This is a genomic window from Rahnella sp. CFA14(1/10) (assembly GCF_004195095.1).
Taxonomy (GTDB): domain Bacteria; phylum Pseudomonadota; class Gammaproteobacteria; order Enterobacterales; family Enterobacteriaceae; genus Rahnella; species Rahnella perminowiae.
Genome location: NZ_SEWS01000003.1, coordinates 401797 through 459467 on the forward strand (window position 1 = coordinate 401797; position 57671 = coordinate 459467).

49 protein-coding genes (1 of these 49 running past the window's edge) are annotated in these 57671 nt (G+C 50.2%); 17 read left to right on the forward strand and 32 right to left on the reverse strand.

The features are described 5' to 3' along the window. From EVX52_RS08490 to EVX52_RS08505, 4 genes are all read left to right on the forward strand, one after another. Positions 1 to 161, forward strand: partial view of a hypothetical protein gene (locus tag EVX52_RS08490; protein WP_129953413.1) — the final stretch only. Its footprint begins 691 nt before the window's first position; 161 of the gene's 852 nt are visible here — the last part of the coding sequence; its start codon lies beyond the left edge, outside the window; its stop codon occupies positions 159 to 161. Next, entirely contained in the window at positions 158 to 1105 is a 948-nt protein-coding gene (locus EVX52_RS08495) for a 3-oxoacyl-ACP synthase (protein WP_129953412.1), read from the forward strand. The genes EVX52_RS08490 and EVX52_RS08495 overlap by 4 nt, the downstream gene beginning before the upstream one ends. Then, positions 1095 to 2411, forward strand: coding sequence for a cytochrome P450 (locus tag EVX52_RS08500; RefSeq protein ID WP_129991087.1), 1317 nt, complete (start codon positions 1095 to 1097; stop codon positions 2409 to 2411). Before EVX52_RS08495 ends, EVX52_RS08500 begins: the two co-directional genes overlap by 11 nt. Positions 2412 to 2602: 191 nt before the next feature. Further along, positions 2603 to 3262, forward strand: a complete 660-nt coding sequence (locus tag EVX52_RS08505; protein ID WP_235174360.1) for a GIN domain-containing protein — start codon at positions 2603 to 2605, stop codon at positions 3260 to 3262. Here the strand turns inward: EVX52_RS08505 and EVX52_RS08510 are convergent. From EVX52_RS08510 to EVX52_RS08535, 6 genes are read right to left on the reverse strand one after another with little or no spacing between them, the layout of a single operon-like run. Then, on the reverse strand, positions 3259 to 3948 hold the full coding sequence (locus EVX52_RS08510) for a 4'-phosphopantetheinyl transferase superfamily protein (RefSeq protein ID WP_129991088.1): 690 nt from the start codon (positions 3946 to 3948) through the stop codon (positions 3259 to 3261). The two genes, EVX52_RS08505 and EVX52_RS08510, sit on opposite strands and share 4 nt — an antisense overlap. Next, positions 3905 to 5218: a PAS domain-containing sensor histidine kinase gene (locus EVX52_RS08515; RefSeq protein ID WP_129953408.1), complete on the reverse strand. Its 1314-nt coding sequence runs from the start codon at positions 5216 to 5218 to the stop codon at positions 3905 to 3907. Before EVX52_RS08515 ends, EVX52_RS08510 begins: the two co-directional genes overlap by 44 nt. After that, positions 5211 to 6623 carry a sigma-54 dependent transcriptional regulator gene (locus EVX52_RS08520; protein WP_129991089.1) on the reverse strand — a complete coding sequence of 471 codons (1413 nt, stop codon included), beginning with the start codon at positions 6621 to 6623 and terminating at the stop codon, positions 5211 to 5213. Before EVX52_RS08520 ends, EVX52_RS08515 begins: the two co-directional genes overlap by 8 nt. A gap of 47 nt (positions 6624 to 6670) precedes the next feature. Further along, complete coding sequence (locus EVX52_RS08525; RefSeq protein ID WP_129991090.1) at positions 6671 to 9100, reverse strand: ABC transporter permease; 2430 nt, start codon at positions 9098 to 9100, stop codon at positions 6671 to 6673. A gap of 1 nt (position 9101) precedes the next feature. After that, entirely contained in the window at positions 9102 to 9821 is a 720-nt protein-coding gene (locus EVX52_RS08530) for an ABC transporter ATP-binding protein (RefSeq protein ID WP_129953405.1), read from the reverse strand. Positions 9822 to 9876: 55 nt separating this feature from the next. Continuing rightward, on the reverse strand, positions 9877 to 11127 hold the full coding sequence (locus EVX52_RS08535) for an HlyD family secretion protein (RefSeq protein ID WP_129953404.1): 1251 nt from the start codon (positions 11125 to 11127) through the stop codon (positions 9877 to 9879). Between the two features lie 426 nt (positions 11128 to 11553). On the opposite strand from EVX52_RS08535, the gene EVX52_RS08540 reads away from it, so the two are divergent. Next, on the forward strand, positions 11554 to 12099 hold the full coding sequence (locus tag EVX52_RS08540) for a helix-turn-helix transcriptional regulator (RefSeq protein ID WP_129953403.1): 546 nt from the start codon (positions 11554 to 11556) through the stop codon (positions 12097 to 12099). Positions 12100 to 12110: 11 nt separating this feature from the next. Here the strand turns inward: EVX52_RS08540 and EVX52_RS08545 are convergent, their stop codons facing one another. From EVX52_RS08545 to EVX52_RS08600, 12 genes are all read right to left on the reverse strand, one after another. Next, positions 12111 to 13157, reverse strand: coding sequence for an alpha/beta fold hydrolase (locus tag EVX52_RS08545; protein WP_129991091.1), 1047 nt, complete (start codon positions 13155 to 13157; stop codon positions 12111 to 12113). Beyond that, on the reverse strand, positions 13147 to 14499 hold the full coding sequence (locus tag EVX52_RS08550) for an MATE family efflux transporter (RefSeq protein WP_129953401.1): 1353 nt from the start codon (positions 14497 to 14499) through the stop codon (positions 13147 to 13149). The genes EVX52_RS08545 and EVX52_RS08550 overlap by 11 nt, the downstream gene beginning before the upstream one ends. Then, on the reverse strand, positions 14496 to 15137 hold the full coding sequence (locus tag EVX52_RS08555) for a hypothetical protein (protein WP_129991092.1): 642 nt from the start codon (positions 15135 to 15137) through the stop codon (positions 14496 to 14498). Before EVX52_RS08555 ends, EVX52_RS08550 begins: the two co-directional genes overlap by 4 nt. Further along, on the reverse strand, positions 15130 to 15390 hold the full coding sequence (locus EVX52_RS08560) for an acyl carrier protein (RefSeq protein WP_129953399.1): 261 nt from the start codon (positions 15388 to 15390) through the stop codon (positions 15130 to 15132). Before EVX52_RS08560 ends, EVX52_RS08555 begins: the two co-directional genes overlap by 8 nt. Then, the gene (locus EVX52_RS08565) at positions 15365 to 16324 is read right to left on the reverse strand and encodes a 3-oxoacyl-[acyl-carrier-protein] synthase III C-terminal domain-containing protein (RefSeq protein ID WP_129953398.1); all 960 of its coding nucleotides are present in this window, start codon (positions 16322 to 16324) and stop codon (positions 15365 to 15367) included. The genes EVX52_RS08560 and EVX52_RS08565 overlap by 26 nt, the downstream gene beginning before the upstream one ends. A 181-nt stretch (positions 16325 to 16505) precedes the next feature. Continuing rightward, the gene (locus EVX52_RS08570) at positions 16506 to 18305 is read right to left on the reverse strand and encodes an ABC transporter ATP-binding protein (RefSeq protein WP_129991127.1); all 1800 of its coding nucleotides are present in this window, start codon (positions 18303 to 18305) and stop codon (positions 16506 to 16508) included. Positions 18306 to 18307: 2 nt separating this feature from the next. Then, a complete protein-coding gene (locus EVX52_RS08575) occupies positions 18308 to 19225 on the reverse strand; it encodes an ABC transporter permease (protein ID WP_129953397.1) in 918 nt (305 codons plus the stop codon). After that, complete coding sequence (locus EVX52_RS08580) at positions 19225 to 20199, reverse strand: ABC transporter permease (RefSeq protein WP_129953396.1); 975 nt, start codon at positions 20197 to 20199, stop codon at positions 19225 to 19227. Before EVX52_RS08580 ends, EVX52_RS08575 begins: the two co-directional genes overlap by 1 nt. After that, entirely contained in the window at positions 20196 to 21158 is a 963-nt protein-coding gene (locus tag EVX52_RS08585; RefSeq protein ID WP_129991093.1) for a nucleoside hydrolase, read from the reverse strand. Before EVX52_RS08585 ends, EVX52_RS08580 begins: the two co-directional genes overlap by 4 nt. A gap of 4 nt (positions 21159 to 21162) precedes the next feature. Continuing rightward, positions 21163 to 22113, reverse strand: a complete 951-nt coding sequence (locus tag EVX52_RS08590) for a nucleoside hydrolase (RefSeq protein ID WP_129991094.1) — start codon at positions 22111 to 22113, stop codon at positions 21163 to 21165. Further along, positions 22110 to 22994, reverse strand: a complete 885-nt coding sequence (locus EVX52_RS08595; protein WP_129953393.1) for a dihydrodipicolinate synthase family protein — start codon at positions 22992 to 22994, stop codon at positions 22110 to 22112. Before EVX52_RS08595 ends, EVX52_RS08590 begins: the two co-directional genes overlap by 4 nt. An 80-nt stretch (positions 22995 to 23074) precedes the next feature. Then, positions 23075 to 24634, reverse strand: a complete 1560-nt coding sequence (locus tag EVX52_RS08600; protein ID WP_129953392.1) for an ABC transporter substrate-binding protein — start codon at positions 24632 to 24634, stop codon at positions 23075 to 23077. 141 nt (positions 24635 to 24775) lie between these two features. On the opposite strand from EVX52_RS08600, the gene EVX52_RS08605 reads away from it, so the two are divergent. The 7 genes from EVX52_RS08605 (at position 24776) to EVX52_RS25530 (ending at position 33990) form a co-directional block, all read left to right on the forward strand. Further along, positions 24776 to 25663, forward strand: coding sequence for a LysR family transcriptional regulator (locus EVX52_RS08605; RefSeq protein WP_129991095.1), 888 nt, complete (start codon positions 24776 to 24778; stop codon positions 25661 to 25663). A 377-nt stretch (positions 25664 to 26040) separates the two neighbouring features. Further along, complete coding sequence (locus tag EVX52_RS08610; RefSeq protein WP_129953390.1) at positions 26041 to 28518, forward strand: membrane-bound PQQ-dependent dehydrogenase, glucose/quinate/shikimate family; 2478 nt, start codon at positions 26041 to 26043, stop codon at positions 28516 to 28518. A gap of 194 nt (positions 28519 to 28712) precedes the next feature. Further along, positions 28713 to 30806, forward strand: coding sequence for a lipase family protein (locus EVX52_RS08615; RefSeq protein ID WP_129991096.1), 2094 nt, complete (start codon positions 28713 to 28715; stop codon positions 30804 to 30806). Next, positions 30790 to 31560, forward strand: coding sequence for a hypothetical protein (locus EVX52_RS25515; protein WP_240783446.1), 771 nt, complete (start codon positions 30790 to 30792; stop codon positions 31558 to 31560). The genes EVX52_RS08615 and EVX52_RS25515 overlap by 17 nt, the downstream gene beginning before the upstream one ends. A gap of 40 nt (positions 31561 to 31600) precedes the next feature. Then, the gene (locus EVX52_RS25520) at positions 31601 to 32371 is read left to right on the forward strand and encodes a hypothetical protein (RefSeq protein WP_240783447.1); all 771 of its coding nucleotides are present in this window, start codon (positions 31601 to 31603) and stop codon (positions 32369 to 32371) included. Positions 32372 to 32411: 40 nt separating this feature from the next. Beyond that, a complete protein-coding gene (locus EVX52_RS25525) occupies positions 32412 to 33182 on the forward strand; it encodes a hypothetical protein (RefSeq protein WP_240782845.1) in 771 nt (256 codons plus the stop codon). A gap of 37 nt (positions 33183 to 33219) precedes the next feature. After that, entirely contained in the window at positions 33220 to 33990 is a 771-nt protein-coding gene (locus tag EVX52_RS25530) for a hypothetical protein (protein WP_240783448.1), read from the forward strand. Positions 33991 to 34091: 101 nt separating this feature from the next. Here the strand turns inward: EVX52_RS25530 and EVX52_RS08640 are convergent, their stop codons facing one another. Together EVX52_RS08640 and EVX52_RS08645 are read right to left on the reverse strand one after the other, a co-directional pair. Next, the gene (locus tag EVX52_RS08640) at positions 34092 to 35387 is read right to left on the reverse strand and encodes a type II toxin-antitoxin system HipA family toxin (RefSeq protein ID WP_129991097.1); all 1296 of its coding nucleotides are present in this window, start codon (positions 35385 to 35387) and stop codon (positions 34092 to 34094) included. 3 nt (positions 35388 to 35390) lie between these two features. Next, positions 35391 to 35642 (reverse strand): helix-turn-helix domain-containing protein, encoded by a 252-nt coding sequence (locus EVX52_RS08645; protein ID WP_129953732.1) that lies wholly within the window; start codon positions 35640 to 35642, stop codon positions 35391 to 35393. Positions 35643 to 35893: 251 nt separating this feature from the next. Between EVX52_RS08645 and EVX52_RS08650 the strand changes: the two genes are divergently transcribed. After that, positions 35894 to 36604 (forward strand): GntR family transcriptional regulator, encoded by a 711-nt coding sequence (locus EVX52_RS08650; RefSeq protein ID WP_129953386.1) that lies wholly within the window; start codon positions 35894 to 35896, stop codon positions 36602 to 36604. A gap of 5 nt (positions 36605 to 36609) precedes the next feature. On the opposite strand, the gene EVX52_RS08655 is transcribed toward EVX52_RS08650, so the two are convergent. Next, a complete protein-coding gene (locus EVX52_RS08655) occupies positions 36610 to 37809 on the reverse strand; it encodes an enolase C-terminal domain-like protein (RefSeq protein ID WP_129953385.1) in 1200 nt (399 codons plus the stop codon). A gap of 322 nt (positions 37810 to 38131) precedes the next feature. Between EVX52_RS08655 and EVX52_RS08660 the strand changes: the two genes are divergently transcribed. Continuing rightward, a complete protein-coding gene (locus tag EVX52_RS08660; RefSeq protein WP_129991098.1) occupies positions 38132 to 39532 on the forward strand; it encodes a PTS transporter subunit EIIC in 1401 nt (466 codons plus the stop codon). Positions 39533 to 39538: 6 nt separating this feature from the next. On the opposite strand, the gene EVX52_RS08665 is transcribed toward EVX52_RS08660, so the two are convergent. After that, complete coding sequence (locus EVX52_RS08665; RefSeq protein ID WP_129991099.1) at positions 39539 to 40411, reverse strand: fumarylacetoacetate hydrolase family protein; 873 nt, start codon at positions 40409 to 40411, stop codon at positions 39539 to 39541. Positions 40412 to 40569: 158 nt separating this feature from the next. On the opposite strand from EVX52_RS08665, the gene EVX52_RS08670 reads away from it, so the two are divergent. Further along, positions 40570 to 41493: a LysR family transcriptional regulator gene (locus tag EVX52_RS08670; protein WP_129991100.1), complete on the forward strand. Its 924-nt coding sequence runs from the start codon at positions 40570 to 40572 to the stop codon at positions 41491 to 41493. Positions 41494 to 41509: 16 nt separating this feature from the next. Here EVX52_RS08670 and EVX52_RS08675 read toward each other — a convergent pair whose 3' ends face one another. The 8 genes from EVX52_RS08675 to parA all read right to left on the reverse strand — a co-directional run bounded on the left by EVX52_RS08675 (position 41510) and on the right by parA (position 50633). Further along, positions 41510 to 42475 (reverse strand): ABC transporter ATP-binding protein, encoded by a 966-nt coding sequence (locus EVX52_RS08675; RefSeq protein WP_129953381.1) that lies wholly within the window; start codon positions 42473 to 42475, stop codon positions 41510 to 41512. After that, a complete protein-coding gene (locus EVX52_RS08680; RefSeq protein WP_129991101.1) occupies positions 42472 to 43476 on the reverse strand; it encodes an ABC transporter ATP-binding protein in 1005 nt (334 codons plus the stop codon). The genes EVX52_RS08675 and EVX52_RS08680 overlap by 4 nt, the downstream gene beginning before the upstream one ends. Continuing rightward, a complete protein-coding gene (opp4C, locus tag EVX52_RS08685) occupies positions 43473 to 44420 on the reverse strand; it encodes an oligopeptide ABC transporter permease (RefSeq protein ID WP_165383736.1) in 948 nt (315 codons plus the stop codon). The genes EVX52_RS08680 and opp4C overlap by 4 nt, the downstream gene beginning before the upstream one ends. Further along, positions 44420 to 45379, reverse strand: coding sequence for an ABC transporter permease (locus EVX52_RS08690; RefSeq protein ID WP_129953378.1), 960 nt, complete (start codon positions 45377 to 45379; stop codon positions 44420 to 44422). The genes opp4C and EVX52_RS08690 overlap by 1 nt, the downstream gene beginning before the upstream one ends. Positions 45380 to 45430: 51 nt before the next feature. Beyond that, positions 45431 to 47050 carry an ABC transporter substrate-binding protein gene (locus tag EVX52_RS08695; protein ID WP_240783453.1) on the reverse strand — a complete coding sequence of 540 codons (1620 nt, stop codon included), beginning with the start codon at positions 47048 to 47050 and terminating at the stop codon, positions 45431 to 45433. A gap of 390 nt (positions 47051 to 47440) precedes the next feature. Continuing rightward, positions 47441 to 48427 (reverse strand): replication initiation protein, encoded by a 987-nt coding sequence (locus tag EVX52_RS08700; RefSeq protein WP_129953376.1) that lies wholly within the window; start codon positions 48425 to 48427, stop codon positions 47441 to 47443. Positions 48428 to 49800: 1373 nt separating this feature from the next. Then, entirely contained in the window at positions 49801 to 50010 is a 210-nt protein-coding gene (locus tag EVX52_RS08705) for a plasmid partition protein ParG (RefSeq protein ID WP_014341719.1), read from the reverse strand. After that, entirely contained in the window at positions 50007 to 50633 is a 627-nt protein-coding gene (gene parA, locus EVX52_RS08710; protein WP_014341720.1) for a ParA family partition ATPase, read from the reverse strand. Before parA ends, EVX52_RS08705 begins: the two co-directional genes overlap by 4 nt. A gap of 1884 nt (positions 50634 to 52517) precedes the next feature. Between parA and EVX52_RS08715 the strand changes: the two genes are divergently transcribed. Next, a complete protein-coding gene (locus tag EVX52_RS08715; RefSeq protein ID WP_129953375.1) occupies positions 52518 to 53786 on the forward strand; it encodes a 4-aminobutyrate--2-oxoglutarate transaminase in 1269 nt (422 codons plus the stop codon). Positions 53787 to 54026: 240 nt separating this feature from the next. On the opposite strand, the gene EVX52_RS08720 is transcribed toward EVX52_RS08715, so the two are convergent. After that, complete coding sequence (locus tag EVX52_RS08720) at positions 54027 to 55484, reverse strand: sugar porter family MFS transporter (RefSeq protein ID WP_129953374.1); 1458 nt, start codon at positions 55482 to 55484, stop codon at positions 54027 to 54029. Positions 55485 to 55836: 352 nt separating this feature from the next. On the opposite strand from EVX52_RS08720, the gene fabV reads away from it, so the two are divergent. Continuing rightward, complete coding sequence (gene fabV, locus EVX52_RS08725; protein ID WP_014341736.1) at positions 55837 to 57033, forward strand: enoyl-ACP reductase FabV; 1197 nt, start codon at positions 55837 to 55839, stop codon at positions 57031 to 57033. Positions 57034 to 57173: 140 nt separating this feature from the next. Here the strand turns inward: fabV and EVX52_RS08730 are convergent, their stop codons facing one another. Next, positions 57174 to 57476, reverse strand: coding sequence for a TM2 domain-containing protein (locus tag EVX52_RS08730; RefSeq protein ID WP_129953372.1), 303 nt, complete (start codon positions 57474 to 57476; stop codon positions 57174 to 57176). Between the last annotated feature and the right edge of the window lie 195 nt (positions 57477 to 57671).

The following is a 57671-nucleotide window of genomic DNA, read 5'->3' on the forward strand; positions in this document are numbered from 1 at the left end:
CTGGCTGCACGTCCTTCGCCGTCAACCCGCATTTACTTTGCGCAGCACCCTTCGTCGCGCTGGGTGAAATCTTTCAGCCCGGGCGTGACTATCTGTTAATGAGTGAACACGACGGACAGATTAGCCTGTGCGGCCTGGCCGCCGCAGAGAAAATGACATGAATATTTTTGCGCTGAAAACCTTTATTCCGCCTGCGCGTTTATCGCTTGAGGACATTCTCAGCCGACGCGGCGCACATCCCGGTGAAGCCCGGACATTCCGGCATCTTTTCGGCTTTCAGGCAGCATCAGTCCTGACAGCGGAGGAAAGTGCAGCCACGAGTTTTGCCTCACTTTTACAGCAAGGTGCCGGACAGCTGAATCAGGCGGAAAAAATCGATGCCATTATTTTAGTTCAGGGATTGCCTGCCCGTTCACAGCGGCAACATGTTGATTTAACACTGATACGGCAACGTTTCGACTTTATTGCTCCTGACGCTCATCTCATCACCCTTAATCAGCAAAATTGCGCCACGTTATTCTGGGGGCTGCTGATGGCACAACGTATGCTCGAACAGGGTAAATACCGGTGTGTGGCACTGCTGGCCGGCGATACTTTGGCAGATTTCGATCTGGCTGAACGCTATGTGCCCGGCTGCACATTGATCGGAGATGCCTTCATTTGCGCACTGCTCAGGCCGGGGGGCGGTGAGCGGAGAGTCACGGGCATTCATTGTTTTCATCATCCTCAATTCTGGCAGGGCCTTGACGGCAGCCGGGATGATATCAGGGGTTTCTACCAGGCTCATGATGCGCTGGCCGGTCAGGCGCTCGGGAAATATTCGCCCGCAGTGCGCCGGGAAGCCTGGTTGCTGCCTCACAACATTAACCGCCTCAGCTGGCAAACCTGGCGGCGACATTCAGAACACGCACAACAGCGCATTGCGACCGATCTCATCGGGGAATGTGGTCATTGTTACACCACAGATCCTCTTTTATTGCTCAATGACTACTCCCCGGCAGAGACCGGCCGGCCGGCATTATTGCTTTCTGTCGGGCTCGGCGGCTGGGTGGGCAGCGCCATGATCACCTCAGATACTCTTGCGGAGCATCAGTATGTCCAATAACGCGCAAGCCATCCCCTTTTTTATCCCGCCGTCCATTCAGTATGCGCAACTGGGTTTTCTTAAAATCGCTGAACTGGCGTGCCGTCAGAAGGGAGATAAGGTTTGGATAGGTGAAAAAGAAGATGCCGTGTTGTTGCTTGCCGGTGCCCGGCATATACGTTTACTGATTGAGCAGGAAAGTCAGTTCGTGAAGGAGTTTGATCATCTCTCTTCTGCCTCAACCATCGGACGCATCTTACTGGGTCAGTCCCTGACGACATCAAAAGAAGGTGAGGAATGGCGCCTGGCGAGAAAACTCACGACACCCCTGGTAAATCCGAAGACTGCCTTACTCAAACAAGGTACCGAACTCTCTGCCCGCTGGCTGCTCAACGTTTTACAGGACCCTGCGCAGATCTCATTGCGTGAAATCTGCCTGCACTGGGCGCTGATGTGTGTAGCTGAAGGATTTTTTGGTCAGGGGATCAGTCTGTCACAACTGAATACGCTGATTGACCATTTCCGTCGCATCTATCTGCAACTGATTATCGCTGCGCCGACATCAGATTATGAGGAACTGTGCCGCCATCCGGCACTGGTCGCCTTCCGACAGGAAGCGGAGTCACTGCTCGGCCCGTTGCTCAATGATGCAAAGCCCGGCAATACCACCATGCTGGAACGTCTTTGTCAGGCACTCAGTCCCGAAGCCAATCCCGAAGCACGGGAAAGGGTCATCAATCTCCTGCTTGGAAATCTTGCCGCCAGCGTAGATAACACAGGTATTGCTTTGTTATGGAGCCTGACACATCTTTCGCAACACCCGCACTATCAGCAAGCCGTGCGTGAGGAAACGGCGCACGGCAAACGAAATATGGCGTCAGCCATTGTCCGGGAATCGCTCAGGCTCACGCCGGTCACCGCATTTTTTGAACGCCGTGTGGCCGAAAACCTTGTTGTAGATGGCCATGTTATTACGGCGGGCACGCGCGTGCTATTTTCTCCGTGGCTGGTACACCGCAATCCAGCCTGTTGGGCAGAACCGCTTTGCTTCAGGCCGGAGCGCTTTCTGAGCGAAGATAAAATTGCACCGGAGATTTTCTTACCGTTTAGCGTCGGGAAGCGAAACTGTGTGGGCATGACTCTTGCACTTGATCAACTGACGACGGCTGTTGTGACGCTGTGTGAAAATTTCCAAATTTCGCTCTCACCCTCAACATCTCCTGCGGCCCTCACCCCGCTTTTTGAGCTTAACGTCGTCCCCCGTGGAGATATTTCCTTTATTCTCGGGTCAATACACAACGCTGAACTGAATGACTGCATCCGGTGATCTGCCCGCACTCAGCCGGTTCTGTTTCTGACAATCTCAGTCAATCACCGGCAAGCAAAAGTAAGCACAATGATGAGAAGCAGGCAGAAAGGTATCGGTGAAATTGTGTGCCGGAAGGATTTTGTATGCCTCAATCAAGTGTGGAAGAAACGTTTCTGACGCTTGCTACATTATGACGAAATCAAGGAATTATGATGAAAAAGATCACGTTAGCGCTCGCCCTGCTTGGCGGTATCACCAGCACCTCAGCCTTCGCCGCAGAAAAAACGTTTCCTCTCGAAGCCTTTAACAGCGTCGAGGTCCGACAGGGCATCAATCTCACCATCAAATGTGCCGCAACGCCTTCGATGGTTGTCACCGGTTCTGAGGATACGCTGAACAAATTAAAAGTGACGAATGCCAGTCACGCATTACTGCTGATCAACGATGCTGCTGAAAATGATCGCTTTGTCTCGCACACGCTGGATATCACGCTGTATACCAGTGCTCCGCTGAACAGCCTGGCGGGCAAGGCCGGCGTTAAAATTACAGCACCGGCGTGCGCGGTTGACCCGTCTAAACTGGCCGTTTCAGGCAGTATGGGCGCAGATATTCAGGCTGAAGGTAAAACGGCTGAATTAAATCTGGATCTGGCGATGGGCGGGACGTTTAACAAGAAGCCCCGCGAGTTTACGGCAGAATCAGCGAACGTGCGCATGAGCATGGGTGCCGAATCCTCCCTGTGCCATATCCCCAAAATCCAGGGCACTCTGGCAGCGGGTGCGCGTATTTCCGTCAGCACCTCTGCGCAGGTGGATACCGGTGCCGCCAGTGCTTTCGCCAGCGAGATTTCAACTTCCGGCTGCGCTTAATTCCCGGTCCGGTGAAGACAGACCTGCCATCTGACGGGCAGGTCTTTTCGCGTCTGACAGGCACCATACGCCAGACAATAAAAACCGTCATTCTCAATGACAGCGTGGTGTAACACCCCCCTCTCCCCCGTATATTCATCCAATACGTCAGCTGTTGCGTTATTCTGAGGGAGGGCACAAAAACTGGCGAGCGACTGTGTCAGCCCGGTTCCACGCGCCTTCAGCCAGGCTTCCTTAATACTCCAGAGCCGGGTAAAACGGACCAGGTAATGTTCTTCATCTTCTGCCAGCCAGCGCTGCTCATCCGGGTGGAAAAACCGGCGGGCAATCGCTTTTTTTACCTCAACTTTACCGCTTATCCTTTCCAGATCCACGCCAACCTCTGTACCGGAACAAAGCACTATCGCAGCCGATGCCCCGCTGTGCGATAGGTTGAAATGCAACCATGGTGCCCCGGGCAGCCAGGGTTTACCCTGAGGCGTCCTTGCGATAATGAGTTGCTCATCTGTCACCGATAAACAGTTCGCCAGCACCTGACGCAGCCAGCATTGTGCCCGCTCACGCAGGGATTGCTCAGGCCGCGAATACTCAAAATGATGGAGCAAACACAGCCCTTCACCTGCCCGGAGTTCAGGAAGAGGATCACAGCGGTAAATTGAGGGTAACCCGGCAACCGGTTCGATCATGTCGATTCTCCAGAGACAGATAGCCGCCATGGCTTTCAGCGATTTGCCGGCACAAAATCAGTCCGATGCCGCTGCCATTAGGTTTAGTGGTATAGAAGGGGACAAACAGATTTTTGGGGTTGGTCAGTCCGACGCCCTGATCAAGGATCGTCACACACAAACGCCCTTTTTCCTGCGACCATTCAATGCAGACCGGCGTGGTGGAATCACTCATCGCTTCATCCGCATTCTTGATAAGGTTGATGAGTAGCTGATGGATCTGCACCCTGTCCATAGCCACCATCAGCGGCGCGGGGCCTTTCAGGCAAATATTGCGATGCGCGAACAACAGAGGCAATTCTGAAATCAGGGCCGCGAAATCCAGCGGTGCCTTAACGGGCGGCGCGAGTTTGCTCAGTTGTCGGTAACTGCTGATAAAAGCAATAAGCTCTTTCGCCCGGCGGTTTATCAGATCAATACCTTCCGCAAAGCCTTCGGGCAGATTTTCTGAATGGCGGCGGTAATGTTGTTGCAGCATCTGACTGATAGAAGCAATCGGGCTGAGGGAGTTATTAATTTCGTGACTGATAACGCGCAGCAGGTTTTGCCAGGCTTTTTGTTCTTCCTTGCGCAGCATGTCGTCTACGTCACTGACAAACAGCAAGATATTCCGGATCCCGTCAATCATATAGGTATCACTGGAGACGTTATAACGTCCCGGACGCCCTTCGTGGTGGGATTCAACCGGATGCTCCCGGTTAGCATTTTGCAACAGGGCATCCAGTTGCCAGTGGCTGGATTTTTCCCCGATCAGCTGTTCAAGCGAGGTCCCGAGCATGCGTGATGCTGCCTCATTACACCAGATCAGCCGGTGGTTATCATCCAGCGCAAAAATGGCCACGTTGATATTAGAGATGACTTTTTGCAGCAGAAAATCCATCTCTTTCTGCTGCTGACGGTGGCGGGATAACTGACCTGAAATGTCATTGATCTGTTCAATGACGCCTTCAAATACGCCCTGCCCGCTGGTCACGCCGCGAAGGCTAAAATCTTCCTGCTCAACGGCTTCCAGCAAGTTGGAAATAACGTTGATTTTATAGAGAAGTTGCTGGAAGAAGTGATAAGAAAAATACACCAGCGTGGCACACAGGATAACCAGGGTAAGCGATTTGAGATAAACCGACTGATGCGGGAAGAGCCACAACAGAAGATAGGCAATAACTCCCCCCAGCGGGGACAAACTGCACAGTAATAAATGACGCGACTCAAATGACCGAAAAAGTTTACTCATGACAGATTTTTAGTTTATCCAGTCTGCGGTAAAAAGCACTGCGACTCAGCCCCAGCGATTCCGCTGCTTTGACAGCATTCCCGTCATATTGACGCAGACGCTGTAAGAGTAACGTTTCTTCCATTTCCGCCAATGTGCCCGTTTCAGGCGGGTTAACAGGGTTATGACTTTGCTCATGTCCGGCGGCCCCGGCCCTGACAGGCAGCGGCAGACACAGATCAGCCAGGTCAATAGTATTATTGCGGCACAGCAAAACACCCCGCTCAAGCAAATGGCTCAGTTCGCGGATATTTCCCGGCCACGAATAGTCATGCAATCCCTGTCTCGCCAGCGCTGATAATACCGGTTTAGGCTTATTATATTTGCGGGCAAAGCGTTGCAGGAAACGTTCAGCCAACGGCTCAATATCCTCCTGCCTTTCGCGCAGCGGCGGTAACTGTATCTGGATGACATTCAGGCGATAGAGTAAATCCTGGCGGAAACGCCCGTCTGCCACGGCGTTTTTAAGATCCGTGTTGGTTGCAGCAATTATCCGGCACCCGGTGGTTTGTGTCCGCGAGGAGCCCACACGTTCAAACTGCCGCTCTTCCAGGACACGCAATAATTTCACCTGTTGTGACAGCGGCAAATTACCAATTTCATCCAGGAATAGTGTGCCTTTATCCGCCAGTTCAAAACGGCCAATCCGGTTTTCCCGCGCGTCGGTAAAGGCGCCTTTTACATGACCGAACATCTCGCTTTCAAACAGCTGCTCATTGATACACCCCATGTTAACTTCAACAATACTGTGCTCAGAACGGGAGGACAATTGATGGATGAAGCGGGCCAGCAGACTTTTGCCGGTGCCATTTTCACCCAGTATAAGAATGCTGGTATCGGTGGCAGCCACAGTTTCAACAACGTTGATTAAGTGTTGCATGGCCGGTGAACGAACCACCCATTCGCTGTCCATGTCATCTTCAAGTGCCCGTTTCAGCAGCTTATTTTCTTCCCGCAGGCAATTCCCGGAGCGTCTCGCCTGGCTCAGTGCAATCTGTTGCTGAACAATGCTTAACAGGCGTTCGTTATCCCACGGTTTTTGAATAAAATCCGCCGCACCGGCACGCATTGCGCTTACGATAATGTCCACACTTCCCCACCCCGTCATCGCCACAGCGGGAAGACAGTCATCAAATTTCTTTAACTCATCCAGCAGTTGCAAACCCTCAAGACCTGAGGTGGTGTCTTTCTGAAAGTTCATGTCCATCAACACAAGATCAAAGGCTTTGTCAGACAAATGTGGCAATAACCGGTTAGCCTGTGTTTCCAGAGTCACGTCATACCCTTCCATACGCAGCAACATGTCGAGGCTGGTCAGAATGCCCGCATCATCATCAATCACAAGAATACGTTTTTTTTCGTTCATTAAAGCATCCGGCTTGTGCCGCCGCACCCCGCAGGCGCGGCGACAGGTTATTCATAGCGAATGGCGTCCGCAGGCGACATCCGGATGGCACGTCTGGAAGGCAGCCAGACGGCTAACGCCACAATTAAAGAAATCATTACCGCCACCGCCCAAAAGAGTAGCGCAAAGGACGTATGACCGTTACCCAATATGCGCGTCAGCTTTGGCGCGACAAAGAAAGCCAAAGGCAGCCCGATAATCAGGCCAATAAGTAATTGTTTGCTGCCCTGAAGCATCAGCATGCGCAACAGAACCCCTTCCGTTGCCCCCATCGCCATACGCACCCCGATTTCCTGAATACGTTGATTTATCACATTGCGCATCACGGCATAAATGCCGGTGGCAGCCAGTATTACCGCGACCAGCCCAAACAACATGAACAGATTGGCAATGAAATGCAGCCCGGCGGTATTCCTGGCAAGCCGTTGATTTAACGTCTGTACCTGATTAACCGACAGTGTACTGTCAATTTGTCGTACCGCATTAACCAGCGCAGGCCCTAACGTATCAGGATTCTGCGCCCTGAGCACCAGCGTTAATGAGGCCGCAGGTATTTGTTCAAGGGAACGGTAAACCGTGACCCGCTGGCGAAATGCACTGAAAGGCCTGCCATGAATGACGTTAGGCACCACACCGATAACGGTGAACCAGCGCTGGTCGTTTGTGTCACGAAAGCGCAGACGTTTACCGACAACATCCCGCTCACCCGGCCAGAACTGCTCTGCAAAGGACTGACTGACGACCACAACGGGCTGCGAGTCCTGTGTATCACTGCTGGCAAACTCTCTGCCTGCCACCGGCGTGATCCCCATTGCCACGAGGCTACCCGGCATGACTTGCACGTCATTAACCAGAGGATAAGACCAGCGATCTTTACTGTTATTGGTGGAGGAATCGATATCCACCTGATGTGGTACTGTAAATTGCCCGACCGCACTGGTGGTGATAGCGGTTTTTTCTACGCCAGGAATGGTGCTGAGAGAAGATTGCAGACGCTGATAGAACTGGATCCGGCTCGCATCATCAGGATATTGACTGGCATTCAGGTTTATCTGCCCGGTGAGATAGCCCTGCGTATCCACGCCGTAATCCGCCCGGGTAGCCTGATAGACCAACAGGGCCAGCAGCGCACTGATACACAAAATGGAGCAGGATAACCCGACTTCAAAGGTCACCAGAATCCGGGAAATCCTGCCCGCCCCGCGACTTTGCGCCCCCCGTGTACCGTCACGCAGAACATCGTTAAAATTACCATGCGTGATTTTCCAGGCCGGCAGAGCGCTGGTCACGACAGCGGTAATAATAACCAGAGCCAATGCATTGAAGATCATGATGTTATCGAGTGACAAATGCCACCAGAAGGGAATTTTGTTGGGCACAAAAGTGGGGAGTAATGCATTGGTGATCTCCAGCCCCCAGGCGGCAAGCAGAACGGCGATCACACCCGAGAAGGCGCAAATAAATAAGCTTTCCCACATCATTTGCATCACTAAACGGCCGGAAGGTGAACCCAGCGCGACGCGGATGGCAATTTCTTTTGAACGTTCTGTTGTCCTCGCCAGCAATAAGTTTCCGACATTGCAACATGCCAGCACCAGCACAAAACCCACCGCGAAAAGCATGACGATAAATATCGGCATGGTCTCCTCACCCATGAAGTTTTCCTGGAATGTCAGCACCTGAGCAGAAAGCCCTTTATTGCTTTCAGGGTACTCAGAGGCCAGCGATTGCATCACCCGACTGAGGTCACGGTCTGCCTCATCCAGGGCGATACCGGGTTTGAGACGCGCATAAACAGAAATCTCAGGCGCACCGGTCCGCATCAGATACTGTGATGGATCCAGTCTGGAGGGGAGCCAGAGATCATGAAAGAAGGGAAAGGCAAAACTGGCGGGCATGATGCCTACAATTCGCGTGTGTATGCCATTAATCAGCACATCCCTGCCAATAAGCTGTTCATCGCCAGCAAAGTAATTTTGCCACATGCTGTAGCTGATGACGGCAACCGGCGTCGCGCCGGGCTGGACATCTTCACTGTTAAGCACCCTGCCGCGATAGGGCTGGACACCTGCATAAGAAAACATCTCCGGTGTATTGCGGATTGCCATGTAGGAAACCGCTTTCGTGCCGTCACTGATATCTGCGCGCTCAGCATAGAAATAGCCCACTTCATCGAGGGTGGTATTACGCGCTTTAATTTCTTTATAATCCAGAAAGTTAACCCCTGAATCACTCAGACTGACACCATTAACTGTCGGATTAAGCAAAACCATATTTTTCCCGTCCGGGTAAGGAAGCGGCGTAAACATGATGGTATTAATCACTGAAAACATATAAAGCGTCAGCGCCAGGCCACAGGACATTATCAGCACCGTGATGAAGGTAAATGACGGGCTTTTCAGTAACAGGCGTAAGGCATATCGGATGTCAAAAAGCATGTTACGCTTCCTTTATCAGGGTCAGTTCCCGTGACACATGTCCGTCTCCGACTACCTGTCCGTCAGAGAGCACAATGCTGCGCTGCGCCCGCTCAGCTGAACGGGGATCATGGGTAACAATGCAGATGGTGGCGCCTTCCTGATGCAGCTTATCGAGAATATTCAGCACCGCCTCGGCATTGTGGGAGTCCAGGTTACCGGTCGGTTCATCCGCCAGAATAATGGAGGGATTGCCCACAATTGCCCGCGCGACGGCCACGCGTTGTTGCTGTCCGCCTGAGAGCTGGGAAGGATAATGGCGTCCCCGGTGAGACATATTGACCTTGTCTAATGCTTCAGCCACCCTCTGCTGCCGTTCGGTTTTAGAAATATCTTTGCGGTAAGTCAGGGGCAGTGAGACGTTTTCCTCAATGGTCAGATCACTGATGAGATTGAAAGACTGAAAGATGAAACCGATATCGCGATTTCTCACCAACGCACGTTGCTTTTTAGAAATATTTTCTACGTTGTGCCCGGCCAGCTGATAGGTACCGGTTGAGGCCACATCTAACAGCCCCAAAATCGATAACAGCGTCGATTTCCCGCACCCTGAAGGTCCGGAAATCGCCACATATTCACCTTTGGAAATACTGAGCGTAATCTTGCTCAGGGCGTGAGTTTCGATTTCATCTGTTAAAAATATCTTGTTCACATCAGTGAGTTCTACCAGTGATTCCGTCATTTTCATCTCCATAGCTTTATACGATTAGCTGGCGTCTTTTGCAGGTGAGCCGGCATCATTTAGTCATCTCAATTTGATCAGCCCCTTGCCAGGCCGTGCTGTCACTGAGAATAATTTTGTCTCCCGCACGCAGGCCACTGGTCACCTGAATATAATCTGCAGATCCTTGCCCGAAGTTGACCTTCATTTTGGTGGCTGAATGTTCGTTTTCATCGAGCTTATAGAGCATCGACGGTAAATTATTTTGCGCGAACGGTGGCCGCTCGACGTACAGAGAATCATTAATTTTCGTCACTGCAATCAGGCCATCAACGCTCAGATCAGGACGGGCTTCCTGCGGCAGTGGCTGGTTGAATGTCACATCCACCTTAACCGTGCCATTCGTCACTGCCGGGTCAACCCGTGACAGCACGCCTGTGAACTGGCTGCGTCCGGTATTGATCGTCACCTGTTGTCCCACAGCCAGATCGCGGGACTGTAATTCCGGCACTTTGAGTTCAGCATAAAGCTCCTTTTCTTTCGCCAGACGGGCAATACTGGTCCCTGTGGTGATCCTCTGCCCCACCTGTACTTTCACATCCTGCAAAATTCCCTCTATCGGCGAGGTGACATTAAGTGAATCAACATCCTGCTGGCTCAGTTGCACCAACGATTCCAGCTTGTTAAGACGCATCGCGCTGGCTTTGATATCCGCATCCACACTGAGCCTGAGGGTGCTCAGCCGTTTTTCCTCAAGAACCAGTTGCTGACGATATTGTTCCGTATTAATACGGGTTGTTTCATATTCCAGCACCGGCACTGCCGCAATATATTTCTTTTGCGCGGCAAGTCGCATCGTAGAGCTGAGTAACCGGCTTCTGGCATCAAGAACCAGTGCTTCCTGACTCAGTATCTTATTTTGTAATTCTGCATTAGTCGCGTCGGTCTCAGCCCGGCGGGCATCCAGTTCGAGCCGGTTTTCTTGTAGTTTCTGCTCCAGCGTCGGGTTACTCATTCTGACCAGCAATTGCCCTTTACTTACCTTCATACCGGGTTTGTAGATGACTTCTTCCACGCGCGCATCCACATTCGCAGCAACCCAGTTAATATCACGCGGCAACAATACCCCGTTACCCCGCACTTCAACCGAGAAATTTCCATACTGAACCTGCCCGACAGCAATACTTCCACGGGAGATCTGATAGGGAGAAAACCGGTAACTGTAGATTGCCACCAGCGCGGCCAAAAATAACGCACCCATAACAATAGATTTGCGGTATCGCTTCAGTACAAATTTATTCCCGGTCTGCGGGATTGAAATATCCATGATAATACCTTTTCTGATAACTCCTTAGCTTTAAGCACAAAGCATGCCAATAGCAGAAATAAAATTAACTTAATGATTTTGAAAGAATTTTTAATATGAAATAAATCCCCCCTTTCCCTTTGTTCCATTTCTATCTCATTAATGGAACAGCAACCGGGACGGCAAGACCTGTCCCCTCTTTTTACCCGGCACAATCCCGCTTATAGCAAGGATTCCCATTAATGGGATATTGGCTCATTCACATTAATGACCACGTTTCGAAAATGGGAATTTCGCGTTCCGTTAACAGAAATTTATAATAATTTTATTAAAAAACAGACAGTTAAAACCAATAAAAATATGGCATAGCAATTGCTTAAGCCTTTCATGTACGGAGTTACGCTTTTAAAAAGTTCATCATTAATGGCTTGCACAGAAGGGGTGGGTATGTGGCAACGCAAACTGTCGAACGCTGAAAAAACACTTTTCACTCAGAAAATAATCGAGGATCTGAATCATCGTCATTTAACTGTGTATGGAAAACATGCACATACCGAAAAAGCATTATGTGTTGTCAGGATCATTAATTTTATGCTTGAGAATATTTCTGACGAAATAACGCTTGAGGATTTGGAAAAGATATGTGGTAAAACACGATTTGATATTTGCCGGGTATTCAAACATTTCTATGATGTCACACCGATAAAATGGATGTGGAAAGTCCGGCTCGCCTTAGCAAGGGAGTTTATTCATTTAGCACCCGAATGGTCCCTGACGGATATCAGTTATGCTTGCGGATTTTCATCATTACCGCATTTTTCCAGAAGTTTCAGCAAAACCTATAATGAGTCTCCCCTTAAATTTAAACAAAATGTCCTCAGGACAACACGGCCTGAAAGTAAAAAAGAAACCTCAGATTATGATTTTATTTTTGGCATTCAAAGAAATAACTTTTCGAGAAGCATGTTAATTAATAATCTGCACAGTTTATAATTATCACAAGATCACTTATGCCTTTTTATATTATTCGCTACGCGCAATATCAACTTTGGTTCAGAAAACGATGAATAATCTTCATGCACAGTCTGACTCACAAAATCTGAAATGTGTTTAAAGACAGCAGGGTCACGTAATGCGCCATTGTGACCCTGGCCTTCTGTCACAATTAATTTACTTTTCTCCAGAGAACGGCTCAGAATTACGGCTTCATCCAGTCCGATACTGAGATCATTTTTATCATGTAATATCATCACAGGCTGCGTTATTGCTCCGATGAGTTCCGGACCAATAGCATCAGGATGAACGCCATAGCGGAGTTGATAAAGCTTTTTCATGGAACCGGCAATACGCTTTGGAAGCTTATTATTGCAGACATATCTGTCCATCATCTTTCCATAACTGCACGGACTGCTGATTAAAATCATGCGCTTAAAAAACAGCCCCTGTAATGCCGCCATACAGCCAATTAATCCCCCCGTCGAATGGCCAATGACGACAGAAAAATGGCCATAGTGTTTTTCCATATCCATCACTGCCCGTGAAAGATCATAGAAGGACACTTTTTTGCCGGGAGAAATTCCATGTGCCGGAAGATCCGGTGCATAAACACTGTAACCTTTTTCCTGTAACCGCTGCGCCATTTGCCGCAACATAATACTTCTGCCATCCCATCCATGAAGCAGTAAAACTTTCTCTGCCTGCGGGTCCGCTTGCGGGTAAATAAAAACCTTAACAAATGATTTGCGCCAGAAAAGCTCCTCCTGCAGGCAGCGGCTGAGCAGCATGATTTCACCCTGTTTATAGGGTAAGGGCCGGGTCTTTTCGAACAGACGCAACGCGTATAAAGCAGAAAGGTAAGAAGACATAACATGCAATGAATATAAATCGAATAAACTTATTAGTCTGCATGCCCTGCTATAATGTGTCGCAGGTCTGATTTTCGCTTTCATCAATAAAGAGGGGCGTAATCTCATCAGAACCAGCACCCGAAGATAATTTTGGTGCACCAGTGAAAAGAACAAAAGAACGGGGTAAAAGAAGCTATAAAACATTGTCGCTCCCTATTTTATTTGCCAGACGCCAGTACTCCCTGCCGAATGCGATAAAGTAGATGACATTGAATATAATAATAATATTCATGATGCTTTTAAGCTGGGAAAAATTGCCCCACCCCACCAACAGGGTGATGACTGTCAGTAATTCAATGATAACGGTTAATACCAGTACCCGTCTGGCCTGATCAAGTTGTTCGAGTAACGCCTGAAGAGAGGCAACAAAAGATGTCAGGAAGAAAGTCGGTAATAATATTAATAACATCTGACTGCTGACATCTTGTATTGTTTTGTCGCCCGATAATATTTTAATCAGACTGGCCTCGGTAAAATAGACCCCTGATGTCAGCAGAAGATAAAAGATGCCAATAAAAGTGAGTCCCCGATGCAGTAAACGTTTTAATTCTTCCCCTGTACTGATCGCCAGACGCTGGTTAATTAATATCGCCAGAGCAGATCCGCAGGCCACAGCGGGAATAACGATAAACATTCTGATTTTGGTGACGATCAGAAAGCCGGCAACATATTGCTCACCCAACGTACCTATTAACGGGAATATCAGTAGCGAACTGAAAAATAGTACCACCAGCGAGGCAAATATTGGCATTCCCACCTGAAACAGAAGCCCGCTGAGACGCGCAATGAAAGCCCCCGGCCGGTCATCTTTCACGTTACGGCCTATGCGCCATACCAGCCAAAGCGCGACGGGGATAAGCAGGGCTGAAGCCAGAGAATTTGCCACAATAATGGAGTAAAAACCTAACCCGTAGAACTGATAGCAGGCGTAACAGAGAAGCGCATTCAGAACGATATAGGCGATAACTAATACCATGCTCAATGCGCTTTTCCCTTGTCCCCGAAGTGCACTGTTACACATCTCGAGTTGTATAAAAGGCAGCATGGAGAGGAAATAGAGCGGTAATGCAGAGGCATAGAATTCATTGCCGGCGACCGGCAGCATTGCCTGCAATAGTGAGGAACACAGGGCCGTCGCGCCACTGAGAAGCGCCACAATCAGGATACCCAGCGTCGCCAGCAGTGACGTTGCCTTCAGCACCTTTTGCCGGGACCACAGATTCAACGAACGGGCACTGAAAACCTGATTAGTGATAGCCAGACATTCCAGAATAGCCAGGAATAAAAAACTGAAAGGCTGAAGCATGGAGAGCAAATAAATTGATCCGGTTTCGCTTCCGTGACCCAAAATGGCGGTCTGAATATTTTGGGAAAAGGATACGGCAATCGCCACAATAATCATCGGCCAGGCTAACTTCATCAGGTCGGTGATATCTTTGCCCAGGCTTTGGCGTCGCGGCATCGTCATTTCAGATGGGGAGTTCATATTGCATGCTCCTGATAGCCAGGCAACAAAGTTACAGCCCCGGATGCCGTTTTTCCATACAGGCTATAAATCATTACCGACAGATAAGAAAAGCTGTGAGTTGAGCCTGATAGGTAGCCGTGCCCGCCCATCAGTTTTTCTGCTCTGTTGGTTAACACCGTGATCTGCCAGTGATCTGCCTGCGCCCCGGCAAAATCCTGTGCTGCAACGCGCCTTTGCCATTGGATCAGCAACAATTCTGTCTGATTGCTGAGATCGGCGAAATCGACCTTCACCAACTGATGTCGGGTGGTTTTAACACCAAAACTCTTGCGCGCGGATAAGTGCTCCCAGCTGATTGTCAGGATCTGGCTCAGAAGCCCTAACCGGGCCGCAAAAGAGGCAACCAGCGGGATCGGGTCTGTACCTGTCGCTTCTCCAGCGTTGTATTGCAAAGAGATACCCAGTGAAGCCAAAATACGGTCAGACTCCGTGTGCTCATCCCTATCCGCTTCGCTGTGTTGACCCACCAACTGATACCCGCGACAAAATACGCCACTCGCAGGATCTGCCCACTTCTGACGCATCTGCCGGAGGGCATCTGCTGGCTTAAGGTCTCTGAACAAAAAATAAAGCCGGGTAAACTCCTCTTCAGACATCGGAGCTCTCCAGCTGCAGGTGTTGCTCAATCCACTGGATAAGTTTTCCGACCGTGGTAAATGCATCCTGATTGATTTGATCAGGTTCAAACATCAGGCCGGGGATTTTTTCCTCCAGCGTGAGTAAGAACTGAACAAATAATACCGAATCCAGATCCAGATCTTCATTGAAATCAGTGTCTGACGTAATGGAGATTTTTGCAGACATAACATCGTTTAATGCATCATTAACTGCCGAAAGTAGTGCTGACATGCTTTACCTCATTAATTTCGTTTTTTTCAATCAGGATACAAGACATCGTTATCCCCATTCCCATTGCAACGCAGAGAATTCTTTTTCCGTCGAAACGCTCTAATAATGAAGACACGTTAAATAAAATATCAGAACAATATGCATGGCCATAACCTGATATATGTTCTGTAAAAAGCTCGCCTCTGAACTTCAATTTATCAGCTATACGTTTAAGCATGGGCATATCTATATTGCCAGGAACGATAGCATCTATATCGCCGATGGAGAGATGAAACTTATCCAATACATAGGTATAAAAATCATAATAATCCTGCTCAAGCGATGAAAATAGTTCCCGCCTCCGGGCAGCCGTAGACTCACGATGATTGTTATAAAATGAAGATAAATGCCGCACGGCGGTGTGATTGATTTGCCACCGTGAGTGCCCCGCGTTCAGTAGCATTGCCGCAGGGACTTCCGCCATGACACTATTATCAAGCTTATTAATATCACTATGAAACGCTTTTTCCCCCGTCAGGAGTATCATCGGTTGCTGGCTTTTTATGATCCGGCTTTTTAATAAATGGATCGCAGACAGTGCCGACGCGCAATGATTAAGACTCACCGTTAATGTTTCCCAATGGCCTATTCCGCAACCGATGGCGATCTCATCGAGCCAGGAGGTTTCAAAAAAAGTATTGTGCGTCTGGGTTTTGGCATATATCAAATATCCCTGCATGTGCGTTATATTTTTATTTGCACCCACCAGCGCGGAAAGGGTTTCCTGCAACATTTGTGTATGGTTACCCGTAAACATCCCCACGCTGTTCAATGAGTAATAACGTTCAAGAACCTTACGTGCACCTGTTTTTAAATTATGAGATGATTCAAGTGTACTTAATGGTCTTAAAGAGATGCGATCAGGTAACCAGCATAAATCATTAAGTGGCAACATATATTCTCACAGGAATTTATTTTTAGATTTTTTATAAGCGCAGTCCATAATCCCAGAAAAAAAACGCATTTTTTGCCTGCAATTGCTTAAAGTGGCATCGATTCCCATTTTTAAATCCCACTAATGGAATGTCGGGAGGGTCAGGAGGGAAGAGAAAGGAAAATCCAGGTGAAAGGCACCGTTAAAGCTGCACGAAATGTCCGTTGCTGACTTCGCGGTAATGGCGCACCGGCGGCTGATAAGTAGCAGCGCGCAGAGGGCTGGCAATTTCTTCCGGTACCACGGTGCGTGTGTGGTGAACATCCGGGTCGGGCACCGGTACGGCGGCCAGTAGTTTGCGGGTATAAAGATGCTGCGGATTTTCGAAAATATCCGCCCGCGAACCGATTTCAACGATTTCACCCAGATACATCACCGCCACGCGATGGCTGATCCGCTCGACCACCGCCATGTCATGCGAGATAAACAGATACGCCAGCCCGAGCGCCTGTTGCAGATCGAGCATCAGGTTAATGACCTGCGCTTTAACTGACACATCCAGCGCGGACACCGCTTCATCGGCGATAATCATTTTCGGCTCGAGCGCCAGCGCGCGTGCAATGCAGATACGCTGGCGCTGTCCGCCCGAAAACTGATGAGGAAAACGCATCGCCATATTGCTTTGTAATCCGACCTGCTCCAGCAGTTGCGCCACGCGGTGTTTAGCGCTGGCGGCATCGTGCAAACCGAGGCTTATCATCGGTTCGGCAATCGCCTGGCCAATGCGCATTCTCGGGTTAAGGCTTTCGTACGGATCCTGAAAAATCATCTGCGCCTGGGTACGGATTTCAGCCAGCCGCGCGTTGTCTGCCCGGCGGATATCCTGTCCGCAGATCAGCACATCACCGGAAGTCGCTTCGGTGAGACGTAAAATTGTGCGTCCGGTGGTGGATTTGCCGCAGCCGGATTCACCGACCAGTGAGAGAGTTTCGCCCGGTTGCAGACTGAATGAGATATCTTCCACCGCATGTATGCGGGCAGATACGCGGCGCAACAGACCGGATTTCACATCAAAACGTGTCACGAGGTTTTTAACCTCCAGCACTGGCTGACCGCGGCGCAGCGTATCGACAGACACCGCTACCGGCAGCGGTTCGCCGGTCTGCATGTCAGTCAGCGGGAAGCGTTTCGGCAACGCTACGCCATGCATCGCCCCCAGCCGTGGCACCGCCGACAACAGCGCACGCGTGTAAGGATGTTTGGAGTGATGGAAGATTTCCCGCGTGGTTGCCTGTTCTGCGGCTTCGCCACGGTGCATCACCAGCGTGCGATCCGCCACTTCCGCCACCACGCCCATATCGTGGGTGATGAACAGAACAGACATGCCCTCTTCCTCCTGCAAGGATTTGATCAGCGCCAGAATTTGCGCCTGAATGGTCACATCCAGTGCGGTCGTGGGTTCATCCGCAATCAGCAAACGCGGATTGCAGGCCAGCGCGATGGCGATGACCACGCGCTGACGCATGCCACCGGAAAAACTCAGCGGATATTCATTCATCCGCGAGGCGGCTGCCGGGATGCGCACTTTCTCAAGCAAACGGACAGCTTCGGCACGCGCGGCAGCATCGTCCATACCGCGATGTCGCTTCAGCACTTCGGTAATTTGCACACCGATTTTCAGTACCGGATTCAGGCTGGTCATCGGCTCCTGAAAAATCATACCAATGTGGTTGCCGCGGATGCTTTGCATCTGCGCACGGTTAAGGCTGAGCAATTCCCGACCATCAAACTGAATACTACCGGAATAACGGGTCTGTTTTTCGTCCAGTAAGCGCATAACTGACATCGCCGTCACGCTTTTACCAGAACCGGATTCTCCCACCAGCGCCAGTGTTTCTTTCGGGCCAATGGAGAACGAAAGGTCACGCACCACATTCAGCCATTCGCCACCCACGGAAAATGCGGTATTAAGATTATCGACCTGTAAAACCGGAGTCTGCATCATCAATCCTTATTCCGTGGGTTGAGGATGTCGCGTAAGGCGTCACCGATTAAGTTGATGGCGACAATCAGCACCAGCAACGTGATGCCGGGGAAAAAACTTATCCAGTAATCGCCGGACATCAGGTAATCAAAACCGTTGGCAATCAGCAGACCGAGCGAAGGCTCGGTAACGGGCAAACCAATGCCAAGAAACGACAATGTGGCCTCAAGCATGATGGCGTAAGCAATCCGCATGGTTGCCACGACAATCAGCGGCGGCAGGCAGTTAGGTAAAATATGGCGAAACAGAATGCGCGGACGGGAAAGCGCCATACTGCGCGCGGCATCCACGTAACTGCGGCGACGTTCCAGCAGTGCCGAACCGCGAAGGGTACGTGCGTAATAGGCCCATTGCGTGACCACCAGCGCAAGAATAATTTTATCGACGCCCTGCCCAAGCACTGCCAGCAAAATCAACGCAATCAGGATCGGCGGAAAGCTCAGCTGGATATCAACAATACGCATGATCAGTGCATCCGTTTTGCCGCCAGCGTAAGCGCTGATAAGTCCCAATGTTGCGCCAATGGTCAGCGCAATTACCGCACTGGAGACCCCCACCAGCAGGCTGGTTCGCGTGCCGTACAAAATGGCGCTCAGCAAATCGCGCCCCTGATCGTCGGTGCCGAGCCAGTAGATCATGCCATTCAGGCTGGATGAACCCGGGCTCAGGCGGCCATCCATGATATCAAGCTGCGACAGATCATACGGATTTTGTGGCGAGAACCAGGGTGCCAGCACCGCCAGCAGAATGGCGATACCTAAAATGATCAGGCCACATAAGGAGAATTTATTGCGCAGCAACGCACGCACGGTGTTGTAAAATGCCGGGGACGTTTTGCCCTGAACGGCTGAGCGAGAATGTACGGAATCAGACACCATCAGTTGCCGCCCCCCAGCCGCACACGCGGATCCACCAGCACATACAGCACATCCACCAGCAGGTTGATCAGGCTGAACATCACCACGGTGATCATCAGATACGCCAGGATCACAGGCCTGTCGAGCACGGCAATAGAATCAATAATCAGTTTACCCATGCCCGGCCAGGCATAAATGGTTTCGGTGACCACGGCAAAAGCAATCAGCGACCCCAGCTCCAGTCCGATGACGGTAATCAGCGGGATCAGCGTATTTTTCAACACATGAACCAACACAATGCGGCTTTCCGATAAGCCTTTGGCGCGGGCAAAACGGATGAAGTCCTGTTGCAGGCACTCAAGCACCCCCGCGCGGGTCAGACGAATAACCAGCGAAATTTTAAACAGTGCCAGATTGAAGGCGGGCAGAATCAGATGTGCCAGACCGTCGGCGGTAAAGAGGCTGACAGGAACGCCGAAAACATCCACCGTCGCACCGCGCCCGGAGGCGGGAAGTACGCCAAGTTTGACGCTGAACAACATGATCATCATCAGACCAATCCAGAACGTCGGCAGGCTGAAACCTAAAATCGAGACAGCCATGACTGATTTCGATAACCCTCCGTCAGGATGCAAACCGGCGTAGACGCCGAGCGGAATGCCAATCACCAGCGCCAGAACAAAGGCCACCAGCGCCAGTTCGAGTGTTGCGGGCATACGCTGAAAAATCAGGTGCAGTGCCGGCTGGTTGTAAATGAATGAGTTACCCATGTCGCCATGCAGGGCATTGACCACAAACAGGCCATATTGCTCCCACACCGGTTTATCGAGGCCAAAAGACTGGATCACACTGAGGCGTTCAGCGGGCGTGGCCGTGGTACTGATCAACAAATCGACCGGGTTACCCACCAGATACACACCCCAGAAAACCAGCAATGACATCACGAACAGCGTCAGCAACGTTTGTCCGAAACGCCCGAGCAGGTAACGGTTCATGCGCACATTTCGCCGGATGAATCGCCGTAACGGGAAAATACTCGGCATATCAGGCTAAAGAAACCGGACTCATCGACCGTCTGCATGACCACCGCATTCGCAGGCGTCGCCAGTTTGTTCCAGAAATCCGCGTAAGTATAGCCGGCAGTATGACCGGAAACCGCCACACCCACGCGGGCGGGCTGGCCTTCAAACAAGCCGGGTTGCAATAACCACGCGACAGTGGTGGCGTCATGCACCGGCCCGCCTTGGCGACCAAAACGACTGAGATCACTACGGTCAAACGCATTCAGTAACGCAGCAACAGATTCTCCCGGCAGGCCGCCATCCTGTTTTAATGCCCCGATATCCTCTGCACCGATCAGCGCCTGAAAGGTCATATCGAGTGGCATGATGATCAGCGGTACGCCGCTGTTAAATACTTTTTCAGCCGCATGCGGATCGGCATAGACGTTAAATTCGGCCCATGGCACGCGATGGCCGAGGGCGGTAAAGGCACAACTCATGGTGACGATCTGTTTGATGCCGCGTGCGACATCCGGATGCATGCCGAGCGCCAGCGCGATATTAGTCATCGGGCCAATCACGCACAACGAAATCGGGTCATTATCTTCGGCAGCCTGTCTTAAGGTACGCACCAGAAAATCCACTGCGTGTTCAGCCCGCGGTTGCAGGCCGGTGTCCGGCACCAGTTCATCGTTAAACGCGCCGATATGCACGTACTTGCCGTAAACCTGTTCGCGTACCAGCGGACCGGGCGCACCGGCGAAAACGGGCGTAGCGGTTTTGCCGGACAAGGCGACAATTTTACAGGCGTTACGCACGGTGTCTTTCAGCGCCACATTACCTGCGACAACGGTCACGCCGAGCACGTCCAGCTCCGGCGAGGCCAATGCCAGCCACAACGCGATGGCGTCATCCACGCCAGGATCGGTATCTATAATGATGCGCTGGCTCATAATTTTATTTCCCGGCATAACGTGAAAGCAGTTCGTAAAACAGCGCGAAGATTTTGGTCGCGTCCACGCGCGTGACGATATCGACATTGGGGGTCAGCCCCGACTTGCCGTACCAGTCGGCGACGGTTTGCCCCATACACAACTCGCTCTCGTGTTCGACAAACACCCGTGCTTTTTCGGTACCGAACAGTTCCGGCGCCAGAACGTAAGCAATCACCAGCGGGTCATGCAGCGGCCCGCCCCGTGACCCGTAACGGCGCACGTCGTTGCGATCCCAGAACGCCATCAGTTCGCCCAACGGAGCGGAGAGACGTCCGGAGACTTTGATAAACTTCGCCACATGTTCCGGTGTGAGAATCACCTGGTGCGTGGCGTCGAGCGGTAAAACGGTGATGCTGAGCCCGGCGGAAAACACAATATACGCAGCATGGGGATCGGCGAACATATTGAATTCGGAGGTCATGGTACGGTTACCGGCTTCGCGATAGGCCCCACCCATCAGCACCACGCGGCTAATACCGGCAGTGATCTCAGGTTTCATACGCAGCGCTGTTGCCAGGTTGGTCAGCGGCCCGAGCACGCACAGTGTCAGTGGCTGATTATTTTCAATGGCCTGTTCGCAACGGTTGATCAGAAAGTTAACAGCATGAAGGGATTCGGCCTGTTTTTGCGGCGCGGGAAAGGCGGTGTTACCCAGACCATTTTCACCGTGAAACTGGCCATGGATCGGCGCACGCAGCAGCGGCTGATGACAACCGGCAAACACCGGGATATCCACCCGGTAACCCAGTTCGGTAATTTGCAGCGCATTCCGGGTAGTATTCACCAGTGGCTGATTGCCACACACGGTGCAAATGCCGAGGATATCCAGCTGGGGTGCGACGAATGCACTGAGCAGCGCGATAGCATCGTCAATACCCGGATCGCAGTCAATGATCACCGGTAAGGTTTTCACAGTGCCCCCACAGAGCGCAAAACATCCGCGATTTCCTGACGCGCAGCCTCGTTTAACGGCACCTGTGGCGGCAACGGATCGCCTACCTCAAATCCCTGTAATTGCAGCGCCGCTTTGATACACCCCGCGAGGGAGTATTTGGCGAAGATTTCATTGATGCGCCACAGCGGACGCTGCAATGCCATCGCTTTTGTCCAGTCACCCTGCTTCGCAGCTTCATACAGTGCCAGACTTTGTTTCGGTACAATACAGGCCGGGCCTGCCATCCAGCCCACGCCGCCAATCAGCATCACGCAGGCCGGGATATGTGCCGAGGCGGCAAAAACCTGCATCCGCCCCTGTGTGCGTTCAATAATCGACAGCAAACGACCAGTGTTGGCCGAGGCATCTTTAATATAGTTGATATTTTCCACATGACTCAGCCGCTCAATCAACGGCAGGCTGAGATCAGAACGCTGGAACTGCGGATTGGTGTACAGCACGACCGGCAGCTTTCCGGCTGCGGTCGCGATGGCACGAAAGTAATTTTCGACGCCCTGTTCGGGCACCGGGAAATACGCCTCAAGGATCGCCAGAATACCGTCCACACCCAGAGCGACGTAGCGAGCGGTTTGCGCTACGGCGTCCTGAATGGTGGTAGCGGCGACACCGGCAATGACCGGAACGCGCCCCCGGGCGGCTTCCACAACGGTTTTCACTATCTCAGTGCGCTGTTCTGCATTGAGATAGGCAAACTCACCTGTACTGCCAAGTGGCGTCAGACCCTGCACGCCACTGGTAATCAGATGTTCAACCAGCGCAGTCAGCACCGGTTTATCTATCTGGCCGCCGTCAGTGACCGGCGAAACCAGATAGGGATACACACCGCTAAAAGAAGTCATAGCTTCTCTCTCTTTTCTTAGAACAACCCTGGTGTTGGTGCTCTATTCCCGCCTTGGTCTGGTATGTACTTTGCGCTTATTTAGTGTTTCTCATGCACAAAGTACGGCAACGTATAGCCGTCGGAGCGGCCGACGTAGGTATAAGGTGTTTTCATCGCCCAGGTGTAGGAGAGGAACAGCAGCGGAATGACGCCTTCGTCCTTCATCGCAATCTCTGTGGCATGTTGCAGTAACTTTTCACGCTGGCCGTCGTCGAGGGTTTCCCGCGCCTGCACCAGTGTTTTATCAAACTCAGGGTTCGAGTAACGTCCGCGGTTACCCTGTCCGCCGTTCGGCCCGAAGGTTTCGAGCAACGGTCCCAGCACACCGGAGGCTTCACCGGTTTCAATCGCTGCACCGCCCATGATCAGGCTGAAATCGCGTTTGGATGCGCGGGAGAAATATACGCTGCCCGGCATAGTGACAACGTCAGTTTTAATACCGATACGGCTGAACATCTGGCCGAGCGCCTGCGCGATTTTAGAATCGTTCGGATAACGGTCGTTCGACGCATGGAAGGTCAGGGTGAAGCCATCCGGATAACCGGCCTGCGTCAGCAATTGCTTCGCTTTCGCCGGGTCATAGACCGGTGCGGCAATCGCCGGGGTGTAACCTAAGTAGCCTTTGGGCACCAGCTGCGATGCGGGTACGCCCTGCCCGTCCATGATACGGTCAACTATCGCCTGACGGTTTATCGCCAGCGACATCGCCTCGCGCACTTCCCGCTTTTTCAGCGGATTGCTGCCGTCCGGCCCTTTAGCAAACGGCGACACATCACGATCCTGATCCGGGTGTAAATACAAAATACGGTTACCGGCCACGGATTCCAGCTGCAGGCTGGCTTGTTTGCCCAGATTTCGTCCGTCTGCCGTCGGTACACTTTCGATCATGTCAACATCACCGGAACGCAACGCAGCCACGCGGGCGCTCGGGTTTTTGAATACGCGTAACGTCACTTTATCCCACTGAGCTTTTCCGCCCCAGTACTGGTCATTACGCACCAGCACCACGTTATCGTCCGGCGTCCAGCTGACAAATTTGAACGGACCGGTACCGGTGACGTCTTTCCCTTCGTTGAGGGTTTGTGACCCGACCGTTTCCAGACGCGCCGGTAAGATGGCGACACGGCTTAAGTTGTTCAGTAATAACGGTGTCGGCGCTTTAGTGGTAATTCTCACCGTTAAAGGATTGATCTCGGTGACCTCAGCGATATCGTTAACGTACGGCGTATAGGCGCTCGGGCTGTTCTTTGACGCCAGCGCCACGCGTTTCACGCTGGCAATCACATCTTTAGCCGTGAACTCACTGCCATCGTGGAATTTCACGCCGGGACGCAGGGCAAATTCCCAGGTGGTGTCATTAATCACTTTCCATGACACCGCAAGCGCAGGGGTAATCTGTTGTTTTTCGTCCTGATTCACCAAACCATCAAAAATATTACGCGCCATCGCGCTGTTGGCACCGCCGACGTAAAATTGTGGATCCATGGAAGTGGTAGAAGCAGCCAGACCGAGAGTAAGATCAGCCGCGTGTACGGTCTGTGAAACAAAAAGCGTGGCCAGTGCCGGGAAAAGCACTCCTGCCAAAACGGACGTTCTCATGCATTTAACCCTTAATTATTTTAGATTTTCAGGCAATGTGTGTCAGATCCTAAATCCGAGTCTAGGGGGTGGACTTCTGAATTGAAAATTGTATTTTGTGTTACATCCATAAACAAATGTTATGGATCTTGAGGATGTATTATGAAAATTAATCCCAGACAGGTTGAAGCTTTTCACAAGGTGATCCTTACCGGCGGCATTACCGCTGCCGCAAATATGATGAACATCACCCAGCCAGCGGTGAGCCGCCTGATCCGCGACTTCGAATATGCGGTTGATCTGAAGCTGTTTGACCGGGACGGACGCGGCTTGATCCCACGGGACGATGCCATCAAGTTGTATCGTGAAGTCGAGCGTTTGTACCTCGGGCTTGAACATATTTCACGTATTGCTGATGAAATCCGTCATTCAAAAGGCAGTGTTTTACGCATCGGTACGGTTGCGGCGCTTTCTGCGCTTTGCGCCGAACACATTCTGCCGCCACTGATTGAGAGTATTGACGACATCTCGCTGTTTCTGGATATCGAAAGTACTACGCACATCACTGATGTGGTGACCAGTAATCAGTACGACGTCGGGTTTATTTTTGGTAAGCCTGACGTGAAAGGACTGGAAGCAGAGATGCTGGCACGGGCGAATGCGGTCGCCGTGATGTCGCCGCGTCATCCGCTGGCCCAACAGGACGTGGTCACCGCGATGGACCTGACGCGTTACCGCCCTATTATTCCCGGGCGAAAAACGCCGCTGCGTGAACAGCTGGATCAGGTGATGAGCCGCCTCGATTTATATATGAATAACCCGATTGAAACGTCGCTGAACAATTGTTGTGTGATGGCGGGGAATAACCTGGGCATAGGTGTGGTCGATTTCATCACCGCACGCAGCCACAAAAGCGATATCGTTCTCAAACCGTTTACGCCCGATATCAGTATTGCCTATCTCGCCGTTTTCCCGCCGCAGATCCCAAAAAGTCGCCTGGTGGAATACATCACTCAGGAAATGAAGACCTTAATCGAGGGCTATTTGTAAAACGACCCGACAGGTTCGCTAAAATCATACCCGTCAGTCCAAAGTGTTAGTCCCCCCATAGCGATAAGCAATTCGCTGATAATGAGTGTGGCCAACTAGATGAATAATGCATATAAAATCACTTATCAATCAAAATAATGAATAAGTGTTTTTATTTTATTCTTTAAAATCAATCACAAATCCCATTCGCATAAATAATCACCCTTTCAATAAAATTTTACCTAATTTCAAACTCTTCGTTACACATTCACAACCTCGATGAGAAGTATTATTATTTGCGTGAAATTGTTCTATTTGGTTCATTTAATAACGAGTGGTCATTAAGTGTTACCTGTTTTCTATCAACAGTTATCTACAACTATGCAGTGAGATAAATCATGCCAACAACAAATAGCAAGTGGACCTGGCTCCTCTGGCTGCTGAGTGCGCTGATGCTCGTCATCGGTCTGATACTCGGTATCGGTGGCGCGTATCTGGCCACATTGGGAGGAAGTATTTACTTTCTGCTGATGGGTCTGGCGCTCATCGTTTCCGCCGTTTTGATTTTCAAAGGTAAGCCATCGGGCGCATGGCTTTACGCCCTGGCCTTTGTGCTTTCTGTTATCTGGGCTGTCCGGGACGCAGGTTTCACATTCTGGCCATTGTTCTCCCGTCTGTTCACGTTTGGCGTTCTGGCATTTCTGGTCGCGCTGATCTATCCGCTGCTTAAAGCACGCACGGGTCTGGTGACGCGTAAAGCGCCAGCCTTTTCAGTGGCGGCGGTTTTGGCTGTCGCGCTGATTGCCGCTTTCGCTAATACCTTTGTGCCAACACCTATCATCAGTACCGCCGACGATCAGGTGCCGGTGAAACCGGTAGAAAAAGGTGCAGAGCAAAAGAACTGGGAAAGCTGGGGTAACACCACGGCGGGTGACCGTTTCGCAGCCCTGGATCAGATTAACAAAACCAACGTGGATAAACTTCAGGTTGCATGGATTGCTCATACCGGTGATATCCCGCAGAGCAATGGCTCCGGCGCTGAAGACCAGAACACCCCGTTGCAAATCGGCGACAAACTGTTTGTCTGTACGGCCTACAGCAAAGTGATCGCCTTGTCTGTTGATGACGGTAAAAAGCTCTGGTCCTACGATTCCAACTCCACCGCGCCTAACTGGCAGCGTTGTCGTGGCCTGGGTTATTTTGAAAACAGCGCGGCGCCACAAGCCCCGGCAGCCCAACCCGCTGCGGTTCCTGCGGCTGAACCGGCAAGTCCGGTTGCGGCTTCTGAAGCGGCTACGCCTGCTACGAATGCGCCGCAAGCGCCAGCGGCGACCGGTGGCACTGTCAGCGGAACCTGCGAGCGTCGTCTGTTCCTGCCAACCATTGATGCGCGTCTGATTGCCATTAACGCCGATAACGGCAAACCCTGTGCTGATTTCGGTGACAACGGTGTGGTTGACCTGAAAGTCGGCATGGGTGAAGTCAAACCTGGCTACTATCAGCAAACTTCTACCCCGCTGGTCGCGGGCAATGTGGTGGTTGTCGGCGGTCGCGTCGCGGATAATTTCTCCACCGGCGAACCTCCGGGCGTGGTCCGTGCTTTCGACGTACATACCGGCGCACTGGTATGGGCCTGGGATCCGGGTAATCCGAACATTACCAAACTGCCACCGGCGGGTCAGACTTATACCCGGGGTACGCCAAACGTCTGGTCGGCGATGTCATACGATCCCAAACTGGGTCTGATTTACATGCCAACCGGCAACGCGACGCCAGACTTCTTCGGCGGCACGCGTACTGAGCAGGATGACAAATACAGTTCCTCCGTCGTCGCGGTAGACGTGGCCACCGGTAAAGTCCGCTGGACCTTCCAGACCACCCATCATGATCTGTGGGACTTCGATCTGCCGTCGCAGCCGCTGCTGTATGACCTGCCGGACGGTAAAGGTGGCAGCACGCCGGTGCTGGTGCAGACCTCCAAACAAGGCATGATCTTCATGCTGAACCGCGAAACCGGCCAGCCGGTCGCGAAAGTGGAAAACCGCGAAGTGCCGCAGGGTAACGTCCCGGGCGAACGCTACGCCAAAACGCAGCCTTTCTCTGTTGGTATGCCAAATATTGGCAATCAGACACTGAAAGAATCTGATATGTGGGGTGCAACGCCGATGGATCAGTTGCTGTGCCGTATCGAGTTTAAAGGTATGCGTCACGAAGGCGTTTATACACCTCCGGGTCTGGATCGTTCCCTGCAATTCCCGGGTTCTCTGGGCGGCATGAACTGGGGCAGCGTTTCGGTTGACCCGAACAATGCCATCATGTTTGTGAATGATATGCGTCTGGGTCTGGCGAACTACATGGTTCCGCGTGCACAGGTTCCGACCGGCGCGAGCGGCATCGAGATGGGGATGGTGCCGATGGACGGTACGCCTTACGGCGCAGTCCGCGAGCGTTTCCTGTCACCGCTGGGCATTCCTTGCCAGAAACCCCCGTTCGGTACGATGTCTGCGGTGAACCTGAAAACCGGCAAAATCGTCTGGCAGGTGCCGGTCGGTACCGTAAAAGACACCGGCCCGCTGGGCATCAAAATGCGTATGCCAATGGAAGTCGGTATGCCAACACTGGGCGCGAGCCTGTCAACGCAATCCGGCCTGCTGTTCTTCGCCGGTACGCAGGATTTCTATCTGCGCGCGTTTGATACCGCAAACGGTAAAGAGATCTGGAAATCCCGTCTGCCGGTCGGCAGCCAGTCCGGCCCGATGACCTACGTTTCACCGAAAACCGGTAAACAGTACATCATCATCAGCGCCGGTGGCGCACGTCAGTCCGCAGAACGCGGCGACTACGTGATCGCCTACGCACTGCCTGACGAGAAGTAAGATTTCGCAGTCCATGACAAAGCCCGCTGGTGCAGACCGGCGGGCTTTTTTTATTCAACGTAACCCACTGATATTCTTATTGATGCCTCTGTCGCCACGATAGCAATGTTAAAACATACTAAACAAAAAATTTGGGTTAAGGAGAGTGACGAGTATGATGCAACCATTACCCTTATTAACCAAAAGGAATTGGCATGGAAATCATCGGAGACAACAGCGTTATCACCAGTGTTGCACCCAAAGGTAAGGTTGTTTACTGCCGTGGTGAAACCCCCAGATACTGGCTGGAATTGCAATTTGTCGATGAGAATAATCTCCCCGTTGCCGGGCTGAAGGTCACACTGGAATACCATCCGCTGGCATCCGCGCAAGACGTCGCGATGTGGAAAAAATATAGCAATTACCACTACGATCCCACGCCACCACCCAATCCCCCTGCCGGCGTCACCGACAGTCAGGGACTGGTCAGATTCGACGATCTGTACTGGATAACGGTCGACGTAAAAGCAGACGCGCAACAACTGGCCGACGAAATGGAGCAGCGCCCGCTGGGGCTTCGGCGTAATCCGAACAGCCAGCCGGTGAGCAAAAATGCCTTTCGTCGGGAAACGCGAGATAAAAGCTGGCGATCTGACGTACAGGAAAAAGCCGAGGCCGCAGGATATACCCATCATTACGTGACCATCGGAGAACTTTGCGATCAGTTGCCTCACATTGAAGGCTGGGAGGAGACGGAGCCACCGGAGTTTCATTTTCAGCAGGGGCGTTCGCTGAAAGGCACAGAGATTGCGTGTCAGGCGCTGAAGCAACGGCATGTCATTGAAATCTGCCCGTTCCGGGCGTGGGTACTGGCACTGCATGACACCACCGGGTTTGACCTTGCCAACAGCCTTAATCTCGGCATTATGGCTGACCTCGCCTATTCGGCTGAAAAAGAGAATAAAACCGTGGCATACTTTTTCGGGCAAAAATGCCTGGATCTGTCTGCAATCCCTCAGTTTGCCGAGTTCCCGTCTTATTACCACACGCTGGCCGTGGATGTACCCTTCCGGGAACGTTATCGTAAAGCCGTTTATTTAAATACGACTGAAGTGGAACAGCCAAAAGGCGATACCCGGTTATTCACGGTTGAATGCGGCAAGCACATTATCGTCGCGTGGTGCGGTACGGACAGCCTGCTTAACGCTTTGACAGATATCTCCTTTGCGCCCAAAAAATGTCTACCAGAGCTTGGTGGCGTGGGTAATATTCACGGCGGTTTTCTGGAGGCTTATGATTTGGCGAAGCTGAAATTTAACAAAGAATTGAATGCGGTTAATCAATCGCTTGAAGAACGTGTTAAACAACTCTTCATCTGCGGCCACAGTTTGGGTGGTGCGTTAGCATTAACCTATGCCGTGGAGATGAAGAACAGCCACCCTATTCTGTATACCTACGGCATGCCACGCACCTTCACCCGTGCAGCAGTGCTTGGACTGGACACTGTAACTCACTACCGCCACATCAATGATAATGATTCAGTCACCCAAATTCCACCGGACGCCGATGTAGACAATATTTTCTATGAGAAATGGGGACCACTGGGCGACAAACTCGGCTTTGACTGGTCGTTAACAACGGTAGCCGGGTTGGGGGTGGCTGTTCGCGACCTGGCTTTTCAGTCGGCAGGAATTTCCGATAAAAAAGATCCTTACTGGCATCACGGCAATACGGTGATATTTTTTCAGGCTCAGCAGTGCGTGATGCAATCCCGTCATCAGAATGTGCCGTGGATAGGCGGCGGAGGCAGCGATAATCCGGTACCCGGCGTGGTGAGCAACTGTATTAAGCAGTCGGTTAAACTCTTTCTGGTGCCATCAATGAATGAAGAATGCCTTGATGCAACGGGCAAGCATCAGGCGAAGTTTATCGGGTGTCTGGATACTGTCAGTCTGAGAAAAACCTTCCCCCGGAATACCAATCCCGAACTGGACGGGCTTTTCAGCAACCCTTCCAGCCATTCTATGGCACACCGTTACCTGCCTTATATCCATAATCAGGTGCTTGAGCTGGCAAATCCCGATCTTGAGATGAACCGGAAGGAGAAGCGGGCTGAGTTCAGGCAGGAGATTGAAGCAACGGCCAAAGGCAGTGCCAACCAGGATGAAATCCAGCGAAACCGGGAATTTATAGCGCTTCAGGATATGTTGCCGGTGGCGCTAACCCGCACCCGGTCAGAAGATGTGGGCAAAAATTCCCTGATCCGTTTTGCTGCAGTTACGGAGGAAGAAGTTGAATTTTCTAAATAAAACAGCCCTGTTGCTGCCGACTGTGTTCTTGCTTTCCGCCTGTTATGGCAAAACAGACCAGACGCTGTCACCGCCGGAAAATGCACGGCGCGTAACCATAGCCGTCAGGGTTCCTGAGGGCATTACACTGTTGCCATTGCAAATGCTTTATCGTTCTGAACGGTGCAAGACTAAAAGCTATAACTCGAGTAATGAAGCCTATGAAATTCGCGGATATAACGGTTTCATGCAGGCATTTAGCCCGATTGCAAACAGCGATATCAGGCAGCAACGGATTGCCATTGATGGTGGCGGGAAATGCCAGTGGCAGCTTAATTCCATTAAAGTCAGTTTTAAGATCGCTGATGAAAATCCTCTCGTTAAAGGAAAAGAGGTTTTCGCTACTAATTATATCTTTGATTTTGATGATTATGGATTCAGTGATGGTTATGGAACAGGAAGAGCGAAAAAAGTCAGTGGCGATCTAGATATCAGAACAGATTTTTTCCCAGAAATATTTATTAGCCACAAATTCAAAAAAACGACACTGGAGTTATTTGGTGGGGATACCCGACATGAAAAATGGAGTCAACGTTACAGGGTTCATGATATTAAAACTATCGTTATAAACCCTGTCGTACATTTTAATCGAGTAGTTATACTTGAGGGACCAAATAAATCTCCAGGAAATATAATTGTGACTTATCCTGATAGTAGTAAGCAAAAAGCTTTGTATACAAAACCTGATTATGAAAAGCTGCTATCGATGAAATAGAAAGGGATTCTTTCGTTTCACATACTCAAGGAGGAAGAAGTTGAATTTTCTAAATAAAACAGCCCTGTTGCTGCCGACTGTGTTCTTGCTTTCCGCCTGTTATGGCAAAACAGATCAGACGCTGTCACCGCCGGAAAATGCACGGCGCGTGACCATAGCCGTCCGGGTTCCTGAGGGTATTACACTGTTGCCATTGCAAATGCTTTATCGTTCAGAACGGTGCAAGACTAAAAGCTATAACTCGAGTAATGAAGCCTATGAAATTCGCGGATATAACGGTTTCATGCAGGCATTTAGCCCGATTGCAAACAGCGATATCAGGCAGCAGCGGATTGCCATTGATGGCGGCGGAAAATGCCAGTGGCAGCTTAATTCCATTAAAGTCAGTTTTAAGATCGCTGATGGCAATCCCCTGGTAAAGGGAAAAGAGGTTTTCGCTACTAATTATATCTTCGATTTTGATGATTATGGATTTAGCGATGGTTATGGTACCGGTAAAGCGAAGGAATCAAGGGGTGATCTTCATATAAAAACGGATTTCTTTCCGAGGATTTTTATAAATCACATGTTCGAGAAAACCTCATTGAGATTCTTTGGTGGAGATACCGATTACGAAAAATGGAGCCGGCGTTACAAACTCCAGGATACTGAGAAAATACTTATCGAACCTATTATGTATATGAATAAAATTATAATTCTTGAGAGTCCAAATCCACCACCTGGAATGATTACGTTAACCTATCCCGATGGAAGCGTTGAAAAAACACAACCTATGGAACCCGATTACGAAAAGCTGCTATCGATGAAATAGAAAGTAAATGTTTCATTTTACATATTCAGGGAGGAAGTAATTGAATTCTCTAAATAAAAAAGGCCTGTTGCTGCCGACAGTATTTTTGCTTTCCGCATGCTATGGCAAAACAGATCAGACGCTGTCACCGCCGGAAAATGCACGGCGCGTGACCATAGCCGTCCGGGTTCCTGAGGGTATTACACTGTTGCCATTGCAAATGCTTTATCGTTCAGAACGGTGCAAGACTAAAAGCTATAACTCGAGTAATGAAGCCTATGAAATTCGCGGATATAACGGTTTCATGCAGGCATTTAGCCCGATTACAAACAGCGATATCAGGCAGCAGCGGATTGCCATTGATGGCGGCGGGCCATGCTTGTGGCAGCTTAATTCCATTAAAGTCAGTTTTAAGATCGCTGATAATAATCCTCTGGTGCAGGGGAAAAAGGGGTTTGCGACCAATTATATCTTCGATTTTGATGATTATGGATTTAGCGATGGGTATGGTACCGGTAGGGCAATCATGGCCAGTGGCAATCTTGAATTGAAAACAGATTTTTTTCCTATGGTTATTATAAATCAAATGTTCAATCAAACATCTATTGAGATGTTTGGTGGTGATACGAATTATGACAGATGGAGCCGACGTTACAAACTTCAAGATACTCAGAAAATAGTCATTGAACCGATATTACACTCTCAGAAAGAAGTATTACTACAGGGTGATGAAGAGCGTGGAATCGGGATGATGATCACTTATCCCAATGGAAGCATTGAGCATGTACGCAAGATAAAACCCGATTACGAAAAACTGTTATCCATGAAATAACGAAGTCATTACTAAGTTATCTTCAGGGAGGAAGAACTTGAATTTTCTAAATAAGAATTATGCGTTTTTACCCTTTATCGTGCTGCTTTATGGCTGTGATAACACTCCCGACCGCACTCTGTCCCCACCTCAGAATGCACAGTGGGTCGATGTGGTCTTCACGCTTCCGGCAGATACCGTTCTTTTACCAATGGAAGTTCTGTACCGTTCAGATAAGTGTAAAACAGTGCGTTATAACTCGAGTAATGAGCCTCATGATATTCCCGGTTATAACGATTTCGAGAAGCCATTCGGTCAGCAAGGAAGCAGCAATCTCTGGCGGACACATATCGCCATTGATGGCGGCGGGCCATGCTTGTGGCAGCTTAATTCCATTAAAGTCAGTTTTAAGATCGCTGATGGCAATCCCCTGGTAAAGGGAAAAGAGGTTTTCGCTACTAATTATATCTTCGATTTTGATGATTATGGTTTTAGCGATGGTTATGGAACCGGTAAAGCGAAGGAATCCAGGGGAGATCTTCATATAAAAACGGATTTTTTTCCGATGGTAACTCATCTGGATGAGAATGATATTAGCCTGGAGTTTTTTGGCGGTGAAACAGGATATGAAAAATGGAGAAGACGATATAAGCTCCATGATACGCAGAAAATATTTATTGAACCAAATGTTCATTTAACTAAAGTTGTTACACTCATTCCGCCTGACCAAACAGAGGATAGGGATTTTTCGGCGATTTATCCTGATGGGAGTACCGAAAAAATTCCGTATATTTATCCTAATTACGGAAAACTGCTATCGATGAAATAGAAAGTGAGTGTTTCATTTTACATATTCAGGGAGGAAGTAATTGAATTTACAAAATAAAACCGCCGGGCCCGCACAGACCGGCGGGCTTTTTTGTTAGGGGATTAAGGTAATCGCGCAGCCTGACGCCGAAGGCCTTCAAAAATTGCATGACTGATTTTTGCTGGAAAATCAGCGGGCAACATGGATTCCACTTCTGTAATCACTTGTTCAGTTTTATCCTTCATTTCCATCATCATATTCGACACGTTTTCTCGCGAGTAACTGACCCGTTGCGCCGTTGAGACAAAATGACGGGGCAGGATCCTGTCCCAGTGAAAATGCCGGTTATTGCCGAGTACCGCCATCGCCATTTTGGCTTTCTTCGCCGGAATACCTGTTGGATGCATCAGAGGAAATGCTGACATCACGTCATAAAACGGTGTCATACGGTATGCGCTACCCGGCTCGATATAAACACTGAAATTCTTAGCATGACCGTCGATAGCAGCCAGCATCCAGAAGAGGATCTGGCTCTTAAAAAACATGTCCCGATCCCCTCCTGCGCGTTGAGAACCTAACAAGAGCTTCATTGAGCGCGCAATCCCGGGGCCGCCGTCAGCCTCATATTTCAATGCCGGGGCGACGCCTAACGCCTGACAAAAATCCTCCTGTGGCAGCCTCATCAGCCAGGAGCCATCCTTCGACCAGCGACGATCGAAACGTTCGACAACCAGGACTTTTTGCGTACCGAAGCAGGCAATGTCGCACTGTGCGACCGGAAATCCGAATTGCTCCGCTATTTTCAGACACAGCCATTCATTCTCCACACTCTCACTTAAATCGATGCCATTGTTGGCAATGTAACCGATGGGGAGTTTAAGAATATGGCTGGTGGGCGTACTTCCCTGCGGGCGATGCCACTGGTCGCGATACCAGAGCAGTGCCGTTTTTTCCTGCGCACCGGCCAGAGAAATGCGAAAATCTTCAATGTCAGCCTCCATGCCCAAGGGCGCATCCTTATATCCCTGCAAAAGCTGCTCGATATCCTTTTCGCCAAGCGGTTGGGCATGAATTTCAGTGACAGGCGTAACCGGAGCACCTTCAGGATAGAGCTGGATCGCACCGACGCAATCACCGCCTATTCGCGACAGCAAATCGAAAGGTTGTTTAGTCGGGATCTGGAAACGCGCCTGAATACGGCTGCGTATTTGTTCGTTATCGGGCAGAAGATTGTCGAAAAAGTTGTATACCACCGCGCCACGGAATTTATCTGCCTGAAGAGGTAATGATAACGAGATGGCACGGGCTCCGGGGCGAGTGAGCCAGCTTTGATGATAAATAAATGACATTTCACCACTGCCGCCTTTTTCCAGCGTACCGACAGTAATGCCATTTAATGCGAGCGTTAACTTATCCATGTATTACCACTCCTGATCCCAGGAACTCTTTTCCTGGGGATTGATATCCCTTGGCGTGATCTGTAGCTCTAAATCCAGCGCCGCCAATAACTTGAACAGAGTCTCCAGACGGGTACCATCCGGATAATTTTCAAACTCTGAAACCGTTGACTGCTTCAGGCCGATTGTCTCAGCCGTTTTACTCTGGCTGAGTTTGCGCTTTTTACGCTCATTACGCAGTGCATTTGCCAGCATTTTTGTTGAGGTAATGTTCATTTTATCCTCCCAAGCGGATTTTTTCATTATATCCGCCATAAGGGATAAATCAATTTTTATCCGCTGTGGCAGATGAATCTAAAATATCCTTCAGGGAGGATAAACTGGAGCGCTTACCCAAGAGATGAGGTATCTGTAAAAGTAAAATACAGCCTGTAAACTGTTAAAAATAAATACACCTTATAAGCTGTAATTTGCCCCCCGGGGCCACCTCATGCTCAAATACCTGTTTTCCGCACAGATAAAGCTCCATGAAAAAAAGTGAATTTATCGCTCAGGATTTATTGAGCAAGATTTATCAGAACAGTGGTTCGTTACCGGACAAGTTACCGCCCGAGCGCCAGCTGGCGGAAGAATATGGGGTGTCGCGCTTTACGGTGCGTAAGGCATTAGAAAAACTGGTAAGTATCGGGGCGGTACACATTGTGCAGGGCTCAGGAATTTACATTAACCCCGGCGTGAGCAGTAATCCGCTGGTATACAACTCGATCACTGAAAAGAAATTCACCGAAATCAGCTTTAAAATGCTGGACCTGCATAAGCGGCGTCCGGATAAAGAAGAACAACAGGTATTCGATCTGAATACCGATGATTTTATCTGGGCGTTCACCCGCTTGCGGCGCGTCAGTCAGCGCAACGTACAGATTGAATATTCCCGCATGCCCGCCAGAGAATTTGGCGATCTGAATCAGAAGACTATTGAGCATTCCATTCAGCAATATGTTCTTAGCAAAGGCTATGTGATTTCACATTCCCTCACCCGCTATCAGGCGGTGACGGTGAGTAAAGAACAGGCATATATTCTGGGATGTAAAAAAGGCATGGCCGCCATGCACATTACCAACAGAGGCATTTTGCAGGGCGGCAAGGTTTACGCATTCAGCGACATTATCGACATCGATTATTCCTGCACCTACGTTATCCCGTTTAATCAGGACAATTTGGCTTTCCGCCAGAAGTAAGCGTGTCAGGGCGTGTGGATCACGCCGTCCGGCAGGCGGCTTTGCGTCCATTCATGCGGACGATATACCACCGGAAACTCTGCCGCCGCCTGCGGGTTAAAGCCCACGCCGATCCCCGCGCCTTCTCCCGGATAGAAATACCCCTTCACCGGTGCCTGTGCGCCCGGAAACACCTGTTGTGTGTTGGCGGGATAGGCAACAAACTCCTGGATCGCCGCATTATGCAGATGAATATTGAGGTGCGTATTCACCGCTGCGCCAACCGGTGTCATATCCGGCGGACAATGCCACGCCAGCCGCACGCCAAAGCTCTGGCAGAAATGCGCCAGTTTCAGCGCCGGTGTGATCCCCCCGATTTGAGAAACGTGGCAGCGGATAAAGTCGATCCGGCGGTTAATGATCAGATCCTTCCATTCCGCCGGATTATTGAATAACTCGCCGGTCGCCAGCGGCACAGCTGTCTGGCTGCGGATCTGCGCCAGCCATTCGTTCTGATCCGGTGGCAGAATATCTTCGATAAAGTAAGGCCGGTATTGTTCCACCGCTTTGGCGAACTGCACTGCCTGTTGCGGGAACAGCCTTTCGTGAACGTCATGCAAGATATGGAACTGATTGCCGTATTTTTCACGCAACGCTTTAAACATCGTCAGTGTGTTATCAATGTACTGATCCTGATCGTAATAAGCGCCTGCTGTCGGTTCGCGGGTACTGTGGAGTTCACGCGCATTGCCACCGTAAAAACCCAACTGACAGCGGATGTGACGATAGCCTTCAGCCAGTAAACGATCCACTTCGCCGTATAATTCTTCCAGCGTTTCACCGGTCGCATGGCTGTACGCCGTTACGGCATCTTTAGACTTGCCGCCAAACAAGTGGTAGAGCGGCATATTTGCCAGCTTACCTTTGATATCCCACAGTGCCATATCAATACCCGCAATAGCGTTATTGATCACCGGCCCGTTACGCCAGTACGCGTTCACCATCATCATCTGCCATAAATCTTCGATATGATTCGCATCACGCCCTATCAGCAACGGTTTGAGATACTCATCCACCATCAGTTTGACCGCCAGCGGGCGCTGCTGGAATGTCGCGCAGCCAAGGCCGAAAACGCCACGATCCGTTTCAATACGGACCACCACTAAATTATGACGATCGGGGCGCGTTATCTGACATTCGATATTCGTCATCAGCACAGGCTGCATGATTAATCCTTCATAAAAGCCGTTATTTTTTAATTAAAAAATCGGCGGTGATATTTGTATTACCGATATTTCAACGTATTTTTATCCTGCTTGTAAACCTTAAATTCAGGCTTTTATTTTGGTTTAAAAGTACACCTGAATATCGATAGAAAACGGACCAATTCATTCATTATGTGCGAACAAGCCCCATCTGCGTGAAGTTTTGTGATGAAGATCCTGTTTTATTGGTTTGTTTTATAAAAAGGCCGTCATTACACTCCCCTTCCATCTGACAATGAATAATTAATTTTTCGTCGCGGGGTTCAGGGTGAATACAGAAATAATGCATTCGGTTATTAAGCTGGTAGGCGGAGCGGGAAATATCAATAAAGTCTGGCATTGCATGACCCGTTTGCGCTTTGATTTACACGACGAAAATAAAGTGGCCTGGGATGAGATTAAAAATCTGCCCGGCGTGCTCGGCGCACAAAGCCAGAGTGATCAGGTGCAGATCATCATCGGGCCGAAAGTGAATGTCTGGTACGACGCCATCGTGTCACAACTGGATCCTGTGACCGGCAACGCCGAAAAAACAACAGGAAATGTTTCCACAAAAGGGCGGAAAAGCCTGGTGTCGATGTTCATGGATACCGTCTCCGGCGTCTTCGGCCCGATCGTTCCGGCCATTGCGGGCGCAGGGATGATTAAGGGTTTGCTGGCCGGACTGATTGCTTTAAAAGTGATTTCAGCCAAAAGCGAAACGGTGATGATTATCGATTTGATCGCCAGCGGCGTGTTTTACTTCCTGCCGTTTTTCCTCGCCGTTTCTGCGGCGAAGATCTTTAAAACCAATGAATATCTGGCTGCTGCCGTGGCCGCCTGCCTGATGTACCCGACGCTGACAGATGCTGCGAAATCGCTCGCCAGTCATACAGCCGGTGCTCCAACTGCGCTGTATTTTATGGATATACTGCCGGTGTCCATTTTCAATTATTCGGCCAGTGTCATTCCGGTGATTTTCTCCGTGCTGGCGCTGAGTTATATCCATCGCTGGGTTGATAAAATCATGCCGGACGTGTTGAAAACCGTCTTTACCCCGACGCTCACACTGTTTATTGCTGCGCTGGTGTCGCTGACACTGATTGGCCCGGCGGGGATTTATCTCGGTAAATTGCTGGCATTTGGCATTCAGGGGTTGTTCGGAGTATCAGCGGTGTTTGCAGGCTTTATTGTCGGCGCGATCCGTCCTGTGGCGATCCTCACAGGCATGCACCATGCGATGACACCGGTTGCCTTGCAGAACTTCACCGATCAGGGCTGGGATATGCTGATGCCGATGATGTTCATGGCCAACATGGCAATTGCAGGATCGACGTTTGCCATTTATTTCCACGTCAAAACCCGCGAACAAAAATCCGTCGTGCTGTCAGCCGCGATTTCCGGCTTACTGGGGATCACCGAACCGGCATTGTTTGGCGTGCTGACGCGCTACAAAAAAGCGTTTATCGCTACCACCATCAGCAGCTCCGTGGCGTCGGCCTTTATCGCTTTCTTCGGCGTGCGGCTGTACGGCTATATTCTGTCGAGCATTTTCAGTCTGCCCGCTTACATCGGTCCGTATTTTATTTACATCCTGATGGGCGTAGCGCTTTCGCTGGGGCTGTCATTTACGCTGACTTATCTGATGGTCGTCAAACACAAAAGCACCGGACAAACGGTGCCTTTGGTTAATCAAACGCGCTGAGGTTTATCAGGCCGCTGTTTTTGAATTTGTCATCTCAGACAGCGGTGCATTCTGGATAAGATTGGTCAGCCGGCCGATATTTTCAATTTCAACTTCAATCTTATCATTCTCATGCAGGAACAACGGCGGCACGCGGGTTTTTCCAACGCCACCCGGGGAACCGGTCATGATCACATCGCCGGGAGAGAGCCGGGTAAAGGTACTGATATACGCGATAATTTGTGGGATGGTGTGCACCATATTGGCGGTGGTGTCATCCTGCACCAGCCGGTCATTCAGCCAGGTTTTGATGCTCAGATTTTGCGGGTCACCCACTTCATCCGGCGTCACCATCCACGGGCCAAACGCGCCTGTCGACGGCCAGTTTTTACCTGCCGTATACCACTTATGCTGCCAGTCACGCACCGAACCATCCATATAGCAACTGTAACCGGCAATATAGTCCAGCGCATCATCAGCGGAAATATTGCGACCGGTACGTCCGATAATAATCGCCAGCTCACCTTCATAATCAAACTGCTCGGAAGAAGCCGGTTTGATGATCACACCATTATGACCGATCTGCGAATCCGCAAAGCGGACAAACAATGTTGGCGCGTCGCTGGTTTCATTGAATTCTTTGCGTTTTTCTGCGTAGTTCATGCCCACACCAAAAATTTTTCCTGGCCTGTCGATAACCGGCAGGAAACTGATGGCGTTTAGATCAAGATCCGCAGGCAACTGCACGTAACGCTGCAAGTCTTCCAGCTGATAATGTGCCATGAATTCGTTAATGTCCCGGCATCCCGAGCGGGCACCGACATCGACAATCCCCTCTGCCTGGAAGATGCCGAAGCTTTTGGTGTGGTCTTTACTGATGATGAAATTAACAATTTTCATAGATGCACTTAGAGTCTTATTTTACTTAAAACAGGTGGATTTGCTGGTGTTGTCTTCGTGATGACGTCCGCGCCACTGTGAAGATCGCGAGATTATTGACCCTGCGTTTCATGCCTTCTACTATATTTTATTACCTAATCGATGAATTTCAGGAATCAATGTTAAATAACAGAGACTTAGATTATTTCGTCACTGCTGCGCAGATGATGAATTTGAGACTTGCGTCACAAAATTTAAATATAACTCAGCCTGCTCTTTCAAAATCGATCACCCGTCTTGAGCGCGAACTGAACATCAAACTGTTCAAACGGGCAGGTCGCGGGCTTGAACTGACCGAAGCAGGACGCATTCTTTATCAACGTGGTATCGCGCTGCAAAGTGCGTATCTTGAGATTGGCGAAATCATGAATGAACTGAGCAGCGGCGCGGGCGGGATCGTTCGCGTGGGCGTGTCCGGTTCAGCCACGCAATTCCTGTTACCTGAGATCTGCAAAATGCTGCAATCTCAGGTACCGAATATGAAACTGGAAATCCAGATAGGCATGAATGACGTGCTTTTTACCCTGCTGGAACGTCATGCGATCGATGTCATCATCGGCCCGCTGGTCAATTACGACAGTCCGGTGGTGCAGTTGCCCGTGACTGCCGACCGGGTGATCGTCGCCGCGTCCCGTGATCATCCGTTGGCCGGTAAACCCGCCAGCCTGCGCGAACTCAGCCGTTACGGGTGGATTTTGCCAGCGAAAACCGTGTCGATGCGCCAGTGGCTGGATAAAATGTTCTATGAAAACCACTGTCCGCCACCGGATGTGAAAGTGGAAATCAGCTCGCTGGCCTCGGTGCCGGGGCTGATTGCGAAAAGCGGATTACTGAGTTTTTTGTCGGAGAATATTTTGGTGGAAGAAGAATTTCTTTCGCGACTGATCCGTATTGATAACGATCAGTTAGTGATGGAGCGTCGCGTCGGGATCACCTGGCTGGAAGGCGCATTTCTCTCACCGGCCACACAGAAAGTGATCGACGTCACCAAAAGTGTCGGGCAAAAAATGCAGACGGAAGCCCGCCGGATTTTAGAAGACTGAAATCCGGCAAGCTTTTTTACACCAGATGGCAGGCCACGCGATGGCCCCTTTCTATTTCACGCAGTAACGGGATTTCTTTACGACAGTGGTCGGTTGCACGCGGGCAGCGGGTATGGAAACGACAGCCGGCAGGCGGTTTTGACGGATCCGGAATTTCCCCACTGACCATCGCCACCGGCTCACTGTCCGGGTCAAGCGTCGGCACTGCTGCCAGCAGCGCCTGTGTATAGGGATGCAGGGGCTGCTGGAACAACGCATCGCGGCTGGCCGTTTCCACTAACTGGCCGAGATACATCACCGCCACGTCATCACAAAGGTGCTCCACCACCCCCAGATCGTGGGAGATAAACAGAAACGTCACGCCATGATCGTCACGTAAATCAGCGAACAGATTGATGATTTGCGCCTGAATCGACACGTCCAGCGCGGAAATGGGTTCATCGGCGATAATAAAGTCCGGTTGCAGGATAAGCGCGCGGGCAATGCCGATACGCTGGCGCTGTCCACCGGAGAACTCATGCGGGAAGCGGTTGTAATGCAGCGGTGACAGACCGCAGATCTTCATCACATCCAGCACCTTTTCATGCAGTTGCGCCCGTGAACACCGTTTATGTTCCAGCATCGCTTCACCGATGGCATCACCAATGCGGATCCGCGGGTTAAGCGAACTGTACGGATCCTGAAAAACCAGCTGGATTTTCGGGCGCAGTGCTTTCAGTTGTTTGGGCTTCAGGCCGTGCAGGTCTTCACCACGGAACTTCACGCTGCCCGCTGTTTTGTCATACAACCCAAGCAGCGTACGGCCCACGGTGGTTTTGCCGCTGCCGGATTCACCCACCAGCCCGAAAATCGTGCCTTTACGAATGTTAAAACTGACGCCATCCACGGCGCGCAACTGGCCGGTTTCCTGCCCGAATACGCCGTCACGGATCGGGAAATACTTTTTCAGGCCATCCACTTCAATCAGATATTCAGCATTCATGGCTGTAATTCCCTGTTTTCGATGTCACTTACGGTGCTCAGTCCGCCGTAAAAACACGCCACCTGCCGGTGCCGGCCTTCCAGCGCAGGAATGCCCTGGCGACATCTGTCAGTTGCGCGGGCGCAGCGTTCGGTGAATGCACAGTAAGGGGGCAGTGCGGCCAGATCCGGCACCTGGCCGGGAATAGAATACAAGCGGCGGCGGCGTTCGCCCGGCGTGGGTCTGGAGGCAATCAGCCCCTGTGTATAAGGGTGCAGCGGATTGCGCAGCACTTCAGCTGTCGCGCCCTGCTCCACAATTTTACCGGCGTACATCACCACAACGTGATCGGCCATTTGTGCGATCACACCTAAATCGTGGGTGATCAGCATCAGCGCCATGTGATTCTGCTGAGCCTGTTCACGCAGCAAACGCAGGATTTGCGCCTGTACGGTGACATCCAGCGCGGTGGTGGGTTCGTCAGCAATCAGTAACTGCGGCTTACAACTCAGTGCCATCGCAATCATGATGCGCTGCAACATGCCGCCCGAAAGTTGGTGCGGATAACTGCTCATCAGGCTTTCCGCCCGCGCCAGACCGACTTCGGTGATCATATTCGTCGCATGTGACCACGCCAGTTTCGGTGATTCACCGAGATGGCGGATCAGCGGCTCGACCAGCTGTTCCCCCAGAGTCAGCACCGGGTTCAGCGCGGTCATCGGCTCCTGAAAGATCATCGCCAGCTGGTTGCCGCGCAAGTCCGCCATCTGAGAGGACCGCAGCCTGAGTAAATCCCTTCCCTGAAACAGGATTTCACCGCTATCAATACGCGCAGCCTGTGGCGGTAACAACCCCATCAGCGACATCGCCGTGACACTTTTCCCGCAGCCGGATTCACCGACAATACCCACGGTTTGACCGGCCTGAACGTCAAAGGTGACATCTTGTACGGCACGCACACGGCCCTGCTCACTGGAGAACGACAGAGAAAGCTGATTAAAACGGATCAACGGTTGCGTCATTTTTTGCTCCGTTTCAGTTTGGGATCAAGCGCATCACGCAGGCCATCGCCCAGTACGTTAATTGCAATCACCGTAATAAAGATCGCCACGCCGGGCGGCATCCACAACCACGGGCGACGCTGGAAATCGATGAGACTGTTCGCCGCATCCATCATATTTCCCCATGACGGTGTCGGTGGCACAACCCCGAGCCCGAGATAACTGAGCGCGGATTCGCTGAGAATGGCATTCGCCACAGCCATTGTTGCCATCACCACCAGAATTGGCACGGTATTGGGCAGTAAATGGCCAAACAGCCGACGACGCGAAGACAAGCCGAGCACCTGCGTCGCCAGCATAAAATCACGCTCACGCAGGGAGAGGATTTGCCCGCGAACCAGACGCGCCAGCTTCGGCCATTCCAGCAAGCTGAGCATTACGATCACCATATACACACGGGAATCCGGCGAAAAATCCAGTTCCGAAAGCATCGCACCCATAACGATCAGCAGCGGCAGGCTCGGAATAGTCATCACCAGATCGGCAAAACGCATGATGATTTTATCGGTTACGCCGCCCAGATAGCCGGACACCGCACCCATGAGATATCCGAACGTCACAGATAACAACATGGTCAGCATGCCGATAATCAGCGAGATGCGTCCCGCCAGCAGCAGCCGCGTATACACATCACGCCCGAGAAAATCGGTGCCCAGCCAATGTTCCGCATTTGGCGCTTTGTTGATCATCAGCGCATCGGTGGCATCATCGCGCCAGGGAGAAAAGTAAGGACCTGCTATGCACCAGACGGCCATTACCAGCAGCAAGACTAAGCAAAACATCGCCAGTCTGTTCTGACGTAGCGCCCGCCACGCCTGCCGCCAGGGTGACGGTGTCACCTGAGCAAGCGCCGGAATTTGTGCTTCGCGCAGACGGCGGTTAGTCGAAAATAAAGAGCCAAACATTATGACCTCACACGAATACGCGGGTCAGCCCACGCATACAGCACGTCGGCAATCAGATTGCCAAGAATGGTCAATACCGCCAGGAACAACGTGAATCCCATCAGAACCGGGTAATCACGCGCTGCCAGCGAATCAATATGTATATGCCCGGCACCTGGCCAGTTGAAGACCTTTTCGGTGATCAGCGCCCCGGAAAACAGCCCAGGCAACTCAAAACCCAGCAGCGTGATAATGGGCAGCAGTGCATTTCGCAACGCATGTTTCAGGATAACTGTACGTTCACGTAACCCTTTGGCACGCGCGGTACGAATGAAATCCATACGCACGACGTCGAGCATACTGGCGCGGAAATAACGTGTCAGGCTGCCTGCCTGTAGCATCACCAGCGCCACCACCGGCAATACCAGATGTGCGGCGACCTGCATCACCCATGCCCATCCTGTGGCGTCACTGCCGGTGTTGGTCATGCCCCCCACGGGCAGCCAGTGCAAATCAACGGCAAACCATTTAATCAACAGCAAACAAAGGAAAAACGTCGGGAAGGACATTGCGGCGAAGATGACCACACTGACTGCGTGATCAAACAGGGAATAAGGCTTCATCGCGGAGACAATGCCAACCGCCAGCGCGATCCCCCAGTACAGCACCATCGCAATAGTCGCGAGCAGGAAGGAATTCCAGATGTACTGATTCAGCAACTGGCTGACCGGGATCTGATATTGCAGCGAGAAACCCAGATCCCCCCGCAACAGATTACCCAGCCAGTGCAGATAACGGCTGAGCAGCGGTTGATCCAGGCCGTATAAAGCTTTCAGTTCAGCAGCGCGTTGTGCGGTCAGCGTAATATTGCCATCGATAAAGTCGCCCGGCGTTTTGGCAAACAGCATAAAGATGAGCAGCGAAGCGAGGAACAACATCGGAATGGTTTGAAGCAAACGACGCAGAATGAAATTTCTCATGACTTTCTCATTGAAGCTGCCGGAAGCGTCCGGCAGCTGCGTTATTTCTGATTATTTTACAATTTTGACGTCCGGCAGGCTGCCGGTCAGGCCGTTATAGATATCCGGTTTAAAACCGGTCACTCGGGCACTGCTGGCCGAAAGGATTTTGCGGTTACCGAGCAGGATCACCGGCGGATCGTTAGCCAGCACTTTATACAGCTCATGGTAAATCGGCTTACGCTTTTCGATGTCCAGCGTAGCGTTCCCTTCGTTGATCAGCTTATCGACTTCAGGATTGTTGTAGCCGGATTCAGTAGCTTCGGTGCTGTAATAATCCCACACGCCATCGTGCGGATCGTTAAGCGTGCTGGTGCTGAAGGAGGCCAGATCGTAATTGCCCGCTTTACGTTGTGACATCAGGGCGTTGAAGTCCACAACCTGTGGTTTCAGCAGTACGCCGATTTTCTGATAATCTTCTTTTGCAATCGGGATCAGTGCATCGTTGAGCACTTTTTTGCTGACCAGCAGCGTCAGTTCGAGACGTTTACCGTCTTTCACACGAATACCGTCACCGCCCACTTTCCACCCGGCTTCATCCAGCAATTTATTGGCCTGCGCCGGATCAAATTTGTACGGATTCACGCCGTCAGTGTTGTACGCCCAGGAAATAGGCGCGATCGGCTCAATCGCCACGGAGCCGTACCCCTGGTACACCACGTCAATCAGCTTCTGGCGATCCAGCCCGTAGATCAGCGCCTGGCGCACTTTCACATCCTGCAACGCCGGACGATGAACGTTAAATTCAATTTTGCTGTAATCACTGGATCCGTACAGGTTAATGTTGGCAAAGCCGAGCATTTTCAACTGCTCAATGTCATCCGGGCGGGAAGTGAAGGCATCGTAATCTGTATCGCCCGTCTGGAATAACTGGAAGTTAGTCGACGGATTGGTCACCCGATAAATGAAGCGCGGTGTCGGAGGGACACCGCGGTAGTAGTTTGCATTGGCGTGAAAACGGATCTCCTGCCCCGGGATGTACTTATCGTATACATAAGGGCCATTCCCCAGCGGTTTACCATGAAGCGTGCGCAGGTAATCGAGATTTCCGCGTTGGTAACCTTTACCGTAATAAGCTTTCGACAGTACAGGTCCGCCGATTTTTTGCAGCGTTGTAGCTCCCGGTTGTGTGGTGGTGACCTGCAATGTCAGCGGGTCAATCACCTTCAGACCGCTGATGCTTTCTGCTTTGCCTTGCTTGTATTCATCACCACCTGCAATATGCGCCAGCGTAATATCGGTATCCCCGTCATATTTTGGGTCATAGAGCACTGTCAGCGTAAATGCGACGTCTTCGGCGGTCAGGGGTGAGCCGTCGCTGAACTTCAGGTCAGGGCGTAATATGATGGTATAGGTTTTGCCGTCAGGGCTGACTGTCCAGCTTTGGGCCAGACCGGGAACCAGTTTTCCCTGGCTGTCCCAGTCAATCAGGCGCGCGAAAATCACGTTAGTGACGTTTTCATCCCAGCCGTTGACGAAGAAGTATGGGTTAAAGATCCCCTGTGGTTCGGAGATCCCGGCAATCACAGTATCAGTGCGCAGTTTCGCAGCGGCAGGGATCTGGCTGGCATCAGTGGCCGGTGTAATGCCTTCCTTTAAAACATCATCAGCGAATGCAAAAGAAGACAGCATCACGGCACTGGCCAGTAATGCAATTTTGAAAGAAGCAGTACGGCGCGCGCGTTGTGCGACTGGCGCGAATGCAGAGCGTAATAACGTAGCCAAAAGACATCCTCATCAAAAGTGTGCAAACGATTTACAAAACATGACAAAGAGTAAGGATGCCATTAGGCCTTGTCTAACAACGAAAAAATATGGCTTATAGCTTTTAAACAGTACGCTGGAAAAGCCGCCAAAACGGCTAATGTGGAAAGATTTTCTGATACAACCCAGTAAGTACTTACTAACCCATTAACGCTTATTCAGAGGCGTAAAGACGTTAACAGTTGGGTCTTTACCCTAAGAAAAACGGCGTATCTTTCACAAGATACGCCGTTTACTTTTATTTTCGGATCATAGCCCTCAGGCAGCGGTTTTTTTGCTGCGGGAACTGACTTCCGCAAGGATCTCTTTTTGTTTATTCTTCTCACCGATCAGCTTATACCAGCCTGACAGCTTGCGCAGATCCGGCAATGTGGCCTTTTCATCCGCATCGTAAGCGCTTAGCTTTTCAAGATACTCTTCGAAGATCGCGATGCAACGGCGTGCCCATTCACCTTCCAGCGCCGATCCAGCGACAGCACGCGGACGGCGCGGTAAGCGCGGGCGCAGCGGTTTGCTGGCTTCTGGCGCGGATTCATCCACATAGGCAAACTTGATGGAGACGACAGTTCTCCCCTGCTTTACCGGCTCCCAGACCACTGAAATATCGGTATTGGCATTAATCCGGTTGATCGTCGGCTCAAGAAGTTTCTGGCGGAAGTCACGATAATCCTCGTATTTGCCCGCCAAACCGGCCTTCTCACGCATCCAGTTGAGATCCAACGTTACTTCTATGGCTTTGCCGCTGCGGCGCCCGTAAAGGTTCTTAGCTTTGATGAGCCAGCCATAGAGTCGTACGGAAAAAGGCGTATCAAGTTTTGCAATGTTGGCAAAATTCAATTTGGTAAAAGATTCTTTAAGTTCATAAAGATACGGGGCGACATCCTGCCCGAAACGCAGAACCACCGCGCTGTGATCATCGCTGCTCACATATTCGAGACGTGAAAACCAGGAGAGTTGCACAGTACGGACCTTGCCGGTTTTAACATCCGGCTTGTAAATGGTGACCGGCTTTTTCATCAGGCTTTCAGCTGCTTCGCGCAACTGGCGGTGGCTGCTTGTCGGGTTTACCCCGTAGATCCGCTGATAATCCTGAGGGAAAAGTCGATAAAGCGTATCTGGCTGAGGTTTCCTGCTATCAATTTGTGCCAGTGCCAAGTTTAGCAGGCGCATTTCATCCAGAGTTACGCTGTAAGCGCCTTCAAGAAGATCATTCCCCTGAACTACGGTGAGTTTATTCAGTTCCATGTAGCAGGATCCATAAGTGGAAAGTAGCTAAATTATTCCACATAAAAAATGCCGGCGTAAAGCAAAAACAAGGGTTATTTATCCTTTTATAATCAGCATGTTAGAAAAGGATCGAAAAAGTCGGATCAGGAAAAACCTCCACATATGATTTTCGGCAGCACCAGAGATCCTTTTTTTAACACCTTGGATCGTCTGAACTTTTACAGGAAATTATTCCACATATGCAGAAGAGGATCTTTGCAAAACACTATCAGCCATTCACAACCAGAATCTCTTCTGGATCAGAAAATCACTCCACATATGAGGCGCTACCGCAAACTAAAATACCAGAATCAGCTTTGTGATCCCCTTCTCACTTCGTTCCGGGCCGTGGTTTATCGCTCAGAGACGACCCACAGGAAAACTCTCCACGTATTGTGAAACATGGGATCAGAAAATGTTTCCACATTAAGAATACCTTGACCGTATTGACAGGAAATTACTCCACATAATCTGTACAGCCGTATGCACAGAAAATCTTTCCACATAACGGCACCAACAGGATCAGGAAATATCTCCACCTTAATTCGCTCCATATGTGTATTCACACGGCAGGCTTCATGAATATCATCGTTTTAGAACAGGAAAACATTCCACATATAAAGTTGTGACAGCGTCACATAAATTGCAACCAACTGATTTATAGTTATTATTTAGGCAGGATTGTGGAAAGATGACTTTCAGGGATCAGATAATGTTTCCACATAGGCTGTTTCAGGATCAGGAAAAGTTTCCACATATACCTCTATCAGCGGCCCAAAGAAGGTCAAACTGCTCTACCTGTGGATGGCAGGGATCCGTTAACTGACTATGTGACATAACGTGACGCTGTAACAGGAAATTGTTCCACGTATTGGTGTTATCGATGGATCAGGAAATTCTTCCACTTATTAAAAATGCCTGTTGTGACAGCCTGTTAGAGAGATGCTAAGCTTAGGGCGATTACTGAATGACCTGTAAATGAGATATCCACAGAAAATTACTCCACATAGGTAATGGTTTGATCCATAAAGAAATTATCCACAGAAAAAACGTCTACATTCGCCATGAAAAGGATCCACATCCAACAGGAAGGATCTCCACCTGACGCAGGAAATATCTCCACAATACCCTTCATAAGCTGCTGATAATAAAAAGTAAAATACCTCTCTAAAGAGAAAGATCTAAACTTAGAAAATAAACAAAACATTATTTGATCTTAAGATCTGATCACACAGAAGAAGAGAGTTGACGAAAGGATAAGTTCGCACTGAAAGCAGACAGAGTCAGGAATGTAAGCAGGTGGTCGTCGGAAACGGGCCCTGAAAGACCCGGTCCAGCCAGTGTTCAGTGCATTACGTGCGTTCGTTGGTGATAAGCCAGGCCTCGATCAACTCGGTCAGGACGTCTTTCATTTCGCGATCTTGCAGGAAGCAGCTGGTTTTAAAACGACGATGCAGCTCTTCATCGATGTTGGTCTGCAATTTTTTTACTGATGCAGGTGGTTTAGAGACTGCTTCCAGTGCTGTCGTCAGTTGTCTGTGCTGGCCAAGTTTCATTTTCATTTCAGCAACTCCGTGATTTCTTTAGTCATAATTTCAATTTCCCCTTTCGCGTTTCCGTCTGTCGTATCGAAAACAGTACCGCCATCCATCATTGTGCGGATGTAAACCTGGCGCTGCGTCGTACCAGTACGCAATGCGGGAACACCGGTATCGGCAATGGATTCTTTCAGCACTTCAAGCATTTTAGCTGAAGCGACTTTTTTGGTGATTAGAAAACGGGCAATCACCGGCTGCAAATTTTCGCGAGCTTCCACGACGGCCAGAATAGCGCCACAGGCAGCAAAATCTAAAGGTGACGGTGTCACAGGAATCAACACCAGATCACTCACCATCACAGCAGCGGAAGAAATTGCTGATATGGCAGCAGCGCCATCTATTACCACGTAATCGTATTCTTTTAATTGTTTGCGAACGGTATAGACTTCTTTTTCTGAAGCCGCCTCTGCAAGGTCGAACTGGCATTTGCTTTCGTCATACCAGTTACTGATACTTCCCTGCGGGTCGGTATCTACCATTACGACTTTATGTCCTTGCCGGGCAAGACAGGTCGCTATGTTTATAGACGTTGTGGTTTTCCCTACTCCGCCCTTCCCGTTCAGGAAAGAAATAATTTTCGCTGCCATGACAACCTCTGATGAAGCGTTCAATGAAGATTATAAGATTCTGAAACCCTAAGATTTTGTAATCTTATAATGATAGAATCATAGGATTATGAGATTTTTAAATCCATGAATCACAGGATTAGATGACTACTATAAAGTTTGCATCCGGGGATTTCAACCTTTTAGGATTATCGAATTATCATATCCCATGATTTTAAAATCACAGGATTACAAGATTTCTATCTTGTCTTCGTCAGTATTCACCAATTGATTTCAAGATGAAATAATCCCGTGATTAGGTGATTAGGTGATTAGGTGATTAGGTGATTAGGTGATTAGGTGATTCTATGATCCCATCAAGGCGCATTTCTAAAATTGACGTGAATTGCTTAATAACCATGGAGATTAAGAGATACATCTGGATTGCAGGATTTTGTAATCTTAGGAGTATGGGATTCTGTGATGTGACATGTTTTAAACTTCTCCATCTTCACGCTGGACGTAAGATACTCCTGAGATAAGATCTCACCATCTCACCATCTCACCATCTCACCATCTCACCATCTCACCATCTCACCATCTCAACATCTCAACATCTCAACATCTCAACATCTCAACATCTCAACATCTCAACATCTCAGTTTTCGCGGTTTGGGATACCTGTGCTTCTGGGATTGTGGGATTTCGAGATTGTAAGATTACGGGATTTCAGGTTGTTTATCATAATGTATGGGATGCTGAACGTTTGGAATCTTGTGATTATAGGATGTGAGCGCATCGTTATACTTGAATCCTGGAATCTAAGAATCATGAGATGAAATCATTAAAAACGACGTCACACCTGGGCGCCGAAACATTTGTTCAGTTGTATTATATGATTACAGGATTCTGTAATCTTTCCAAAGATTATAGGATTGCAGGATTATATAGATGGGCGATACTGAGATAGTGTGACGATAACAACTCTCAGTCACGGAATCCTGGAATCCTAATAGGTGTGTATGATTACAGAATCCCATGATTATTATCATGTCAAGGATTACAGGATTCAAAGATTTTATTATGTTTTTCAGTGCATTGCTATGAATGTATAAATGCGAGAAAGTTAAATGATTCAGTGATTATGGGATTGTATTGGGATGATAGTATCCTGGGATGTTGTTTGGGATTATATGATTACAGGATTTTTAACCAGAGTGATGGGATTGCAACAGCCGGTGCGAGCAGTGCTGGGATTACAGGATAGTATCCTGAGACTAACAGGATTCTTGAATCCCGAGATTACAATAAGGCGTTATAAGTATCACAGGATTATAAGATTGAAGTTGGTCAGGATTACACTATTGCGAGAATAATAGCTTACAGAATTCAAGGATTATATGATTTCAGGATTATATGATTATACAGGGAAAGGATGCATGCACGGAGGCGGGGAATTTCGAGATTCTATGATAATAGGATTCTGAGAACCCACCATTCAGTGATTCAGTGATTACAGGATTTTAAGATTCAATGATTAATGTGTCGCAATATCTGGCACCCTGAAATATTCAGGCCGCGAGGTGCATCACCGGACCGGGGGGCTAATCCAGCCCTATGACAAGGTCTCTTGAGGACGGTAAACGTTGCCAGCTGAAATACTGTCATCAAATATAGCCTGTTGTCATACCTGATAAACCTTTTTGCTCAGTGTGCCGGACCAGGCATCAGAAAAGTCAGTGAGACGCTGCACAATGAGGCCAGAAAGCAATGAGTGCAAAAGTGGATCCTCAAAATAAATAGAACGGGTTCTGGATTATGGGGCCGCTGATGGGATAAAAAACAAGAACAGGTTGCTATTCAGACAAGTTGTTCAACGTGTAACCGGCAATCTAAAAATCATCAACCTGCAGGCAGGAGCAAAAGATGAATCACAGTGAACTGGAAAAACGCCGTCAAGAAGCGACACCCCGGGGTGTCGGTGTAATGTGTGATTTCTATGCGGCGAAGGCGGAAAACGCCACATTATGGGATGAGCACGGGCGTGAATACATCGATTTCACCGCCGGGATCGCGGTACTGAACACGGGGCATCGTCACCCGAAAATCGTAGAAGCCATCCGTAACCAGCTTGACCTGTTCACACACACAGCCTACCAGATTGTGCCTTACGCCAGTTTTGTGAAACTGGCTGAACGCATCAATGCAATTTCACCGGTAAGCGGCAAAGCGAAAACAACATTCTTCAGTACCGGCGCGGAAGCCGTCGAAAACGCGGTGAAAATTGCCCGTTCCGCCACCGGCCGTCCCGGTATTATTACTTTCTCCGGTGCATTTCATGGTCGCACGCTGCTGACCCTGGCACTGACCGGCAAAGTGATACCCTACAAAGCGGGCTTCGGGCCGTTCCCTGCTTCGGTCTTCCATGCCCAATATCCAAACGCCGTTCAGGGGGTTACCACTGAAATGGCACTTGAAAGTATTGAGCGCATTTTCCGCAGCGATATCGCGCCGCAGCAGATTGCCGCGATCTTGTATGAACCGGTACAAGGTGAGGGCGGTTTCAATATCGCACCGGAAGAGTTTGTGAGAGGTCTCCGCGAAATCTGTGACCGTCATGGCATCGTGATGATTGCGGATGAAGTGCAGAGCGGGTTTGCCCGCACCGGCAAAATGTTCGCCTCAGAATATTATCCGGATGCCAAACCGGACATCGTCACCATCGCGAAAAGTCTTGGTGGTGGTTTGCCCATCTCGGGTGTAACGGGGCGCGCCGCACTGATGGACGCGCCGGAACCGGGGGGACTTGGCGGCACTTATGCGGGGAATCCACTGGCTGTAGCTTCTGCGCTAGCAGTCCTGGATATCATTGAAGAAGAAAAACTGTGCCAGCGTGCTAACCGTCTGGGCGCTGAGCTCACCGAAGTGCTGAAGAGAGCCAAAGCGGGTTGCGCAGCGTTGGTGGATGTCCGTGGTCAGGGGTCAATGGTGGCGGCTGAATTTAACGATCCGGTCACCGGCAAGCCATCGGCTGAACTGACAAGACAGTATTTGCATAAAGCACTGGACGCAGGATTGCTGATGCTCAGCTGTGGTGTGAACGGTAATGTGATCCGTTTCCTCTATCCGCTGACCATACCTGATATGCAGTTCAAAAAGGCGCTGGCCATTTTGTCCCGGGTGCTGGCTGACTGAGAACGCTGATATAAAACCTGTTGCGCCACTACCATCTGGTATTGATGTTCTTCACGTTGCGGCAGGTGATTATCTTTAAGCATAACAACAAAGTGCCTATACCCCGGACAGGGAACAGGCTGCAGAAACGATCATACAATAGGGTGCATCAAATATAGGGGCAGGGGAGGCTTCTCTGACCTTTGGCGCCCCTGTCCGGCCAGGTAACATGCCGGCCGGACAGGGATTAACATCACAAACTTAACTTCCCGCTTCCTGCGGAGCTGGATCATCCTGTAAGTGCTTTTTAAAGTGTTTTTCAATCTGCTCTAACGTTTTGCCCTGCGTTTCGGGCGCAAAAATAATGGCAAATATCCCGCCTGCGACGCCGATGGCGGCAAAGCAAAAGAATGACATCGTCAGCCCGATAGATTCCAGCATAATCGGGAACATAAAGGCGATGGAGAAATTGGTCATTTGCATGGCAAATACCGATACGCCATTTGCCATGCCGCGGATGCGCATCGGAAAAATTTCCGATAACAACAGCCAGGTGACAGGCGATAGCGCACCTTGCTGGAAGCATAGGAAAACCAGCATGCCGCCTAAGACCAGATAACTGCGCACGGTATCCGGATGCCCGTTCACCGTTTCCGGCATCAGCCAGGTGATCAGCCCTATTGCCAGCAACGTACAGGTACAGCCAATTTGCCCGGTCAGTAACAGCGGACGACGACCAAAGCGGCTCAGTAACATAATGCCGACAAACGTCATCAGTACTGAGATCACACCGTTAGCGATGGTGGCGAGCAGGGAGGCATTGGTGCTCAGTCCGGTGGCCTGTAACATCGTTGGCGCATAGAACATGATGGTGTTGACGCCGGAAAGCTGCTGCAGCATGGCAATACCAATTCCCAGAAAGACCAGGCGTTTCATCCAGACAGAGATGGTTTTCTGACGGCGGGAATGTTTCTCGCTTCTGGAGCTCATGGAACTGCGGATTTCGCTTAGTTCTTTCTCCACTTTACTGGCTTTGCGGGTACGTTCCAGCACGTCACGCGCTTCGCGATAGCGGCCGTGCATGGCATACCAGCGTGGTGTATCAGGCAGGAAAAGCATCCCGACCCATAACACGACAGCCGGAACGCAGGCGACACCCAGCATCCAGCGCCAGGTGGTTTCGCCACCCCAGACTTCATTGATGGCCGCATTACTCGTATATGCAATCAGCTGACCGGAAACAATCATCAGTTCCTGCAACGTCACGAACTGCCAGCGGCGATGAGAGGGCACGATTTCCGCGATATAGATGGGCACAATCGCGGCCGCCCCACCGACTGCCAGCCCCAGAATAAACCGGCAGACAATCATTATCACGACGTTGGGCGCTGTGGCACAGCCGAGTGAACCGGCCATAAAGATCAGCGCCATTACCAGAATGACTTTTTTACGCCCGAAACGGTCGGCCACGCGACCCGCGCACACTGCACCAACGGCTGAGCCCAGTATCAGAAAACTGGTGACCATCCCGGTTGTTAGGGATGTCAGATGCAGATCGTGCTTCATGAACAGCAAAGCACCGGCAATAACCCCGGTATCGTAGCCAAAAAGTAAGCCACCCAGGGTGGCTATAAAGGCAATGACTTTTACCAGCGGTTCGGTCGGTTGCGGGGCTTTCGCCGCCTCATCCTGACCGCCACTGTTTATTTTCTTACTCACAGATGCTCCCTAATCATGACTTTATTATGGTTTTTGTGTGATTCAGATCACACGTTATAAATCTAACGCATAATCCGGATTTTGAAAGGAGACGGGAGAAATGAAGGGGAAACAAGGCTTCTGGTGCTGAATTTTCAGAAAATAGGTAACCTGCCGCAGGCACGCGGTCACAACTGAATTACACTCAGCAGAGCAATTTTTTGTCTGTTTTTTCCGCTTTCTGAGCAAACGACCCCCATTCACGGGTCAGAGAAGTCTGTTTACGCGGCGATAAAGCGTCAGGTTTTGCCTGAAACGGCGCAAACCTATATTCTATCGGCCAATTTACTGAGACAGTTGCAATGAGGTCTATATGATTATCAAACCACGCATTCGTGGCTTTATCTGTGTTACTGCCCATCCGGAAGGTTGCAAGGCGAATGTTAAAGAACAAATCGACTATGTTACCGCACAAGGCAAAATCGCAGGCGGTCCTAAAAAAGTCCTGGTGATCGGCGCTTCGACCGGTTACGGCCTCGCTGCCCGCATCTCTGCTGCTTTCGGTTCTGACGCTGCCACGCTGGGCATCTTCTTCGAACGTCCGGGCGATGAGTCTAAAACCGCCACTGCGGGCTGGTACAACTCAGCCGCATTCGAAGAATTTGCCGATGCGAAAGGCCTGTACGCAAAAAGCATCAACGGCGATGCGTTCTCCGATGAAGTGAAGCAAAAGACTATTGAGCTGATCAAACAAGATTTGGGTCAGGTTGATCTGGTGGTTTACAGCCTGGCTGCACCGCGCCGCACCCATCCTAAAACCGGTGAAGTGTTCAACTCCACCCTGAAACCAATCGGTAAACAAGTCACTATTCGCGGCATCAATACCGACAAAGAAACCATCAACGAAACCACGCTGGAACCGGCAACCCCGGAAGAAATCGCGGGCACCGTGGCAGTGATGGGGGGCGAAGACTGGCAGATGTGGATCGACGACCTGAAAGCTGCCGGTGTGCTGGCTGAAGGCGCGAAAACCACGGCATTCACCTACCTGGGTGAAGAAGTGACGCAGGACATTTACTGGAACGGTTCTATCGGTGAAGCGAAGAAGGATCTGGACAAACGTGTTCTGGATATCCGCAGCACACTGGCAGAACAGGGCGGTGATGCACGCGTTTCCGTACTGAAAGCCGTTGTGACGCAGGCGAGTTCTGCTATTCCGGTGATGCCGCTGTACCTTTCACTGCTGTTCAAAGTGATGAAAGAAAAGGGCACCCACGAAGGATGTATCGAGCAGGTTTACGGTCTGTACAAAGACAGCCTGTACGGCGCTGAGCCGCTGGTCGATAACGAAGGGCGTCTGCGCGCTGACCTCAAAGAGATCGCGCCGGAAGTGCAGGAAGAAGTCGGTAAACTGTGGAATGAAGTCACTAACGACAACATCGCTGAACTGACTGATTTTGCGGGTTATAAAAGCGAGTTCATGCGTCTGTTCGGCTTTGGCCTGAACGGTGTTGATTACGCTGCCGATACCAATCCGGACGTGAAAATCAAACATCTGATCCAGATGTAATGTGATTTAACATACAGAGATGACTGAAACCCGCATTCGCCGAAAGGTGGGTGTGGGTTTTTTTATCAACACTTCACGCAGTGTTTAGTAGATTCTAAAAAGCCACTTTTGAAAGCGGCTTTTATAATCAAATAATTCACTCAACCGTATTTTTTGGCGAAGTTTTCATCTGAATCACACAGATAAATAATGAATTCAATGAAGGCAATTATTGAAGGAATAAACGTCCAGCAGAAGATGAGGTATAAGAATCCTTGCCCGATTTTACCCAGATAAAACTTATGAACACCAAAACCACCCAGGAAGAAAGCCAACAAAGCTGCAGCAACCCTGCTTTTAGTTCCCTGAGGATTAACGTTTTGAGTTGCTCCACAATGAGGGCATGATTTAGCCGACTCATGGATCTCCTTTCCGCATCCTCTACAAAAAACCATAGATCCCATTTCTATTTCCTTACATGTTATTATTCGGACTAATCTTACCCGTAATTATCATTAAGAAAAAGAGAATGATGATGCCTCAGCGAGAAGGGGATGCGTTCTGCCAGCTTACCGCGCGGGCAATGAATGGCCTTCAATACGCTTTATTATCAATAAATAACGCCGCAAACTCCACGGGCTGCAGCGTTTTTATGTCAA

Bases quoted from the DNA above. Each gene is read 5' to 3' on its own strand.
- EVX52_RS08495 (WP_129953412.1), top strand. From the start codon at position 158: ATGAATATTTTTGCGCTGAAAACCTTTATTCCGCCTGCGCGTTTATCG.
- EVX52_RS08500 (WP_129991087.1), top strand. From the start codon at position 1,095: ATGTCCAATAACGCGCAAGCCATCCCCTTTTTTATCCCGCCGTCCATT.
- EVX52_RS08505 (WP_235174360.1), top strand. From the start codon at position 2,603: ATGATGAAAAAGATCACGTTAGCGCTCGCCCTGCTTGGCGGTATCACC.
- EVX52_RS08510 (WP_129991088.1), bottom strand. From the start codon at position 3,948: ATGATCGAACCGGTTGCCGGGTTACCCTCAATTTACCGCTGTGATCCT.
- EVX52_RS08515 (WP_129953408.1), bottom strand. From the start codon at position 5,218: ATGAGTAAACTTTTTCGGTCATTTGAGTCGCGTCATTTATTACTGTGC.
- EVX52_RS08520 (WP_129991089.1), bottom strand. From the start codon at position 6,623: ATGAACGAAAAAAAACGTATTCTTGTGATTGATGATGATGCGGGCATT.
- EVX52_RS08525 (WP_129991090.1), bottom strand. From the start codon at position 9,100: ATGCTTTTTGACATCCGATATGCCTTACGCCTGTTACTGAAAAGCCCG.
- EVX52_RS08530 (WP_129953405.1), bottom strand. From the start codon at position 9,821: ATGACGGAATCACTGGTAGAACTCACTGATGTGAACAAGATATTTTTA.
- EVX52_RS08535 (WP_129953404.1), bottom strand. From the start codon at position 11,127: ATGGATATTTCAATCCCGCAGACCGGGAATAAATTTGTACTGAAGCGA.
- EVX52_RS08540 (WP_129953403.1), top strand. From the start codon at position 11,554: ATGTGGCAACGCAAACTGTCGAACGCTGAAAAAACACTTTTCACTCAG.
- EVX52_RS08545 (WP_129991091.1), bottom strand. From the start codon at position 13,157: ATGTTTTATAGCTTCTTTTACCCCGTTCTTTTGTTCTTTTCACTGGTG.
- EVX52_RS08550 (WP_129953401.1), bottom strand. From the start codon at position 14,499: ATGAACTCCCCATCTGAAATGACGATGCCGCGACGCCAAAGCCTGGGC.
- EVX52_RS08555 (WP_129991092.1), bottom strand. From the start codon at position 15,137: ATGTCTGAAGAGGAGTTTACCCGGCTTTATTTTTTGTTCAGAGACCTT.
- EVX52_RS08560 (WP_129953399.1), bottom strand. From the start codon at position 15,390: ATGTCAGCACTACTTTCGGCAGTTAATGATGCATTAAACGATGTTATG.
- EVX52_RS08565 (WP_129953398.1), bottom strand. From the start codon at position 16,324: ATGTTGCCACTTAATGATTTATGCTGGTTACCTGATCGCATCTCTTTA.
- EVX52_RS08570 (WP_129991127.1), bottom strand. From the start codon at position 18,305: ATGCAGACTCCGGTTTTACAGGTCGATAATCTTAATACCGCATTTTCC.
- EVX52_RS08575 (WP_129953397.1), bottom strand. From the start codon at position 19,225: ATGGTGTCTGATTCCGTACATTCTCGCTCAGCCGTTCAGGGCAAAACG.
- EVX52_RS08580 (WP_129953396.1), bottom strand. From the start codon at position 20,199: ATGAACCGTTACCTGCTCGGGCGTTTCGGACAAACGTTGCTGACGCTG.
- EVX52_RS08585 (WP_129991093.1), bottom strand. From the start codon at position 21,158: ATGAGCCAGCGCATCATTATAGATACCGATCCTGGCGTGGATGACGCC.
- EVX52_RS08595 (WP_129953393.1), bottom strand. From the start codon at position 22,994: ATGACTTCTTTTAGCGGTGTGTATCCCTATCTGGTTTCGCCGGTCACT.
- EVX52_RS08600 (WP_129953392.1), bottom strand. From the start codon at position 24,634: ATGAGAACGTCCGTTTTGGCAGGAGTGCTTTTCCCGGCACTGGCCACG.
- EVX52_RS08605 (WP_129991095.1), top strand. From the start codon at position 24,776: ATGAAAATTAATCCCAGACAGGTTGAAGCTTTTCACAAGGTGATCCTT.
- EVX52_RS08610 (WP_129953390.1), top strand. From the start codon at position 26,041: ATGCCAACAACAAATAGCAAGTGGACCTGGCTCCTCTGGCTGCTGAGT.
- EVX52_RS08615 (WP_129991096.1), top strand. From the start codon at position 28,713: ATGGAAATCATCGGAGACAACAGCGTTATCACCAGTGTTGCACCCAAA.
- EVX52_RS08640 (WP_129991097.1), bottom strand. From the start codon at position 35,387: ATGGATAAGTTAACGCTCGCATTAAATGGCATTACTGTCGGTACGCTG.
- EVX52_RS08645 (WP_129953732.1), bottom strand. From the start codon at position 35,642: ATGAACATTACCTCAACAAAAATGCTGGCAAATGCACTGCGTAATGAG.
- EVX52_RS08650 (WP_129953386.1), top strand. From the start codon at position 35,894: ATGAAAAAAAGTGAATTTATCGCTCAGGATTTATTGAGCAAGATTTAT.
- EVX52_RS08655 (WP_129953385.1), bottom strand. From the start codon at position 37,809: ATGCAGCCTGTGCTGATGACGAATATCGAATGTCAGATAACGCGCCCC.
- EVX52_RS08660 (WP_129991098.1), top strand. From the start codon at position 38,132: ATGCATTCGGTTATTAAGCTGGTAGGCGGAGCGGGAAATATCAATAAA.
- EVX52_RS08665 (WP_129991099.1), bottom strand. From the start codon at position 40,411: ATGAAAATTGTTAATTTCATCATCAGTAAAGACCACACCAAAAGCTTC.
- EVX52_RS08670 (WP_129991100.1), top strand. From the start codon at position 40,570: ATGTTAAATAACAGAGACTTAGATTATTTCGTCACTGCTGCGCAGATG.
- EVX52_RS08675 (WP_129953381.1), bottom strand. From the start codon at position 42,475: ATGAATGCTGAATATCTGATTGAAGTGGATGGCCTGAAAAAGTATTTC.
- EVX52_RS08680 (WP_129991101.1), bottom strand. From the start codon at position 43,476: ATGACGCAACCGTTGATCCGTTTTAATCAGCTTTCTCTGTCGTTCTCC.
- opp4C (WP_165383736.1), bottom strand. From the start codon at position 44,420: ATGTTTGGCTCTTTATTTTCGACTAACCGCCGTCTGCGCGAAGCACAA.
- EVX52_RS08690 (WP_129953378.1), bottom strand. From the start codon at position 45,379: ATGAGAAATTTCATTCTGCGTCGTTTGCTTCAAACCATTCCGATGTTG.
- EVX52_RS08695 (WP_240783453.1), bottom strand. From the start codon at position 47,050: ATGCTGTCTTCTTTTGCATTCGCTGATGATGTTTTAAAGGAAGGCATT.
- EVX52_RS08700 (WP_129953376.1), bottom strand. From the start codon at position 48,427: ATGGAACTGAATAAACTCACCGTAGTTCAGGGGAATGATCTTCTTGAA.
- EVX52_RS08705 (WP_014341719.1), bottom strand. From the start codon at position 50,010: ATGAAAATGAAACTTGGCCAGCACAGACAACTGACGACAGCACTGGAA.
- parA (WP_014341720.1), bottom strand. From the start codon at position 50,633: ATGGCAGCGAAAATTATTTCTTTCCTGAACGGGAAGGGCGGAGTAGGG.
- EVX52_RS08715 (WP_129953375.1), top strand. From the start codon at position 52,518: ATGAATCACAGTGAACTGGAAAAACGCCGTCAAGAAGCGACACCCCGG.
- fabV (WP_014341736.1), top strand. From the start codon at position 55,837: ATGATTATCAAACCACGCATTCGTGGCTTTATCTGTGTTACTGCCCAT.
- EVX52_RS08730 (WP_129953372.1), bottom strand. From the start codon at position 57,476: ATGGGATCTATGGTTTTTTGTAGAGGATGCGGAAAGGAGATCCATGAG.